The following is a 56,025-nucleotide window of genomic DNA, read 5'->3' as shown; positions in this document are numbered from 1 at the left end:
GCGCGTGTCGGGGCACACGATCTACCGGTCCGTCGTGCCGATGGACACGGTGCCCCGGGAACTGCGCTGGAACGCCGTCACACTGTGGGCGGGGCCGAAGTGGCACTTCGTGCACTACCCGATAGCCTCCGGCGAGTTCCTGAATCTCGCGGTCACCCGGGACGACGGCGCGCGCGAGGCGGTGGCCGGGGTGCCGGTGCCCAGGGAGCGGGTCCTCGGGGAGTTCCCCGGCCTCGGCGCCTTCGCCCGCCGGCTGCTGGAGCTGGGCCGTGACTGGCGCACCTGGGTGCTGTGCGACCGTGATCCCGTCGGGACCTGGACCGAGGGCCGTGTCGCCCTGCTCGGCGACGCCGCGCATCCCATGCTCCAGTACGCCGCCCAGGGCGCCTGCCAGGCGCTGGAGGACGCGGTGGTGCTGGGCGGACTGCTCGACGGGGCCGCGCTCGACGACGTACCGCAGCGGCTGGAGAAGTACGCCGCCGCGCGCCGCGAGCGGACGGCCAGGGCGCAGCGGGTCGCGCGCCAGATGGGCGAGCGCCTCTACCACCCCGCGGGCCGGGCCGCGGCCGAACGCAACGCGATGCTCGGGGCGTTGTCGGTGACCGATCTGTACGACGCCGTGCAGTGGCTGCACGGCGAGCGCGCCTTCACCAGCCCCGGCGCCGGCTGAGATCGGCCCCACGCGAAGGCCGCCCCGGTTCACGGGGCGGCCTTCGCGTCGCACGGGCCCGGCGTCACACCGAGCCGGCCGCGCCCTGCTTGAGCGGGCGCCACCAGTCCTCGTGGCCGCGGTACCACTCGACCGTCTCCCGCAGTCCCGCGTCGAAGGACTTCAGCGGCCGGTAGCCCAGTTCCTCGCGGATCTTGGAGTCGTCGATCGCGTACCGCAGATCGTGGCCCTTGCGGTCGGTGACGAGCCGGATCCGGGAGGCGTCCGCGCCGCACAGGTCCAGGAGCCGTTCGGTGATCTCACGGTTCGTCAGGCCCGTGCCGCCGCCCACGTTGTATATCTCGCCGGCCCGGCCCCGGGCGAGCACCAGATGCACGGCGCGGCAGTGGTCGTCCACGTGCAGCCACTCGCGCATCTGGCGGCCCGTCCCGTACAGCGGCACGGGCAGCCCGCTGATCAGGTTGGTGGTGAACAGGGGGATCAGCTTCTCGGGGTGCTGGCGCGGACCGTAGTTGTTGGAGCAGCGGCTGATCCGCACGTCCAGGCCGTGCGTGCGCCAGTAGGCGCGGGCCAGCAGGTCCGCGGAAGCCTTGGACGCCGCGTAGGGGGAGTTGGGCAGCAGCGGCTGGGCCTCGTCCCAGGTGCCCGTCTCGATGGAGCCGTACACCTCGTCGGTGGAGATGTGTACGAACGTCTGGACGCCGCCGTGCAGGGCGGCCTCCAGAAGCGTCTGTGTGCCGAGCACATTGGTCCGTACGAAGGCGCGCGGCCCGAGCAGCGAGCGGTCCACGTGCGACTCGGCCGCGAAGTGCACGACCTCGCGGTGGCCGGGCAGCAGCGTCCGCACCAGTTCCTCGTCGCAGACGTCGCCCTTGACCAGCGTCAACCGCGGGTGGTCCAGCGGCAGATTGGCGGTGTTGCCGGCGTAGGTGAGCAGATCGAGGACGGTCACCTCGGCGTTCTCGTATCCCTCGTAACGGCCCTCCAGGAGGCGGCGCACGAAGTGCGAGCCGATGAACCCGGCGCCGCCGGTGACCAGGACGCGGTGTGTCACGCGACCACCGCCCGGCAGTCGTCGCCGACCACGAGCTGGTGCGCCCGGGTGCCGGGCGGCGAGGTGACCTTGGCGCCGCGGCCGATCAGCGAGGCGCGCACCGGCCGGACCCCGTCCAGCACGGCGCCGTCCAGCAGGATGGAGTCCTCGATGTCGGCGCCATGCACGGTGCAGCCGGCGCCGAGCGCGGTGTGCGGCCCGATCCGGCTGTCCTGGACGACGGTGTCGGCGCCCACGACGAGCGGTCCGGTGAGCCGGGAGCGCACCACGGTGGCGCCGGGCTCGACGATCACGGCGCCGCCCAGCACGCTCTCCTCGTCGACCCGGCCGCGTACATCGGACACGACCCGGTCGAGCAGCACGCGGTTGCACTCCAGCAGGCCGTCGATCTTCCCGGTGTCCTGCCAGTATCCGGCGTACTCCACGGCGGTGACCGTGCGGCCCTGCGTGACCAGGTGCTGGATGGCGTCGGTGATCTCCAGTTCGCCCCGCGCGCCGGGCGGGACGGCGCGCACCGCTTCGTGGATGAGCGGGGTGAAGAAGTACACGCCGATGACGGCGAGATCGCTGCGCGGGTGACGCGGCTTCTCCACCAGGGCCCGCACGACGCGGTCCGGGCCGACCTCGGCGACACCGTACTGCCGCGGGTCCAGCACCTTGGTGACCATGATCTGGGCGGCCGGGCGGCGCGCCACGAAGGACTCGGCGGCCTCGCCGATGCCCTCGACGAGCACATTGTCCCCGAGGTACATCACGAAGTCGTCGTCGCCCAGGAAGTCCTCGGCGATGGCCACGCAGTGCGCGAGGCCCAGCGGCGCCTGCTGCCGTATGTAGGTGATCCGCAGGCCGAGCCGCGCGCCGTCGCCGACCGCGGTGGCGATCTCCGCCGCGTGGTCCCCGACGATGATGCCGACCTCACTCACGCCGATGGCGCGGATGTTCTCCAGGCAGTGCACCAGGACCGGTTTGTTGGCCACCGGGACCAACTGCTTGGCCATCGAGTGGGTCAGGGGGCGGAGCCGGGTTCCCATTCCACCCGACAGGACGAGTGCTTTCATTGCAACCTCTCACTCACTAGGTGGGGCAGCGCCGGGAATGACAATGCCGCAACGGTCTTGCGGTGCCCTTGAGAAGTCTTAGCGGTCCGCCAGGGCAGGCCGGCGAACGGCCTCCAGAAATCTCCTGTGATTTCCCTAGAACGCATTTCTAGGGTGACGGCCATGCATATTCTCTTTCTGGCCGGGGGAAGCCCGGCGACGATTTTCGGCCTGGCGCCGCTCGCCACGGCCGCACGGAACGCGGGACACCAGGTGTTCCTCGCCTCCACCGAGGAGATGATGCCGGTGGCCGCCGGCGCCGGGCTGCCGGGCGTCCCCGTCACCACCCGCTCGATCCGTGACTTCATGACGACCGACCGTTCCGGGGAGGCCCTTCAGTGGCCGCAGGACCCGCAGGAGCACATCCGCTTCATCGGCCGCGGCTTCGGCCGCATGGCCGCCGACAGCCTGCCCGCGCTGATCGAGGTGGGCCGCGCCTGGAAGGCCGACCTGGTGGTCGGCGGCATGCTCTGCTTCGCCGCGCCGCTGGCCGCGAAGGCCCTCGGCATCCCCTATGTGCGGCAGGCCTGGGACACCGGCGAGCCACCCGAGGTGGACGGCGCCGCGGCGAGCGTCATGGGGCCCGAGCTGACCGCGCTGGGCCTGGACCGGCTGCCGGAACACGACCTGTACATCGACATCTGCCCGCCCAGCCTGCGCCCCCGCAACGCGCCCGACGCGCGGCCGATGCGGTACGTCCCCGGCAACGGACAGCGCTCCCTGGAGCCGTGGATGTACGTCCCCGGTGACCGACGGCGGATTCTGGTGACCGCCGGGAGCCGGGTCAGCCGCCATCAGTACTTCGACTATGTGCGTGAACTGGCTCGCAAGGTCGGCGCGTTGGCCACCGAACTGCTCATCGCCGTGCCCGACGAGGTGGCGGGCGAGCTGACCGAGGGCCTGCACCATGTGCGGGCCGGCTGGATGCCGCTGGACGTGGTCGCGCCCACCTGCGACCTGGTCGTCCACCACGCGGGCGGCGGCACGGCCCTGACGGCGATGAACGCGGGCGTACCGCAGCTGCTCATCCCCAACATGCCCAAGCTGGTGCCGCCCTCGCGCCGCCTCGTCGACTTCGGGGCCGCGCTGATGGTGCCGGACGGCGAGGACTCGCAGGACGCCGTGGTCGCCGCCTGCGAGAAGATCCTCGGCGACCCCTCCTACCGGGAACGCTCGCAGGCGCTCGCCGCGGAGATCGCCGGCATGCCGCTGCCCGCTCAGGTCGTGGGCGCCCTGGAGGACCTGGCCGGCTGACCTCAGGGACCACGGACACGGCCGCGGGGTGGCACCGGGTTCTCGGTGCCACCCCGCGGCCTCGCGTGCGCGGGACGGTCCGCGCGGCCCTCACCACGACGGGCGGGTCGAGGAGCCGGCGGCCGCCCTCTCCCGGCCCGGGGTGAGCCCGTCCACGAGGTCGGTGTCGAGCCGGGGGTCGCCGGTGAGGATGGCCTCGTGCAGCAGCCGGACCCGCAGGCACGGTTCGATGCCGAGTTCCTCGTCGAGGATCCGCCGCAGCCGGTGGAAGGCCTCCAGTGCCTCCACCTGCCGGCTGGACCGGTACAGGGCCAGCATGTACTGGGCGGTGAGGTTCTCGTTCAGCGGATGCCGTGCGGACAACGCGCCCAGTTCGCTGAGGAGTTGGTGATGCAGGCCGAGCCGCAGCTCGGCCTCGAAGCACTGTTCCATCATGCCGAGCCGCATCTCGGTGAGGCTGTTCACCCGCTCGCGCAGATGAGGCCCCGGCGTCACGTCGGCCAGGACCTCGCCCCGCCACAGGGACAGCGCCGCGCGGAAGATCCGCGACACGGCCCGGTCGTCACCGCCCCGCTGTGCCACCCGGCCCTCCTGCAGCAGGCGGCTGAAGCGGGTGAGGTCGAGGGCGTCGGGTTCGGTGACGATGCGATAGCTGCGCGAGCCCGTGACCAGCTTCTGCCGGGCGGACTTCAACGAGCAGATCGAGGGCGAGCGGGCGAGGGAGCGACGGATCTGCAGGATGTAGGTCTGCAGGGTCGGTAAGGCGCTCGGCGGTGGATTGTTCTCCCACAGTTCCTGACTGCATATCTCGGTGGACACCGGAAGATTTGCGTGAAGCAGTAACAGCGCCAGCAGATGCCGCTGCTTGGGCGCCGTCGGAAGATACTCGATCCCATCGTCCATGGCGGAGATCGGCCCCAGGACACGAAATTCCATTGATTCCCCTGAACGATATGGGGGCAGTTCGGATCCTGCCGCGTGAGGCCCCCACTTTCTGGCACGGATCGACCGGGATGCAACGGAACCGGGGATATTCTGTCAGGTGGCCGACGACGCCGGGCACAATGCGTTGTCGGCACCGCTATGCAATCAGGAGATCAACTGCCGCGCCTTCCCGAGCAGTTCGATCTGCTGCTCCCAGGACCCGCCGACGGGGCAGACCACAACGTGTTCGGCGCCCGCCGACGCGTACGCCGTGATGCGCTCGGCGATCAGTTCGGGCGGCCCGGACACCGCGACCGCGTCGGCGAGTTCACGCGGGAACCCGAACTGTCCGTGCAGCACGTCCACCAGCGCGTCCTGCGAGAGTCCGCCCATGTGCCCGTCGAGCGCGGCGAACACGGTGACCGTGACACGCGACACCGAACGCCCGGCCGCGGCACTCAACTCCCGTATTCTCTCCCGCCCTTCGGCGACGCCCTCGGGGGTGATCGCGGCCGGCAGCCAGCCGTCGCCGAGTGTCGCGGCACGACGCAGGGCGGCCGGTGAGCCGCCGCCGATCCACACCGGTGGCACGGGCACCGCCGGGGCCAGGGCCACCGTCGTCCGCGGCAGGTCGGGAAGCTCCGTCGCCCGGCCGGCCAGCAGCGAGGGCAGCGCGCGCAGCGCCGCGTCGGTGCGCCCGGCCCGCTCGGTGACGGGCACCCCGGCGGCCTGCCATTCGTCGGCCGGTACGCCGCCCAGGCCGACGCCCAGGTGCAGCCGGCCCGGTGCCAGTGCGTGCAGTGAACCGATCTGCTTGGCGGCCCAGGACAGCCTGCGCAGGGCCAACTGAAGGACACCGAAGCCCACTTCGAGCGTGCTGGTGGCGGCGGCGGCCGCGGCCAGTGCCACGGTGCTCTCCAGGAACGGCGCACCGGTGGCCAGGTGGTCGCTGGCCCACAGCGAGTCGAGGCCGGCCTGTTCGGCGCGGCGTGCCACCTCCTGCGGGGTGGGCAGCGAGCCGTCGGGCGCGCTGAGGGACGAGTACGAGACGCCTGTCTTGACCATGAGTTCTCCTTGGGCGGATGGGCGGGCGGCGGTCACTGCGCGGCCGGGGCCGGCTCCCCCATGCTGACGACGGCGCAGCGGTGGTGATCGATGTCGACGAGCCCCTTGGTCCGGCCGAAGATCTGCTGGAACTCCGCCAGCGCCGCGCACCGTTCGAAAGACTCCTGGTCGTCCCACAGCGCGAGCGAGAAGTAGACGTCGGGCTCGTGCAGCGACCGCACCAGCTGATGGCGGATCAGTCCCGGCTGCCGCTCCATGAAGGCGCCGCCCTGGGCGTAGATCTCCTCGTACAGCTCGGTCGAACCGGTGACGGTGATCCGGTTGGCTATGACGTACATACGGGCTCCCAGAGGTGAGGCGGTGGCGGGTCGGGCCTGACGGTGAGCGGGTGACGGCCGGAGCCGGCGACGGGGGAATGGCTCCGACTCCGGCCGTCGGTCTCAGACGGGCTGGTTCTCGGACTCGGACGTACGCTCCGGGGCCGGGCCCGCGGGACGGGGCGCGGCGGAGCCGGAGAGCATGGCCACCACGAGGACCGCGCCGACGGCGCAGACACCCGCCACCCACCACAGGGCGATGTGCCAGGCGCTGGTGAAGTGGTCGGCGAGCACGGCGTGTTCGGGGCCGTCGGGCAGATTGCCCGCGGAGATCTCCTTGGCCAGGTGCGCCGAACCGACCCGGCTCTGGATCAGGCTGACCAGCAGGGACCCGAAGATCGCCAGGACGAGGGCCTCCGCGCCGCCGCGGATCGTGTTGAGGAACCCGGCCGCCATGCCCGCCCGCTCCGGCTCGACCTGGCTCATGGCCTGGCCGTCCGTGATGCCGAACGAGATGCCCATGCCGATGCCGATCACGACCAGCGGTCCGAGGAGCCGGACCGCGCCGATGCCGGGCTCCAGGACGGTCAGCCATGCGCTGCCCGCCGCGATGAACAGCAGGGCGAGCATCATCAGGATGCGCGGCGGGAAGCCGTGGGTGATCAGCCAGCCGCCGACCTGCGGGGCGACCAGCACCGGCACCGTCATCAGGAGCATGGTCACACCGGCGCTGGTCGCCGAGGCGTCGCTCGCGCCCTGGAAGTAGGTCGGCAGATAGGTCAGCGTGCCGACGAATCCGATCGAGGTGATCAGCGTGCCGACACACCATCCGGTGTAGCGGCGGTTCTTGATCAGGGTCAGGTCGAGGACCGGGTGGGCGCTGCGCCGCTCGACGATCGAGAACACGATGAGCAGCGCCACGCCGAGGACGAGGCTGACCACGATCAGCGGATCCCCCCAGCCGCTCTCCGGCCCCTGCACCAGGCCGATCATCACCAGGGCCAGACCGAGCACGAAGGAGATCACGCCGGGTACGTCGACGCGCGGTCGCTCCCCGGCCCGCGACTCACCGACCTTGACCGTGCCCAGCAGCACGAAGACCAGCACCACCACATAGAACAGGAAGCTGGCACGCCAGCCGAGGCTGCCCACCAGCCAGCCGGACAGCGTCGGCCCGAAGGCGATGCCGATGCCGACCACGGTGCCCATGGCGGCGAAGGCACGGGTGCGCGCCGCCCCGTCGAACGTGGTCGCCAGGATCGCACCGGAGCTGGCCAGGACGCCCGCGGCGCCGATGCCCGCGACGGCGCGGGCCAGGTCGAGCACCGCGATGTGCGGTGCGAGCGCGCTGATCAGCGAGCCCACGGCGAACAGCCCGCCGCCCAGCACGAAGATCCGGCGCCGCCCGAACAGGTCGGACAGCGAGCCCGCGACGAGTGTGATCGCCGCGAAGAGCAGGTTGTAGATGTTCACCACCCACATCAGGGGGGCGCCCGAGGTATCCAGGTCCTTGCCGATGTCCGGCAGCGCCACGGCCGCCCCGGAGATGGACATGGGGACGACGAGGACGCCGAGCAGCACAACGACGAGCGTCATGGCCGGACTCGACTGTGGTGGAGATGACTTCGTTCCGGCTGTGCTCATCGTTTTCCCTTCCCGGATATGACGCGGACAGCACCGAACGTAGAAGGTCAAGTTCGGTTGAGGTCCAGTGCGGCTCGCGCACTTCGTCAGGTCGGTCGGGGGCCCAGATTCCCGTCAGGAAGTCTCTAGGGCGGTGGGCGAGCCTGGTCCCGACGGCCGGGGCTTGCCCCCGCCGGCCGGCCCACGACGGTCTCCCGAGGAGAGTGCGATGGTGTTCACGGACCTGGCGGACTTCCACCATTGGCTTGCGAAACGTCACGAAGCGAACGAGTACCGGGTGACTCCCGCGCCGCTGAACCGGCTCGACGGCTGGAGCGCGGACCCGGTCACCGGCGATCTCCACCACACCAGCGGCCGCTTCTTCACGGTGCACGGCCTGGACGTGACCGGCTCGGGGCGCGAGGTCGGGCACTGGCAGCAGCCGATCATCAACCAGCCGGAACACGGCGTCCTCGGCATCCTGGTCAAGGAGTTCGACGGCGTGCCGCACTGCCTGCTCCAGGCCAAGATGGAGCCGGGCAACATCAACACCCTCCAGCTCTCCCCGACCGTGCAGGCGACCCGGAGCAACTACACCCGCGTCCACCGCGGGCGCGCGGTGCCCTACCTGGAGCTGTTCATCGCGCGCGGACACGGCCGCCCGCTGGCCGACGCGCTGCAGAGCGAGCAGGGCTCGTGGTTCCTGGCCAAGCGCAACCGCAACATCGTCCTGCTGATCGACGACGACATCCCGGTCCTGGACGACTTCTGCTGGCTCTCCCTCGACCAGATCGGCGAGCTGCTGAAGGTGCACGACCTGGTCAACATGGACACCCGTACCGTTCTGTCGCATCTTCCGGACGCGCTGCTGCCCGCGGGCGAGCGTTTTCGCGGCGCCCCCGCCCAGCCCCTGGCCAACCTGCTCAACTGGCTGACCCACCACAAGACCATGGACCGTACGACGCGCCGCACCGTCCCGCTCGCCAAGACCGAGGGCTGGCGGCTGACCGACGAGGAACTGCGGCACGAGCACGACCGCTACTTCCGCATCGTCGGCGTCGACGTACGGGCCCAGAACCGGGAGGTCGGCCACTGGTCCCAGCCGATGCTCGCGCCCTGCGGCGAGGGCGTCGTCGCCTTCGTCGTCCGCCGGATCGACGGTGTCCCGCACGTCCTCGTCCAGGCCAGGGCCGAGGCCGGCACCCCGGACGGCGTCGAGATCGCCCCGACCGTGCAGTGCAGCCCGGGCAACTACGCGCACTTCGCCGACGGCGTGCGCCCCCGCTACCTCGACACCGTCCTGTCCGCGCACCCCGAGCGCGTCCTGTTCGACGTGGTGCACTCCGAGGAGGGCGGCCGCTTCTACCACGCCCGCAACCGCTACCGGGCCGTCGAGGTCCCCGACGACTTCCCCGTCGAGGCCCCGGACGGCTTCCACTGGGCGACCTGCGGCCAGCTGGCCCGGATCAACCAGTACGGGGGACTGCTCAACGTGGAGACACGCAACCTGCTGACCTGCATGGGGTTCATCGCATGAGACCGCAGCGGCCCGTACGCGTGGGGGTCATGGGCTGCGCCGAGTTCGCGCTGCGCCGCATGCTGCCCGCCATGGCCGACAGCCCGGACATCGAACTGGCCGCTGTCGCCAGCCGACGCCCGGCGACGGCCCGCGAGGTCGCCGCGCGCTTCGGCGGCAGCCCCGTACGGGACTATGAACGGCTGCTGGACTTCCCGGACCTGGACGCCGTGTACATCCCGCTGCCGAACGCGCTGCACGCCGAGTGGGTGCTGCGTGCCCTGGACGCGGGGCACCACGTCCTGGCGGAGAAGCCCCTCACCACCCGCGCCGGCCTCACCCGGGAGGCCGTGCGGCGGGCCGAGGGGCGCGGGCTCGCCCTCGTGGAGAACTTCCTGTTCGTGCACCATCCGCAGCACGCCCGGGTGCGCCGCCTGCTCCAGGACGAGATCGGCGAACTCCGGCAGATGTCCGCCGTGTTCGCGATCCCGCCGCGCCCCGCCGACGACATCCGCCACCGGCCGGACCTGGGTGGCGGCGCCCTGCTCGACGTCGGCGTCTATCCGCTCAGGGCCGCGCAGCACTTTCTCGGCACCGGCCTCACCGTCGTCGGCGCCGCCCTGCGGCAGGGCCCCACCGGCGTCGACGTCGAGGGCTCGGTGCTGCTGCGCCGCGCGGACGGGGTGTGCGCCCAGCTGTCCTTCGGCATGGAGCACGCCTACACGTCCCGCTACGAACTGTGGGGCTCTGCGGGACGTATCACCGTGAACCGGGCCTTCACGCCGCCCGCGGACCAGCGGCCCGACGTGACGGTGGAGCGGGACGGCGCCGTCCGCGGCATCGCACTGCCCGCGGCCGACCAGTGCGCGGCGGCCGTCGCCGCGTTCGCCGCGGCCGTCCGCGACCCGGAGTCCTGCCGTGCGGCGGCACAGCGCTCCGCGGACCTCGCCCGCCTGACCGACGACGTCCGTGCGGCCGCCGCCGAGGACGCCCGGCACATCACGGCAGCCGTCGTGCCCCAGGGCCCTGGCGGCTGAGCACATCGTGCGGATTGGACAGCGCGCAGTGTTCCAGCGACAGACAGCCGCAGCCGATGCACTCCGTCAACCGCTGCTGCAACGCCCGCAGCTGACAGATGCGGGCGTCCAGTTCCGGCTGCCACGACCGGGCCAGTCTGGCCCAGTCCGCGCGGGTGGGCGTGCGGCCTTCCGGCAGCTCGGCGAACGCCTCCCGGATCGCGGCCAGAGAGATCCCCACCGCCTGCGCGGTCCTGATGACGGCGACCCGGCGCAGCGTGTCCCGACGGTAGCGCCGTTGGTTGCCGCCCGTACGACGGCTGTTGATCAGCCCCTCGCGCTCGTAGAAACGCAGTGCCGAGGGGCGCACGCCGCTGCGTGCCGACAGTTCCCCCATGGTGAGTTCCTTGGCCGGCGGACGGGACGGTTCTCGGTCCATCCGCACACGCTATGAGCCTTGGGCCGTCCTCCCGATCGACTCGCACGGACTGTGTCATGTCACCGCAGCACCGGACGTTTCCCCAGGTCACCGGTGCTCCCCGGTGACCAGGACAACGAGGGGGGCACGGAAGTGTGTGGTCGGCGGCCCTCCCGCCGAGCGGCCCCGGCACCGACGGTGGAGACACACATCGCGGGGTGATCGTGCCCCTGTGACAGCGGGAGAAGAAGCATCGTGATCGCATCCGCCGGACCCGGACCGTCCTCCAGGCTCTTCGCGTCCCTGCGCCGCCGTGACCAGCGCACCAAGGCGGAGCTGTACCTCGCGGGGCTGCTCGCCACCGAGGGCCGCAAATCGGTGCGCAACATCTCCGCGTCGCTCAGCGGCGCGGGCGACGGTTCGACGGAACAGAGCCTGCACCACTTCATCACCAGTTCGACCTGGGACTGGGCCCCCGTGCGCGCGGCCCTCGCCGAGACGCTCACCGAACGCGCCCCGCGGCATGTGTGGACGGTGCGGGCCCTGCCGATACCCAAGGCGGGCACCCACTCGGTCGGCGTGGACCGGCTCTATGTGCCCGGCCTCGGCCAGTCCGTCCACGGCCAGTTGGCGTTCGGTCTGTGGTGCGCCGCCGAGCAGCTGGCCGCCCCCGTCGACTGGCGGCTGCACCTGCCGGACAGCTGGCTGGGCGAGGCCCGGCGACGCGCCCGCGCCGAGATTCCCGCGTCCGCCGCACCGGAGGACCTGGACGAGTGCGCCGTCTCCCTGGCCATCGGCGGCGCGGGCCGCACCACGGGACGCCCGGTGGCGCTGGATCACGTACCGGCCCGGCCCGGCGCCGTCGCCGACGCGTTCACCCGGGCCGGTGTGCCGTTCCTCACCCGGATCACCGCACGGACCCCGCTCGCCGTCGCGGACCCCGCGCTGCCGGGCGCCGGGGCCGGCCCGCTGCCCGCCGGGCAGATCCTGCAGGCGCTGCGCGGGTTGCGCCGCCCGGTGACCTGGCCCGACCCCGGCCACACCCCGGTGCGCCGCACCTCCCTGGTGGCCGCCGTCCCGGTCCGCGCGGGCCGCGCCGCCGCCGGGCACCGGCTGCTGCTGCTCGGCGAGTGGGCCGATCCGCGGCGCCCGCCCGAGACCCTGTGGCTGACCTGGGTGCGCGGCGCCTCCGCGGGCACGCTGCTGCGCCTGACCAAGTACGCGGCCCGGGTCCGCGTCGACGGCGAACCGCTCGGCGACCGCGTCGGCCTGCGCGACTTCGAGGGCCGCTCCTTCCCGGGCTGGCACCGGCACATGACCCTCGCCTCCGTGGCCCACACGGTGTCGGCGGCCTCCGCCGCGGACACCGCCTACGCGTTGCCGCTGTCCGCCTGACTCCGGGCCGTGCGCGGCAGCCGGCCGAGCAGCGTGTTGCGCGTCCGGTGCAGCCGCAGCGCCAGCTGGATCTCCAGGGTGCGCCCCGGCTCCTGCCAGTTCTCCCCGAGCAGTTCGGTGATGCGGTCGAGGCGGCGGGCAACCGTGTTCGGGTGGATGTGCAGCACCCGGGCCGCCCGCCGCGGGCTCGCCCCGGCCGCGAAGTACACCTCCAGCGTGCGGGCGAACTCCGTGTAGCGCTGTTCGTCGTGGGCCAGCACCGGTCCGAGCACCGACTTCACATACGACGGAACGCTCAGCACATCCGTCAACAGCACGCCCAGGAAGCCCAGTTGTTCCGGAGTGGCGACACTGCCCTGGCTGCCGAGTTCGGTCAGGGCCTTCAGACAGCGCTGGGCGTCGGCGTGCAGGCCCGCCACCTCCAGCAGGCCCGTGCGCGGGCCCGCCGCCCCCACCGTCACCGGCACACCCAGCAGCGGCGACAGCTCCTTGTGCGCGGCCTGCGCGGCGGCCGCCGCGTCGCCGCCGGGCAGCAGCAACGACAGACAGTCGCCCCGCACGCTCTTGAGTCCCTGCTTGCGATGCGCGTACGACGTCGCCCACGCGGTCGCCCGCCGCAGCGACCCGCCCTCCGGACGCGCCACGACCACGACGTACGGCGTCTCGGGCGCGATCCCGAGCCGGTTTGCCTGCTCCCCCAGTTGCCGCCACGCAAGGCCCGTGGAGTCCGGTGCCAGCAGCGCCTCGAACAGGGCGTCCCTGGTGCGTCCCTCGGCCGTCGCCCGGTTCCGGTCGCGCAGCAGGGACAGCGCGATCGTCCTGACCACCAACCGCAGCGAACGCGGGCCCCGCTGCCCGGTGAACGGTGTGTCCGGCAGGAACAGCACCGTGCCCAGCGGATCGCCGCCGCCGGTGACCGGGGCCACCCACGCCCCGTCGTCCAGCGGCACCGGTTCGCCCGCCGCCATCGCGTCGAGACTGCGCTGGGTGAGGATCTCGTCCTCGTACTCGGGCAGTCGGCCGTGCGCGGCGAGCAGTTCGCCGCCCAGCTCGCGCACCGCCAGCGCCCCGCCCAGCGCGGTCGCCGCCACCTCGGTGATCGTCTCCAGCGGGCTGCCGTCGTCCACCAGGGTCAGCAGGTGGTCGTACGCCGCCTCCATCCGGCGGTGCGCGCCGACGATGGACCACGCCTGGGCGCCGTCGCTCTCCAGCTCCGCCTTCTGCGCGCCGAGCGACTCGATCAGCCGCGCCGTGCCGATCGTGGTCGCGGTCAGGGAGGCGAGGGTGGACAGCGAGCTGATCTCCTGGGCGGTGAACCAGCGCACCTCGCGATGCGCGGCGTACAGGGCTCCCGACACCCCGCGGGAGGCCCGGAACGGCACGGCCACCATCCCGCGCAGGCCCTCCGCGCGCACCACCTGGTCGACCTCCTCCGAGTGCTCGATGGTGGGGTCGGCCAGATAGTCGGAGGTGGAGAACGGTGCCCCCTTGTCCAGGGCGGCGCGCCCGATCCCGAACGGGACGGTGATCCGCAGCCCTATGTTCAGCGCCGTCACGTCGCCCTCCGACGCCACGACCGTGATCGACCCGTCGGCCTGCTCGTACAGACCCAGAAAGGCGAGATCGACCCGGAGTAATCGGCGGGCGCGCTGCGCCGCGGTGCGCAGCGTGCCCTGCACGCTCTCGGCCATCGCCTCGGCCAGGTCACGGGAGGTGTCCACGAGCGAGACCAGAGTCGCCTCTCTGTCCTGGGCCTGCGCGAACCGGTCAAGGACGGACGAGCCGAGCACGACCGCCTGCTCCAGTTCCTGTATCTGCTGCGTGCTCGCGCCGAACGTCCTGGCATCGGAGAGCAGTTCGTCCAATCGATGTGCGGCTCCTTGCTCGGCGAGTGCGGTCAGGACATCCATCACCGTGGGAAACCGGCGCGGCGCAGGGGACATGGTCCTTCCTCTCCAAGGACGGTGGGCCGTGACGCCCAGTGGTGACGCGAGCACTGCAAGGGACCGTCAACCTTGTCATGGGACCACCTTTTGCGTGGTCATTACCTTGCACACAATGGCAGGCGCAATGGATCGCGGTGCAAGAGGCGGGGGCTAGGCGCCCGCGAACCCAGGGAGGGTACCCATGAAGGGCGTCCGCAGTTACGAACGCTCGCTCGCCCGCAGCAGGACCGCACGCAGCCACAAGGACCGGCCAGAAGTCTTCACACTGCACGGCCGGCAGTGGGACCTGCTGGACGATGTGTTCGCCCCACCCTTTTCCCCGTCGACCGGTGTGGCCATGGACCTCCTCGGCCTCACCGGGTCCGGCCGGCCGCCCTCCGGCTCCTTCCTGGAGATCGGCTGCGGCACCGGCGTCATCGCCGTGTCGGCGGCCCTCGCCGACTGCGGCCGTGTCGTCGCCGCCGACATCAACCCGCACGCGGTCCGCAACACCGAGCTGAACGCGGCACGCCACGGCGTCGCCGGACGGGTGCGGGCCCTGCGGAGCGACCTCTTCGCGGGCCTTCCCGAAGCGGACCGCTTCGACACCGTGTACTGGCACTCCAACTTCGTGCTGGCCCCGCCCGGTTACCGGCACCGCGACATCCACGAGCGGGCCTATGTGGACCCGGGCTACGAAGCGCACCTGCGCTATCTGCGACAGGCCCCGCGGCGTCTGACCGAAGGGGGCCGGGTGCTCCTGCACTTCTCCAGCCGCGGCGACCTCGCCCCGCTGCGCCGGAGCGTCGCCGACGACGGCAGGGACCTGCGCCCGATCGCCTCGGCGACCGTGCGGGAGGGCACGGAGGACGTCGAGTACACGCTGCTTGAACTGATCACCGCGGCAGGCTGACCGGCCGCGGCCCACTGACCACCGGAGCAGACGTGCGCACGCTGATCGTCGACAACTATGACTCCTTCACCTTCAACCTCGCCCATTACGTGGCCCAGGTGACAGGTGTCGAACCGACCGTGATCCGCAACGACGACCCCACCTGGCATCCCGGGGTGCTCGACACGTACGACAACGTCATCCTCTCCCCCGGCCCGGGCACGCCCGTGCGCGCCGGCGACGTCGGCATCTGCCGCGAGGTCGTCGAGCACGGCACCCTGCCGGTGCTGGGCGTCTGCCTCGGCCACCAGGCCCTCGCCCTGTGGCACGGGGCCACCGTCGGCCGAGCCGCGGAACCGCGGCACGGCCGGCTCTCGCCCGTTCTGCACGACGGCACGGACCTGTTCGCCGGCCTTCCCGACCGGTTCCAGGCGGTGCGCTACCACTCGCTCGCCGCCACGGACCTGCCCGAGGAGTTGGAGGCCACCGCGCGCACCCCGGACGGCGTGCTCATGGCACTGCGGCACCGCCACCGCCCGCTGTGGGGCGTGCAGTTCCATCCGGAGTCCATATCCACCGAGTACGGGCACGAGATACTCGCCAACTTCGCCCGGCTGACCCGCGAGCACCGGGCCCGCCACGGCCTTCCCATCCGGCCGGCCGCCGCCCGCCGGGCCCCGCATCCGCCCCGGCCGGGCCGCCCGGCCGCCGCGGCGCCGCGGCGCCGGCTCAGGGTCCTCACCCGGCAGCTGCCGACACGCTGGGACAGCGAGACCGTCTACGGGCACCTCTACCGCACCAGCGGCCACGCGTTCTGGCTCGACAGCAGCCGCAGGGACGGCGCCACCGGCCGGTTCACGATGATGGGCGACGCGGCCGGGCCGCTGGCCCGCGTCGCGACGGCCGACGTGTGGCACGGCACCATCACGGTCACCACCGCCACGGGCACCCGCACCGAACGGGGCGCCTTCCTGGACTGGCTCGACGCCGACCTGCGCTCGATGGACACCCAGGTCCCCCCGCTGCCCTGTGACTTCGCACTCGGCTGGGTCGGTGTGCTCGGCTACGAACTCAAGGCCGAGTGCGGCGGCGCGCGCGCCCATCGCTCCCCGGAACCCGACGCGGCGATGATCTTCGCCGACCGGGCGATCGTCTTCGACCACCTGAAGGGCACGACCCATCTGCTGGCCCTCGCCGAGGACGACGAGGCACCGGCCCTCGCCTGGCTCGCCGCCACGGCCGCCCGCCTGAAACGCCTCGCCACCGAGGAGCCGCCCCCGCTCGGCGAGGACGCCGGAACCGCCCCCCTGACCGACATCCGCCTCAGACACGACCGGGAGACCTATCTCGGGCTGATCGACCACTGCCAGGAGGAGATCAGGGCGGGCGAGACCTACGAGGTCTGTCTGACGAACATGATCACGGCCGCCGGCGACCTCGACCCCTGGCAGGCCTACCGGCGACTGCGCCGCACCAGCCCCGCCCCGTTCGCCGCCCTGCTCACCTTCGGCCCCGGCCTGTCCGTACTGAGCACATCACCGGAACGGTTCCTGCGCGTGTCCGCCGAGGGCGTCGCCGAGTCGAAGCCCATCAAGGGGACCCGGCCGCGCGGCGCCACCGCCGCCGAGGACGCGGCGCTCGTCGCGGACCTGCGCGGCAGCGAGAAGGACCGGTCGGAGAACCTCATGATCGTCGATCTGGTCCGCAACGACCTGGGCCGCACCGCCCGCACCGGCTCGGTCACGGCCGACGAACTGTTCCACGTCGAGAGCTACGCCACGGTCCATCAGTTGGTGAGCACCATCCGGGCGCGGCTGCGCGACGACGCGGGTGTCGTGGACTGCGTTCGGGCCGCCTTCCCCGGCGGTTCGATGACGGGCGCCCCGAAACTGCGCACGATGGAGATCATCGACCGCCTCGAAGGCGGACCGCGCGGCATCTACTCGGGCGGGCTCGGTTACCTCTCGTTGTCCGGAGCGGTCGACCTGAGCATCGTCATCCGCACGCTCGTCGTCACCCCGGGTCAGGTCCGCTACGGGGTCGGCGGCGCGATCGTCGCCCTGTCGGACCCGGAGGACGAGTTCGAGGAGACCGCGGTCAAGGCGCGGCCCCTGCTCTCCCTCTCCCGGGAGGGATTCCCGGGGCGCACACCGGAGGCGGTCCGCTGAGCCGCACCTGCGCCGGCCAGGGCCGGCCACCAACATGACCAGGGGCGGTTCCGGATACCTCCGAAACCGCCCCTGACCTCCGACTCTCTCAAGTCGGGACGACAGGATTTGAACCTGCGACCCCTTGACCCCCAGTCAAGTGCGCTACCAAGCTGCGCCACGTCCCGGTGCCGTTTGACCTGGGGTTTCCCCTGTCCGAACGCGCAGGGAAACCATACCGCACTCGGGCCGGTGGTCACGCATCCGTTTCCCGGGGCGACACAGGGTGGCTTCGCTTGACCTGAACCTCGATTGAGGTTGCAGCCTCGTGCTTATGACGATCACCGATGAACGCCGCAGCGTATACGCGTATGCCGAGTTGTCCCGGCTGCTGGGGCTGATGACCGGCGACGAGAAGCACGGACCGGCGGCCACCTCCACGCTGGACGTGCTGTGGGTGCTCTACGACCGGGTGCTGCGGGTCGGACCCGACCGGACGGACGATCCGGATCGGGACCGGTTCCTGCTGAGCAAGGGGCACGGTCCGATGGCCTACTACGCAGTGCTCGCCGCGAAGGGCTTCGTTCCGGTGGAGTGGCTGCCCGCCTTCGGGACGTACGACTCGCCCCTCGGGCACCACCCGGACCGGGTGCTGGTGCCGGGCGTCGAGATCAGCAGCGGGTCGCTCGGCCACGGACTGCCCGTCGCCGTGGGCACGGCGCTGGGGCTGCGGGCCCAGGGACGGACCGGGCCGGCGGTGTGGGTGCTGACCGGGGACGCCGAACTGGACGAGGGCAGCAACCACGAGGCGATCGCCTTCGCCGGGCCGGCCGGGCTGGACCGGCTGCACACCGTCGTCGTCGACAACGCCTCCGCCAGTCACGCCCGGCCCGGCGGGATCGCTGCCCGCTTCGAGGCGGCCGGCTGGTCGGCCGTCACCGTCGACGGCCGGGACCACGAGGCGCTGTACGCCGCCTGCACGGCCGCGCACCCGGGCCGCCCGCATGTGATGGTGGCCCGCGTCGAGCCCAAGTCCGCCTGAAATACCCCTACTTCAGCAAGAAGGATTGTCCACCATGGAAACCATGCGTGACCGGTTCGCCCCCGTCGTCACACGGCTGCTCGACGAGGACCCGCGGGTCGCCGTCGTCCTCGCGGAGATCGGCAAGGATGCCTTCGCTGATGCGCGGCGCCGGCATCCGGACCGGGTGATCAACGTCGGCATTCGCGAGCAGTTGCTCGTCGGGGCCGGGGCCGGACTGGCGCTGACCGGGTTGCGGCCGGTGGTGCACACCTTCGCCAGTTTTCTCGTGGAGCGCCCCTTCGAGCAGGTCAAACTGGACCTCGGGCACCAGAACACCGGGGCGGTGCTGGTCAGCGCCCACGCCTCGTACGACTGGCCCCCCGCCGGCTACACCCACATGGCGCCCGGCGACGTGGCGCTGCTCGACACCCTGGACGGCTGGACCGTGCATGTGCCGGGGCACCCGGACGAGGCCGAGACGCTGCTGCGGCACGCGGTCGCGGCCGACGACGACAAGGTGTACGTCCGGCTGTCCCTGCTCGCCAACCGGCGGGCGTACGAGGTCGACGGGCGAGGTTGGCGCACCGTCCGGGAGGGGCGTGCCGCGGTGGTCGTCGCCGTCGGTCCGTTGCTGGACGCCGTGCTCGCCGCCACCGAGGGGCTCGATGTCACCGTCCTGTACGCGACGACCGTGCGCCCCTTCGACGCGGCGGCGCTGCGCCGTGCCACCGAGACCGCGGGCACGGACGTGGTCCTCGTCGAGCCGTATCTGGCCGGGACCTCGACGGCGGCGGTGAACGAGGCGCTGTCCGACCTGCCGCACCGGGTGCTCGGCCTCGGGGTGGGGCGGCGCGAGCTGCGGCGGTACGGGACCACCGAGGAGCACGCCGCCGCGCACGGGCTCGACGCGGCGGGCCTGCGCAGGCGGATCGAGGCGTTCGCCGCCGTACCGGCCCGGGGATGAGCGGCGTACGGCCGTCCGTGGACCGGTGGCCCAAGGGGGGGTGACCGGGCCGCCCGGTCACCGCGTCGGCGCGGACCGGACCGCGGATCGCGGGGACCGGGAGCAGGGCGGCGGCGACCACCGGGCCCGTCGCCTGGCCGACCACGCCCGTGCCGTAGCCGTGTTGCCCAGCGGGCCGGCGGCGACCGCCGCCGGCAGCATGGTGTCACCCAGCCGCGCGACGGCCCCGGGCCACGAAGAACAGCGCGAAGTGCCGGGACCACCCGGCCCGCTCCCGGGGGCCGCGCGCGCCGCCGAGTCCGGCTCGGGACACGGTGCCTTGCCGTGCCACCGCCCGGTCATCTGCTGCCCGCTCCCCCGCCGTCCGCCGCTGTCGCCGTCGGATCATGCCAGAGCGCGCCGACCCCGCCCGGGGGTTCACCGACCGCCCGGCACGCCCATTCCCGGGTGGGCCTCCAGCAGCCGGGGCGGGGCCGCCTGGCGCCAGGAGTCGGCGAGGATGTCGCGCAGTTCGGCCTCGTCCTCCAGCGCGGCGAGCCGGGCCCGGACCCAGGCGAACTGGGCCTCGTGCCCGGCGATCCAGAACTTCTCCGGCTCGGCCAGCACCAGTTCGTCGCGCTCCTCCTTGGGGCAGCGCACGGCGATGGACGTCTCGTCCTCGGGCAGCGTGGCGAACATCTTCCCGGCCACCCGGAACGTGGGCATGCTCCAGGCGGTCTTCTCGGTCGTCTCGGGCAGGGACAGGGCGATACGGCGTACGTCTTCGGCGTCCGGCATGACAGGCACGCTAGCCGCTGCCACCGACATCGCCCCCGTCACCCGGTGCCCACGCGTTTGTAGTAGAGCGTCGTCGGCCGCAGCACCCCGGCCGGGCTCGCCGCGTAGTCCGGGATGGCCCCGGCCCGCACCCAGCCGGCCGAGCGGTAGAGCAGTTCGGCGGGGCTGTCGCTCTCGGTGTCCAGGTGGAGCAGGGTGATCCCGGCAGCGACGGCGGCCTCCTCCGCGGTGCCGAGCAGGCGGCGGCCGAGGCCCCGGCCGCGGCCGTCGCGGCGGACCATCAGCGTGACGACCTCGGCGCGGTGCCGGCTGTTGGGTTTGTCGGCGAAGGCCAGCGAGACGGTGCCGGCCACCCGTCCCCCGGCGTCCCGCGCCACCCAGACGGCGAGCCGTCCGGCGGCCACGGCCCGCGCCCGCTCCCGCCACCAGGCCAGCGCCGTGGCACGGTCGAGCGGTGCGAGGAAGCCGACGGACGCCCCGTCGGCCACCACTTCGGCCAGCAGGTCGGCCAACTCCGGCGCCGACGCGTCCAGTCGGGCCGCGGTCAGGCGGGTCACGGTCATGGCAGCACCACCGCCAGGACATAGCGCGTGTCCTCGGCTCCCGGGCAGCGGAACCGGGTCGGCCCCCACACCCGCAGCCGCAGGCAGTCCCCGGTGCCGACGCGGTGGACGACGTCGCCCGCGGTCACCTCAAGCGTCCCGTCGAGGACCCAGATGTGCTGTTCCAGGCCCGGCACCGGGGGCCGGTCGTAGGCGATGTCGGCGCCGGCGGCGAGCCGTCCCTCGACGAGTTCGCCGCGCAGTCCGGCGTGCGGGGGCGACACGGAGCGCCGTACGAATCCGCAGGCCCGGTCCTCCCACACCGTCTGCTCGGCGGCGCGCACCAGCGGGGCGGGCCCGGACTCCACCTCGCTGAGCAGCTGGGACATGGTCCGTCCATAGACATGGCAGAGCCGGTTCAGGAGGGCGGCCGTCGGGCTGACCTCCGCCCGCTCCGCCCGGGACAGGGTCGACCTGCTCACTCCGCTGCGCTCCGCCAACTCGCCCAGCGACCAGCCTCGTTCGGCCCGCAGTTCGGCCAGCCGGGCGCCGAGGCGGGCGTCCACAGCGTCCGGTGCGGGCGTTGCCCGCACCTCCCGTTCGTTTCCCACATTCGGGACGCTATCCCGTATATGAGACAGGCACGTTACGGAACGCTCACGTCCGGGCGGCCTCGTCCAGTGCGTCCAGCACCGGCCGGATCAGGGGGTGTCCCTCGGCCCCGCGCCGCACCGCCGCGAAGACCCGGCGGGTCGGGGCCACCCCGTCCACGGGCCGCACGACCACACCCGACAGGTCCATGCCGCGCAGCGCCGAGCGGGGGACGAGCGCCACACCGGCGTCGGCCGAGGCCAGCGACACGACCGCACGGAAGTCGTCCGATGAGTGCTCAAGGCGCGGCTGGAAACCGGCGCTCTCACAGGCGAGGACGACTACGTCGTGGCAGGGGTTGCCCGGGTATGGGCCGATCCACGGGTCCTTGGCCAGTTCGGCGAGCGGGACGACGGCGGCGCCGGCCAGCCGGTGGCCGGGCGGCACGACCGCGTCGAAGGGCTCGGCGTACAGCGGGACATGGGTCAGGCGCGGGTCGTCGGCGGGCGGCGCGCCGCGGTACTCGACGGCGACCGCCACGTCCACCTGCCGGTCCAGGACCATCGGCAGGCTGGCGTCGCCCTCGGCGTCCCGGACCCGGATGCGGATGCCGGGCGCGGCCCGGGCGAGACGGGCCACCGCGGGGGCCACGACCTGGGCGATCCCGGTCGCGAAGGCGGCCACCGTGACCGTGCCGGCCTCGCCGGAGCCGTACGCCGCCAGCTCCGCCTCGGCCCGCTCCAACTGGGCGAGGACGGCGTTGGTGTGGCTGAGCAGGATCTCCCCGGCCGCGGTGAGCCGTACGCCCTTCGCGCTCCGCTCGACCAGGCGGTGACCCGTCTCCTGCTCCAGGGCCGCGAGCTGCTGGGAGACCGCGGACGGGGTGAGGTACAGCGCGGCGGCCGCCGCCGTCACCGTACGGTGGTCGGCCACCGCTCGGAGGATGTGGAGCCGCCGCGCTTCGATCATGCCGATGATTATCGCAATATGTCCGGGCCGGTCATGCCGCCAGTTCGGCCCGCGCCGCGACGAAGGCATCGACCGCGCGGTTCACATCGTCGGCGGAGTGCGCGGCGGACAACTGCACCCGGATACGGGCCTGGCCCTGCGGCACCACCGGGTAGGAGAAGCCGATCACGTACACGCCGCGCTCCAGCAGCAGGTCGGCCATCCGGGCCGCCTTCGCGGCGTCACCGATCATCACCGGCGCGATGGCGTGGTCGCCGGGCAGGATGTCGAAGCCCTCCTCGGTCATCCGGCGGCGGAACAGCGCGGTGTTCTCGGCGAGCCGCACCCGCAGGTCGTCCGCCGACTCCAGCAGGTCGAGGACCTTCAGGGAGGCCGCGGCGATCACCGGGGCGAGGGTGTTCGAGAACAGATACGGCCGGGAACGCTGGCGCAGCAGGGCGACGATCTCGGCGCGGGCGGCGACATAGCCGCCGGAGGCGCCGCCGAGGGCCTTGCCGAGGGTGCCGGTGACGATGTCGACGCGGTCCATGACGCCGTGCAGTTCGGGTGTGCCGCGCCCGGTCGGGCCGACGAAGCCCACGGCGTGCGAGTCGTCGACCATGACCATCGCGTCATAGCGGTCGGCGAGGTCGCAGATCTCGCGGAGCGGGGCGACGTATCCGTCCATGGAGAAGACCCCGTCGGTGACGATCAGCCGCCGGCGCGCGTCGGCGGCCTCCTTGAGCCGGGCCTCCAGGTCGGCGAGGTCGCGGTTGGCGTAGCGCAGGCGGCGGGCCTTGGACAGCCGGATGCCGTCGATGATCGAGGCGTGGTTGAGCGCGTCGGAGATGACGGCGTCCTCGGGGCCGAGCAGCGTCTCGAAGACGCCGCCGTTGGCGTCGAAGCAGGAGGAGTACAGGATGGTGTCCTCCTGACCGAGGAACGCGGACAGCCGCGCCTCCAGGTCCTTGTGGACCTCCTGCGTCCCGCAGATGAAGCGCACCGACGCCATGCCGTAGCCCCAACGGTCCAGGGCGGCGTGGGCGGCGGCGACGACCTCCGGGTGGTCGGCGAGGCCGAGGTAGTTGTTCGCGCAGAAGTTGAGGACCTCGCCGGGGCGGCCGCCCGCGGTGACGGCGACGGTCGCGGACTGCGGGGTGCCGATGACCCGCTCGGGCTTGTGCAGGCCGGCGGCGCGGATCTCGTCGAGGGTGGCGCGCAGGTCGTCGCGTACAGAGTCGAACACAGGAGTCTCCATCACGTGCGGGGGCGAGTGGGGCGAAAGGGTGCGCGGACCGGGCGGGGCATCAAGCGGTCCAGTCGAGGATGACCTTGCCGCCCTTGCCGTCGGCCGCATCCGCGAACGCCGCCTCGAAGTCGCGGTAGCCGTACCGGCCGGTGATCACCGGGGCGAGGTCCAGGCCGCCCTCCAGCAGCACCGACATCGCGTACCAGGTCTCGAACATCTCCCGGCCGTAGATGCCCTTGATCGTGATCATCGAGGTGACGATCCGTGACCAGTCGATCGGGAACTCCTGGGCGGGCAGGCCGAGCATCGCGATCCGGCCGCCGTGCGTCATGTTGGCGATCATGTCCCGCACGGCCTCGGGACGGCCCGACATCTCCAGGCCGATGTCGAAGCCCTCACGCAGCCCCAACTCCCGCTGCCCGTCGGCGATCGACGCACTGGAGACGTTCAGCGCGAGACTCACCCCGATCTTGCGGGCCAGCTCCAGACGCTCCTCGCTGACATCGGTGACGACGACGTTGCGGGCGCCCGCGTGCCGGGCTACCGCGGCGGCCATCAGACCGATCGGCCCGGCGCCGGTGATCAGCACGTCCTCGCCGACCAGCGGGAAGGACAGCGCGGTGTGCACCGCGTTGCCGAACGGGTCGAAGATCGCGGCGACATCGAGGTCGACGGGGACCCGGTGCACCCACACGTTGGCGGCGGGCAGAGCCACATACTCGGCGAACGCACCGTCCCGGCCCACGCCCAGGCCGACCGTGGCCCGGCACAGATGGCGGCGCCCCGCCAGGCAGTTGCGGCACCTGCCGCACACCAGGTGGCCCTCACCACTGACCCGGTCCCCTCTGTGGATGTCGGTGACATCCCGGCCGGTCTCCACGACCTGCCCGACGAACTCGTGACCGATGACGAGCGGTGTGCGGATCGTCTGCCGCGCCCAGCCGTCCCAGGACCGGATGTGCAGGTCGGTGCCGCAGATCCCGGTCCGTTGGACCTTGATCAGCACGTCACCCGGCCCGACGGCGGGCTCCGGCACGTCCGCGAGCCACAGCCCCGGCTCCGCCTTCTCCTTGACCAGCGCCTTCAACGCTACGGCTCCTGTGGTGAGATCCCGGCCGCGGGCAGGCCGAAGGAGCCCGCAGCGGGGACGAGGGTGGTTTCCCGTAGCAATCTGCCGCATGCGTGAGGCCCGGTCCATCGAGGTTTTCTTAACCGCCGCCACAGCTTTCCTTCACGCGCTGCGGTTCCGTGGGCGGTGTGGGGGTCTCACATGTGGGCGCCATGGCTCGGCGCGCGGGCCGGTGCGTGCGCGATCAGATGGCGTACGAGGGTGAGCAGCGTCTGGATGCCGGAGCTGGAGATGCGCGCGTCGCAGCGGACCACGGGGATCGCCGGATCGAGGTCGATGGCGGCGCGCACCTCCTCGGGCTCGTAACGGTGGGCGCCGTCGAACTCGTTGACGGCGACGACGAAGCCGAGGCCGCGCTCCTCGAAGAAGTCGACGGCGGCGAAGCAGTCCTCCAGGCGGCGGGTGTCGGCGAGGATCACCGCGCCGAGCGCGCCCTCGGACAGCTCGTCCCACATGAACCAGAAACGTTCCTGGCCGGGCGTGCCGAACAGGTACAGCACGTGCTCCGGACCGAGCGTGATGCGGCCGAAGTCCATCGCCACGGTCGTCTCGACCTTGTTCTCGATGCCGTCGAGGTCGTCGGTCGCGGCGCTGACCGTGGTGAGCAGTTCCTCCGTGCTGAGCGGCGCGATCTCGCTCACCGCGCCCACGAAGGTGGTCTTGCCCACTCCGAACCCACCCGCCACCAGGATCTTGAGCGCGGTGGGAAACGGGTCAGAGCTGTCGTCGTAGTCCATCGAGCACTGCCTCCAGCAGAGACCGGTCAGTGGGGTTGTGGTGGAAGGCGGGTGGCTTGGCGGTCAGCGCCCCGCAGTCGACGAGGTCCGCGAGGAGCACCTTGGTCACCGCGGCCGGCAGCCCCAGATGCGCGGAGATCTCGGCGACCGAGACGGGTGCGCGGCACAGGTCGAGCGCCTGGGCGTGCTCGGGGCCTAGATAACCGAGGGCACCGGCTCCGGTGGCCATCACCTGGGTCATCAGATCGAGCGCGATGGTGGGCCGGGTGCGGCCGTTGCTGACCGTGAACGGGCGTACGAGCCGTCCGGCCGCGTCGTCGAGCCACGGCCCGTCGCCGGCCGCCGTCACGCTCAAGGCGTCATCGCCGGGGGTTCGTCGGCGTGCTGCCGTGACGCGGTCACCAGGTAGGGGCGGACGCTTTTGACCAGCATCGCCATCTCGTAGCCGAGCACCGCGGCGTCGGCCTCGCGGCCGGCCAGCACGGCGAGGCAGGTGCCGGAGCCGGCGGTGGTGACGAACAGCAGGGTCGAGTCGAGTTCGACGACCACTTGGCGGACGTCCCCGCCGTCGCCGAACCGGGCGCCCGCGCTGCGGCCGAGGGAGTACAGGCCGGAGGCGAGGGCCGCCATGTGGTCGGCGCTGTCGGTGTCGAGGCCGTGGACGGACTTCACCAGCCCGTCGCAGGACAGGAGCACGGCGCTGGTGGTGTGCGGTACGCGCTGCACGAGGCCGCTCATCAGCCAGTCGAGGTCGGATACCCGGGCGGTCGGCGCATCGCTCGCCATGGTGGATCGACTCCTTGGGTTCACGCTGGGTGTGGGGGTGTGGGTGGGGACGGGGGTGGGGGCCGGCGTCGGTGCGGGGACGGGGGTGGATGCACCGGCCGTTGTGGGGGCGGGTGTTGCGGGGGCGGGAGTTGCGGGGGCCGTCGGGGTGGGTGTCGTCATCCGGTGGGTGCGCTCCCGTCGGGGCGGACGCCCGGATCGGAGACGTGCGCGTGGGTGTGCGGCTCGGCTGTGGGGGTGCCGTCTGTGTGGTCCGCCTCCATGGGGGCCGCGCCCCTGGAGGCCGCCTCCACGTGGGGCCCGTCCGCAGGGGACTCGTCCGTGCGGGGCGTGCCCGTGTGGGGCGTGCCCGTGTGGGGCGTGCCCGTGCGGGGCGTGCCCGTGTGGGGCGTGCCCGTGTGGGGCGTGCCTGTGTGGGGCGTGCCCGTGTGGGGGGTGTCCGTGTGCCCTCCGTCTGTGTGGGTTCTCTCCATGTGGGCCGCATCCATGGGGAGGGCGTGGGTGTGCGTTCCGTAGGTGTGCGTCACGTGGGCGTCGGCCGTGATGTCGCGGGACGCCTCCATATGCCATGCGTCTATGTGCGGCACGTCAGTGTGGGGAGCCGCGACGGGCGCTCCCGCCATGTGTGTCGCCTCCATGTGCCTCGCCTCTACGGGATCTCCCGCCAGGTGGGCCGCGTCCCTGTGGTCCCCGTCAATGTGTGCCGCCTCGGTGTGTCGCGGCTCCATATGTGTCTGTGTCTGTGTCTGTGGCTGCGGCTGTGTGGACTCCGTGTACTGCTGTGCCTCCGCGAGTCCGATGCCCCGTTGGAAGGCCGCCATCAAGCCGGGGTCGTGTCCGGCGAGGGTTTCCGGTTCTGGGCGGGGCGCGGGGCCGCCGCGCAGTTGGGGCGCGATGTGTTCCTGGGCGCGGCGGCGTGGCAGCCGGGGCCGGTCCATGGTGCCGCGCACGATGCCGACGCGCGGGGTGGGTGTCGGGCCCGCCTGCCGCTCGACGGCCCATTGGTCGCCGGACCGGATGCCGGGGACGGCCTCCGCGGGATTGGGCCGCTCCTCATGGGCCCCACGCACAGGCAGCGGCGCGGGCACGCCCCCATCACCGACGACCGGCCCCATGCCCCCGGCAACTCCCGTGACCTCCCGAACCCCCATGACCCCGGCTACTCCCATGGCCTCCGCAACCCCCATGCCCCCGGCAACTCCCGCGGCCTCCCCAACTCCCGCGGCACCGGCAACTCCCACACTTCCAACGACCCCCGCAGCCCCGGCGGCTTCCGCGGTCCCGGCAACTCCCACAGCCCTAGGGACCCCCTCGGCCCCGGCGACTCCCATGGCCTCCGCAACCCCCATACCCCCGGCAACTCCCGCGGCACCGGCCATTCCCATGGCCTCCCCAACTCCCGCGGCCCCGGCTCCTCCCACAGCCCCAGCGACCCGCGCGGCCCCGGCGCCTCCCGCAGCCCCGGCGGCTTCCGCGGCCTCCCCGGCTCCCATGCCCCCGGCCACTCCCGCAACTCCCGTGACTCCGGCGGCTCCCACCTCTTCCGTGGCCGACGCCGGATCGCGTTGCGCGTGGCGTCCTCGGCCGGTGGACGGCTCGCTGGGAACGCCCGGTCCCCCGGTCGTCGTGCCCGCAGGTCCGTCGGCAGGGAACTCCGCCGGCAGGCTCCATGCCTCGCCCGGCGCCCCGGCCCGGACCGCGTCAGCCGCCGTACCCTGGGTGCCGGCCTGCGCGCCCGGTCCCGTGCCCAGCAGCGCCTGCGGGACGATGACCACGGCCCTGCACGCCGCCGTAGATGTTGGTCTGCAGGCGGACGTTGATGCCGTGCCGCCGGGCGAGCTGGGAGACCACGAAGAGCCCGATCCGGCCGTCCGCGAGCAGGCTGGCGACGTTGACCTGGTCGGGGTCGGCGAGCAGGGCGTTCATCTTCCGTTGTGCGACGAGCGGCAGCCCGAGGCCGCGGTCCTCGACCTCCACGGCGAGCCCGGAGGTGACGAGGTCGGCACGGAGCAGCACCTGGGTCTGCGGGGCGGAGAACACGGTGGCGTTCTCGACGAGTTCGGCGAGCAGATGGATGACGTCGGCGACGGCGTGGCCGCGCAGTTCGCCGTCGATCGGCGGGACCAGTTTGACCCGGGAGTACTGCTCGACCTCGGCGATGGCCGAGCGCAGCACCTCCGTCATGGACACCGGGTTGCTCCACTGCCGGCGGGAGACGGCGCCGCCGAGCACGGCGAGGTTCTCGGCGTGCCGCCGGATGCGGGTGGCCAGATGGTCGACGTGGAAGAGGCCCTTGAGCAGGTCGGGGTCCTCGATCTCGTTCTCCAGTTCGTCGAGGGTAGAGATCTCCCGGTGCACAAGGGACTGCAGCCGTCGGGCGAGATTGACGAAGACCTCCAGTTTCTGCTCGCTGCCGGCCTGGCTGGAGAGCTGGGCGGCCTGGACGACTGCGTGCGCGGCGCCGTCGTGGGCGCGGCTCAGATCGGCGGCGAGCAGTTCGAAGTCGTCGGCGTCCGCGGGTGGTCTGCCGCGCTGCTTGCGCCGCGGCGCTCCCTCGCCGCGCCGCAGCGCCTCCAGGAGGGCGCGCAGGTCGTCCTCGCCGCGCGCGGTGCTGCGGCGCAGCGCGGCGACGCGGTCGGCGACCGTGCGGGCGGCGCGGTCCGCGGCCACGGCGGCGATGGCGATGCCCACGACGGTCACCGAGGCCGCGCCGGCGAGCACGCCCCACAGGGCGAGTCCGGGTCGCGCGCCGGTGGCGCGGACGGTGAACAGGACGGCCGCGCTCGCGCTGAGGGCGACCGCGAGAGGCGGCAGCACGGCGAGGCGCAGGAGTTGGGGCCGTAGGCGCGGCTCGCGCGGTGCGGGTACGGGGCGGGTCGCCGGTCGCCCGTGCCGGCCGCCCTCTCGGCGGTCGGCGCGGGGGGCCGGTGCACGGAGGTGAGACATCGGTGTCCTCGTACTGGTCCGTCGGGCCTGTTTCCTCGCGCGGGGTGCACGACGTGGGCATGCGCCATCGCGGTGCCGGTCGAGCGGGCCGAGGACGTTGGGGCGCCCTGCCCTGCCCGGCCGACGGACACTGACAGTAGTCGTCTGCACATCACGTGCGATGGGCAGTTGGCAAAGTCCCCCGCCGAGGGTCCCGCTCTGGTATGAGGCCTCGTACGACAGCGCGACAACCTCGCGGGGGACACGCAGCCGAATCGAAGAAGAGCGATCTGACCTGGTCGAAAGCGATCATGAGGGGTCGGCCGGGGTCGGGGGGCCGCTCGCTCCCCGGCCCGCATCACCCGTCCGCTTCCCTCGTGTTGTCCGCCCCGGCCGTTCGGGCGGGTGCCTTCTCCCGCGCGGCGCGGCTCCGGGCTCCCGCCCCGGAGCGTCACCGGCCGTGTCCGCCGCGCCGCCGTCTCCCGCCGACGGTCAACCGGCCCCCGTAACGAGTACCTGCACCTGGACCATGCCGCCGACGGGGCCGCCGCACCCAGCTGGGTGCGGGTCCGGCTGACGGCAACGGTGTGCCCGTTCGAGCCCCGTCCACCCAGCCGACTTCGACGCCACGGGCGCGCTGGTGCCGGGTCGGCCGCGTCTCAGGCCGTGAACCGTTCGCGGAACAGGGCCAGGTCCGGCCGGTGGGTGGTGAGAGAGAAGTGGCCGCTGTCGCCGTCCGTCGATCCGCCCGGCCTGGTGTGCGAGGCGCACGAGCCGGTTGGCGGGGGTGCGCGGGTGTCCGGGTCCGCCGTCGCCGAGGGGCCGCCCGCTCAGGGCTGACGGGCCTGCCGACGGCGCCGGTACGCGGCGGAGTTGGCGGAGCTGCCGCAGCGGAGCTTGTCGCACCAGCGGCGGCTGGCGGCCCGGGAGCGGTCGAGGAAGAGCCGGGTGCAGTTCGGGCGGGCGCACACCCGGATGTGGTGGCGTTCGGCCGAGCCCAGCAGATCGCTGGCGGCAACGGCGAGGCTCGCCAGCACCTGTGGCAGGTCACCGCTGCGGCGTACCTCACCGATCGCCCACAACTGCGGGACTACGCCGGGTCGTTGTGCGGTGTGCCGGATCAGCGCGAGGTCGGCGGGATCGGCGCGGGTCTCGTCCGGCACGCTCACGGCGGCCCGGTAGATGGCCTCGCGCAACTCCACGGCGGTGCGGAACATCCCGGCGGTGACCTTCAACGGCTCGTCCGACAGCCCCGCCCGGCGCACCCACCGTTCCAGGTCGGCCGGTGCCGTGAGGAGATCCACCCGGTCGGTGGTGCGCCAGGACAGCGTTCCGGCGAAGTCGAGGGCGAGGTGATCGCTGACGAAGTCGAAGTCCACGCCTTCAGTGTCGGCCGTTTCCCGCATGGTGCGCCACACCGGTCCGTCAAACCCTCAGCCGATGACGATGCGTCCGTCAAACCCTTAGCCGATGACGGCACGACCGTCATACCTTTGGCCGATGACGATGGACGACCGGGACGACGTCCCCCACCACCGCCCCGGCTCCGACACCTCGGCGGCTCCGGCACACCCGCCCTCCGCACCGGCCCCCGCGGCCGGGGCCCCCACTGCCGGGGCCCCCGCGGCCGGGGCCCCCACTGCCGTCGGCTCCCTCACCACCGTCGGCCTGGCCGTGCTGTGGGCCCTGTTGTGGGCCCTCGCCTTCATCACCACCAAGCTCGCCCTGCGGGACGCCGCACCCGGCTGGGTCGTCGGTGTGCGCTGCCTCCTGGCCGGCGCCGTCCTGGTCACGCTGCGCATACGTCACTTACCGGCCGCCCGCGGCGAACTCGGCCGCCTCACCCTCGCCGGCCTGATCACCACCACCGGCTACCTCGGCGTCATCGCGTTCGCCCTGCCCCAACTGTCGGCCGGGATGGCGGCGGTGCTGTCCTCCGGCACTCCCCTGCTCGTGGTGGCGCTGAGCGTGGCGAGCGGCCGGGACCGGTTGCGCACGGTGCACGCGGCAGGCCTGGTGCTGGGCGTCCTCGGCATCGTGATGTCGGCCGTGGACCGGCTGAGCACGGGCGTGGTCACCGTCGGCGGCATCGTCCTCGGCTGCTGCGCGGTCGGATGCCTGGCGGTCGGCACGTTCCTGACGCCGTATCTGGTGCGCCCGGGCACGGACCTGTTCCTCGCGACCGGCTGGCAGTCCCTCACGGGCGCCGTACCGCTGCTGCTGGTCACCGCGTTCACCGGCGACTTGGTGCCGCCCGGTCCGGGCGGCCGGCTCATCGGCCTGATGCTGTACCTGGCGCTCGGCGCCTCCATCCTCGGGATGACGCTGTGGCTGCTGCTGATCCGCCGGGCCGGCCCGAGCCGGGCCAGCATCGCCCAGTTCATGCCCCCGCTGTTCAGCATCGCGCTGAGCGCGGCCCTGCTGGGTGAACCGGTCACGGCCCTGGAGACGCTCGCGGTCCTCCCGGTCGCCCTGAGCACGGTCCTGACGACCCGACACTGAGCACACCCCACGCCTCGCCCCGTACGGCCCCTGCCGGGACCGCCCCCACAAGGCGCCGGCGACCGCCCGCGAGGCCGAGATGGCCGTGCCGGCCCCGGCACAAACCTGCACCGGCCGACTCCGGCACCCAGGCCACCCAAACGCCCGGGACACGCCCGCCACCGGCCCCGGCGCCCAGCCGTACGAACGTCTCGGACACCCCCCGCCACCACGGCTCCCCGGCAGGTCCCCGACGGGCTCGAACGGCTCAACGGACCAGGGACACGCACCGGCCTGTCCGGCCCTCTCGGCGGCACCCTTCGTCCACTCCCCCGGCTCGGCCCAGACGTTGGGTCCCCGGTTGAAGGCGCCCGCGCACGCCTTCCTCGGGGGTCATGTGGCTGCCAAGCCCCCGAAACCGACGGAGGTCTTCCCGGCGCAGCCCGAGCAGTTCGCTCTCGCGGAGGCCAACGCGGGGGGCCGGTGGTTGCGGTTGGCGCAGCTTGTCCGGACATACGACGGCCCCACACACTCGTCGGTGCGAAGTGCGGGGCCGCTGCCACAGAAGAGTCAGCCAATTGGCTCGCCAGCCACTCCACTGAACCCAACAAGGCCGTGCTTCTCCGCCAACTCGATCACTTGGGGGAGGTAATCCAGCTGTCGGACTGAAAGCCGGGCACTCAGCACTACGACGGAGCGCTGTGGTCTTGAAACCATAAGTCTGCTCCAGCCATGCAGCCGTCCTTCGCCGACCCCCTCGCATAATTGGACTTACAAGACTGCCGCACCGGCAGCGGTGGTGGCCTGGGCCTGGAGCCTTCCGCTGGATGGTGCGCCGCCCCGGCCCAAGCGGGTCCGGTCAAGCCGACGTTGGGGCAAGAAGCAGGGAGTTCAGGAATGTTGCCGTGGTGGTGGGGTCCGTCGTGTGATGTACAGTCCGGATGCCCAGCGCCTCGGCAGGCGGCAGGTTATCCGCGTGATCGTCCACGAACACACACTCCGGACCAGTCAACTCAAGGGCATCCAGGGCACGTTGATAGATCAACGGGGATGGCTTCCGTACGCCCTCCGGCTCCGACTGGGCTCGATGCCGAACGAGTTGCTGAGCATGGCGACCTTGATGCCTGCCGCCCGAGCCTGACGCGCCGCGGCCACAATCTCAGGCTCCGGATGCAAGTTGGCGAGTGCACCGCCGCACGAGGTCTGTAGGATCGATCCCGATCGCTACCCCTTCCGGATTCTCGTTCAGGGCCTCGAAGTAGGCACCCGGCCGCAGTCCCTCGGCCTTCTCGAACGCCTGGCCGTTCAACCTCATGTGTGTGGTGAGTACACCACCGAAGTCGAGAATCAGGCCACGGTACTGGGCTGGCGAGGCGGCCTCCTTGTCGATCAAATCTGGTACGCGGTCTTCAGAACGGCGTGGGAGCGGCGGAGCGGTGACTGCCCTCCCAGAGGGGAGGTAACCAGTATCGGCCTCTGTCACTGCAGCACTTACGCGTGACCCGGACAAGATAAGGACCAGAGGTATGGGACCGACTGCCAAGGTCGGACCGGGGTCAGCGCTCGCCGCCTTCCCACACGACCGTGCACGGGGCGCGCATCCGTTCGGCGTAAGCCACCACGTCCGCTGTACCTCCGAACGAGCAGGAGGGTTTGCGGTCCCAAAATGACACCACGCCTTCAAGCCGACCGCCGACTTTCAGCACCGCCTCTGCCCACCAAGCATCCGGACCGTCAGCGATGCGGCTGATCCCCACTAGGTCGGCCGCGTCAAACCGCTCGACCTGCTCGGCGAGCAGTGCCCGCGCCTTCTCCTCGATGTCCTCCGGCAGGCCCCTGTGTCTGGTGATGCCAACGCGCATCCTGGTGGTCTGCTACAGCTAGGCGATCTGGATCTGTTTGTCGAACTCGCCGGCAGTTGGGGAGAAAGGGGCACCATGATGCCCCTGTTGCCTTGGGCAGTAGGGGCCGTTTCGTGATGCCGGGGTCGCCCGAGGCGTAGATGGTGCAGCATCAGCGGAGCGGCCACCGCATTGGCCGACCGCGCCTCGCCCTGGGCGATCAGCTCGGTACCTTCGCGCGCCGGCCCCCAGCAGCGACCGGGTCACCGTCAGCGCACTGAACTCAGACGAGGTGGCCGACGGCAAGGCCAGAACGGCTCAAGTGAAGCCTGTCGAGGTATCGAGCCCGAGAGGCGCACTGGGCCAGTCCAACGGGAGCCCACGTGGCTGACGGTCGCCGCCCTCTCAGCCTTCCTCGTCGCCCCCGCGCCGACGGAGCGCTCGCTCGGCGATCCCGCTGGAGAGCTTGCCCGTCGCCGATCTGGCCCGGTCGAGGGTCTCGTTACCGAGGCGCCGGGCGGCATCGACGCTCTCCGCTCCTTTCTCGACTACCTTGTCCCTCACCTCCGCGGCCGCGTCCACCCATCGTCTCGCCTCCAGTGACTGCCGACCGCGCTCGATCCCGAGCCGCCCGTGGAAGTCAACGATGGTGTTCTCGACATGGTTGCTCGAATGCACCACATCCCGGGACGCGGTCGGGTGCAACAGCACCTTCGTGTTGGCCGTGCCGGCAGCCGCATTCATGCGGGCCATCAGACGCTCGGTGCTCCGTGAGATGAGATCCAGCCGGTTCTGTCGGGCAGCCCGAAGCCCGAGGCGATGCCGGTCCAGCTCATCCGGCGCCGCGTCGAGCACTCTGTCGAGTTCGAGCACGGCGACCGCGTCCTGCAGTTGGAAGCAACGAGCCAGAACAGCGAGCCATTCCTGGGCCTTGGACTCGGCTTCCTTGGACGTCTTGGCGAGATCACCGATCTTGGTCTTGCGCTCCACCTTCTCCGCGAGCGCGTCGAGTTGACGCAACGCGTACGCCTGGATTCGCGCGATCGTCACCGCCGTGGCCTGCACCTTCGACCACGTGACCTCGGAGACCCGGCCCACCTGCCCCCGGATGGTCATGGCCTCCTCGATCACCATGTCCACTCCGATCATGTCCGCCAACACAGCGTCCTTCTGGGCGCGGAGCACGTCGTCGACCTTCTCGTCGATCGTGGCGAGATAGTCGGTGATCTCGTCCATGGTCTGCTGCATCGCAAGCTGCGCCATGATCCCCGCGGCACCGGCCAGAAGCGCCGGGTTGGTCAGAAGCGATCGGGGCCCCCTCGTGAATTCGACGAATCCCCCGATCCGGCCCTTGTTCCCCTTCAGCACACCCGAGCTGAGACCCGTCTTGGAGCTTTCCCTCAGCCCGTACTTGTCGACAAGCTGCGCGGACTCCTTGGTCAACTTCACCCAGCGACCTGAGTTGGCGGCAATCTCGGAACCTGCCTGTGCGACTCCGGCCGCGTTGCCGAGGGCAGGTCGGAGCCGTTGCAGTCCGAGGTCCTTCGACGGCAGTCCTTCAGAGACGAGGAAGCGTTCGACCGCCGTTGGATTCCCGATGACCGCCAGGCCATCGCCGTCACTGATCAGCTGAATCTCGTCGTCCATGGTCGGCTCCTTACGTGGCTCTTCCCAAAAACAGGGGGTAGTTCGGGGCGTGCCGCGGGCGGGCGTGTCGGGGGCTGGGTAGAGGTCGAGGTCTTCCGAGGATGGAAGTTCTCTCACTGCCCATCCGGAAGACCTCGGCGTGCGTGACGCTACCTTCTCGTGCCCTGACCTGACCACGTTCTGCCGCTTGGACGAACTCGGCCTCGTCGTCGTAGCCGGCGGGACCGAAGCCGCAGTTACCGCCCGGCACCGGTCCCCGCCCCCGTTGAGCCGCTGGAAGACTCCGACCCCGAGGGTCCGCCGATCTCCGACAGGACCATGCCGGCCGTTGATCTGCATGCCCCAACTCGCCTGTAACGACGCGGAGTTGCGATGAGTCGGAGTTGCGATGAGTCGCGTGGGGAAGTCGTGAAGAGTTCGCGCACGCTTCTCGGTATTCGGTCGCGGCGGCGGAAAACTCGGAGAGTTCACTCGGCGCTTCCGAACAGGTCGGGCGCCAACCATGCGATGGGAGACGACCAACGATGTTCACTCTGGTACGGAGCAGAGCGCGGACCGCCGCACTCGCGCTCTCGGCCGTCGCGGCCCTCGCCTTCGGCACGACCGCCACGACCGGCGCGGCGGCGGCCCCCGCTCCCGCCAAGCAGGGGCCGACCTCGGTGGCCTACATCGAGGTGAACAACAACAGCATGCTCAACGCCGGCAAATACACGCTCGCCGACGGTGGCGGCAACGTCTTCGACGTCGCCGTGATCTTCGCGGCGAACATCAACTACGACACGAACACGAAGGCGGCGTATCTGCACTTCAACGAGAACGTGCAGCGCGTCCTCGACAACGCCGCCACGGAAATACGGCCGTTGCAGCAGCAGGGCATCAAGGTCGTACTCTCGGTGCTCGGCAACCACCAGGGCGCAGGGTTCGCCAACTTCACGTCTCAGCAGACGGCTTCGGCATTCGCGAAGCAGATGTCGGACGCCGTGGACAAGTACGGTCTCGACGGCATCGACTTCGACGACGAATACGCCGAGTACGGCAAAAACGGCACCGCCCAGCCCAATGACAGCTCGTTCGTGCACCTGGTGACGGCACTGCGCGCGAACATGCCGGACAAGATCATCAGCCTCTACAACATCGGCCCCGCCGCCTCGCGCCTGTCCTACGGCGGCATCGACGTCTCCACCAAGTTCGACTACGCCTGGAACCCGTACTACGGCACCTGGCAGGTCCCCGGCATCGCACTGCCCAAGTCGCAGCTGTCACCGGCGGCCGTCGAGATCGGCCGGACCGCACAGAGCACGGCCGCCAGTCTCGCCCGTCGCACCGTCAGCGAGGGATACGGCGTCTATCTGACGTACAACCTCGACGGCACCGATCGCAGCGCCGACGTCTCCGCGTTCACCAGGGAGCTGTACGGCAGCGATGCCGTGTACACGCCGTAAGGCACCCGCACGGACCGCGCCGTCGACAACGATGTCAGCGGCGCGGTCACCCGCGGGCGGTCCGCCGACACCGAGTTGGATTGTGGCTTGTTCGAGGGTGGGGGCGGGTGGCCGGCCGGTGGGATTGACGCTGGACCGGGCCGGAGGACTGGACTGGCCCTGCGCAGCAGGGCGAGGGTATGGGGCTGTTGGGCAGACCGTAACGGTGTCGCGTGTGTCGCCCAGGTTCCACGCAGCGGAGGGTGATGCGGGCAGAATCAGCGAGACAGCTGCCCGGCGCGCAGGGCGTCGGTCACGTGGCCGGCTCCGATCCGCATGGCCTCCTCGGCCCGGCAAGTCGTGGACGTGCATGGTTTCGGCTCCTGTGCCTGTTGGTGCTGTGCCACGGCGCCCCGGACGCCTTCCTCCGAGCTTCCGGGATGCCGTGTGGTGTGCGCCCGTGACTCGACGGGCCGACGCTCGGCGGTGCTGTGCAGCTGCGGGTCGGGATCGGCGCGGACGTCGCCGAGAACAAACAGCCGGTAGCCGCGATCAGCGGCCTCTGCCTCCCGCACCGTGGGCAGAACGACACCACTGTTCCTGCGAGAGCAGAGCATCGACACCCTGGTCCTGGGCGGTGTCCACACGCGGCGGCTCACGCCACCGGCGGACCGTTCACCGGTTGCCGGGCTGTTCACCGGTTGCCGGGCTGGAGGGGGCGGGCCAGGGCAGTTTCGAGTGCGCCGGCCGCGGCGCGGAGTCTGCGGGCGATGTCGTCGATTCTCGGAATGATCCGTGAGGTGGGTCCGGAGATGTTGGCGACCGCCACGAGGTCGCCGGAGGGGTCGCGGACCGGAACGCCGACGGATGTCAGTCCGATTTCCACTTCCTCGCTGGCAAGGCTGTAGCCGCGCTGCCGTTCGGTGCGCAGTCGTGCCAGGAGTTCATCGAGAGTGCGAGGGCCGGCCAGGCCGTGGGCCGGGGCGAGAAGATCGTCGGCGGCGAGGGCTTCGACGAGTTCGTCGTCGGAGTCGAACAGCAGCGCCCGGCCCGAAGCGGTGCAGTGCATAGGAGAGCTGCGTCCGACCCAGCCGCCGGCGCGCAGTGACTGCGTGGACTCCTCGCGCAGCACGGTCAGTGAGCGGTTGCCCTGCTGGACAGAGAGCAGCGCGACCTCACCGGTGTGCGCAACGACCTTGCGCAGAACGGGCCGGGCGGCGCGCAGCAGCGCGGTGTCACCGGCGCCGGACGCCAGTACCAGCAGGGGCCAGCCGAGCCGGTAGCGGCGGGTTTCCGGGTCCTGTTCGACGAGGCCGCTGCGCTGGAGCGCGTGCAGCATGCGGGAGACCTGACTGCGCTCCCGGCCGACCGCGCGGGCCAGCTCGCTGACCTTGTGGTCGCCGTCGGCGCCCTTGTCGGCGAAGGCGAGCAGCAGGGCCGCGACCCGTTCGGCCGATGAGTCCATACCTGAAGCCCTCCCTCTCAGTTGCTATCAGAGCACCATGTCCGGGCTGAGGAAGCATGCCACGTTACGAATGTTCGGGCAATGCGTTGCTGCACCAGCAACGAGGCTGGTCACCGGGTTCCCCTGGAGCGCAAACTTCCCGGCACCGCGGACACCGCGCCGCAGCGCACCGCACCGCACCGCACCGATGCTGTTGAACGAAAGGGTGAGTCACCGATGACCACCGACGTGCACACGACCACCGGGGAACAGTTCTACGGACCCCAGACCGAGCTGGGGGTGCGGAACTTCCCCCTTCGCGGCCGTACCTTCGGTGACCTGGCCCCCTTCGTACGCAACTACGCGTGGGTCAAACTCGCCGCCGCCCGTGTCAACCACACACACGGTGTCCTCGACCAGGTCCGCCTGGACGCGATCGTCGCCGCCTGCCTGGAGATAGCCGACGGCGCACACGCTGAGCAGTTCCCCACACCGTTGGTGCACGGCGGTGGCGGCACCACCGCGAACATGAACGTCAACGAGGTCGTCGCGGCCCTGGCCTCCGGGATCGCGGGTGTTTCCGTTCATCCGAACGACCACGTCAACGCCTCGCAGTCGACCAACGACACCTACCCGACCGCAATGGCGCTGACCCTGCTGGAGCTGGTGGAGGTTCCGGTCGCCGCGCTGCGCGAGCTGGCGGCGGCGTTCGACCGCAAGGCCGAGGAGTTCGCCGACGTCCCGCATCTGGGCCGCACCTGTCTCCAGGACGCCGTAAGCCTCACCGCCGGCGACTCCCACCGGGGCCACGCCGCCGCCCTGCGTCGGGTGGCGGACGGTCTGCACGAGGCCGCTCAGGCCCTGCACGAGGTGCCGATCGGTGGCACCGCCGTAGGAACGGGCATCGGCGCCCCGGACGGATTCGGGGATCAGGTCGCCGCCCAGCTGGCGGCGTTGACCGGGCGTCCCGTCGCTGCCGCGTCGAACCGGTTCGACGCCATGTCCCACATGGACCCCTACGCCGCGATCGCCGGGGCCGGCTCCCGGGCCGCGATCACCATGGCCAAGATCGCGGCAGACATCCGGCTGCTGTCCTCCGGCCCCACGGGCGGGTTCGGCGATCTGACCATCCCGGCCGTGCAGGCCGGATCGTCGATCATGCCGGCCAAGGTCAACCCGGTGATCCCCGAGTTCGTCATGCAGCTGGGCCACCGGGTGCGCGGGCAGGCGCTCACGGTGGACTGCGCCGTGGCCGACGGCGAGCTGGAGCTGAACGTGATGGAGCCGGTCGTCCTCGATGCCCTCACCTCGGTCTTCGACGACCTCACCGCCGCCGCCGACACCTTCGCTCGCCGGTGCGTCGCCGGGCTCGCCTGGAACGGTGCGCACCGCGAGCGCAACCTCGGCGGCGCCCTTGACCACTGGGTGGAGCTCGCGGTGAGCGAGGGTTACGAGAGTGCCACCACCCGGCTTCGTGGCGGGAAGGGTGTGAAGCCGGCATGAGAAAGTCGACATCATCGGGCGTCCGAGCCTCGGCGGGCACCGTGTCCGCGAAGCTGGAGCTGGAGGACGTGCCCTTCGGCCGCTTCCATCTGCACGTCGCGGTCGCCGGTTCGGGTGGACAGTTCAGTGACGGCTACATCCTGGGCATCATCGGTATCGCCCTGACCAGTGCCACGGACGACCTCGCGCTCGACGCGGTGTGGCTGGGTCTGCTGGGGGCCGCCTCCTTGGCCGGGCTGTTCTTCGGCAGTCTGTTCTCCGGTGCGCTGATCGACCGCATCGGCAGGCGTCCCATCTTCGCCTTCGACATGCTGCTTCTGGCCGTCCTGTCCCTCGGACAGTTCTGGACCGCCGCCGCCTGGCAATTGCTGCTGCTGCGACTCCTGCTGGGTCTCGTGCTGGGGGCCGACTACGCGGCCAGCAAGACACTCGTCAGTGAATTGGCGCCCCGCAGGAGCCGAGGCCGCATGATGAGCGTCCTCGCGATCGCCTGGGCCGCCGGCTACACCGTCGCTTACCTGGTCGGCTACCTCATCTCGCGCACGGCGTCGGGCGGCGAGCCGTGGCGGTGGATGCTGGCCAGTAGCGCCGTACCCGCGTTGCTCGTGGCGATCGCCCGGCTCGGTGTGCCGGAGTCGCCGCGGTGGCTGATCGCCAAGGGCCGCGCCCAGGAGGCGGCCGCGATGATCGCGGCGAAGATCGGGCCGCATGTCACGCTGCCGGCGACGCCGTCACCGGCTTCCGTGGCCGGGGCCGAGTCGGGCTCACTGCGGGCGCTGTTCGCGCCGGCGCTGCGGGCACGGACCTTGATCGCTTGTGCGTTCTATCTGTGCCACATCATGCCGTACTTCGCGCTGAGTACGTTCAGCCCCCGCATCCTCAAGTCACTCGGCGTGGACAACGCGTACTTCGGCGGGGCGGTCTACAACCTGCTGCTCCTCGTGGGCGCCGTCGTGGGGATGGGCATCATCGACCGGCTCACGCGACGCCGGTTCCTGGTCGGCAGCTTCGCGGTCGCCGCGGTACTCCTCCTGCCGCTCGGCATTCTGCACGACCTGCCGATCCCGCTGGTGATCACGCTGTTCGCGGCGCTGGCCTTCGCGCTGTCGGCGGCCGACACCCTCGCCTTCGTCTATCCGCAGGAGCTGTTCCCGACACGGATGCGGGCGACCGGTGTGGGTGCGGCCGTCGCGGCCAGCCGGATCGGCGCCAGTATCAGCACCTTCCTGCTTCCGGTCGTGGTGGATTCGTTCGGTATTCGTACGGCCATGACGGCGCTGGTGCTTGTTCTCGCCGCCGGTGCACTCGTCTGCTACCGCTACGCCCCGGAGACCAGCGGCGCGAAGCTGGGGAGCCAGTAGTGCCGCACGACAACCACGCCACGTCCTTCGAGGACGCGGCCCGCACCGCCCTGACGACCGTGTTCGCCCACCCCCGGCACGAGTGGGAGCCGGCCGAGCAGACCTGCTCGACACACTCGCCTGCATCGCGCACGGGCGCGCGGGCCAAGTACCGCTGATCGTGCGGGAGTCGCGGCTGTGCGGCCTGCCCCGCGCGCTGGTGCTGAACGGTGCCGTCGACGGCGTCGGTCCACGGGAGGGGGCGTTCGTCAACGCCGCTTTCGCCCACTCCCAGGACTTCGACGACACCCAGCTCTCGACCACCGCTCATGTCTCCAGCGTTGTCTGGGCGGCGCTGCTGGCGGCCGCCCCGCCGGACACCGACGGTGCCGCCCCGGCCGAGGCATCCGCGGCCGGCCACCGTTTCCTGCACATGCTCAGCCCCTTCGTCGTACCCCGGCACCTGCGCGCGGGATGGCATGCGCGACCGGACCGTACGTGCGGTCTTCGAGCGCAGTCCTTCGGCAACCCCTTCGCCCTGCTGGCCCCGGAGACCGAAACCGTGTTCTTCAACCGGGTCGTCGGTCTGTCCGTGCTTCAGCAGCCGAGCCGCACCCTCGTGCACGATGTCGCGGACTTCTTCCGCGAGGCCGAGGCGCGATTCATGGTGCACGTACCCGAGGTGGCCGCCCGTACCGAACTCCGGGACCGGCTGGGCGAGGAGGGACTGGAGCCCCAGAACGAACGGATCACCCTGCGACGTGGCGCCGAGCCGGCCACGCCACCCCGAACCGGTTCCCCCGCGGATGATCCGAAGCAGCCGTCTGCCTTCGTCGTCGTCGATCTCGCGTACACGTACTCGTTCTGCCTCCTGGACAGGGTGACGGCCACGCGCCGCCCGGCACAGCATCCGGACGACGCGTCACATCACCAACAGGGCAAACATCGCCTGCTACGGCGCTAGAGGATGCCTCCGTTGGCGCGGATGTTCTGGCCCGTCAGCCAGCGCCCGTCCGGCCCTGCCAGGAAGGCGACGACGTCCGCCACGTCCTCCGGCCGGCCGAGGCGTCCGAGCGAGGTCATTCCGATGACCATCGTCAGCTTCTCCGGCTCGTTGGCCCCTCGCAAAAGATCGGTGTCTGTGGCGCCCGGCGAGACGGTGTTGACGGTGATTCCCCGTGCGCCCAGCTCGCGCGACGCCACCAGGGTGAGCTGCTCCAGCGCGCCCTTGCTGGCGGCATACGGGGCATTGCCAGGCGCGGGGAAGACGGTGTTGAGGGTGGAGATGTTCACGATCCGACCGCCGTCGCGCATGTGCCGCGCTGCGTAACGCATCGTGAGGAAAACGGACCTGGTGTTCACGGCCATCACACGGTCGAAATCCGCCTCCTCCGTCTGCGCAAGGGGCACCACCTCCGTGTGCGTAGCGGCGTTGTTCACCAGGATGTCCAAGTCGCCGAGCTGCCGGTCGGCCGTCTCCATCAGCTCCTCGGCCGCGCCGGGCTCGGCCAGATCCATCTGTACCGGGATGACGTTCCCGCCTGCCTCCTCGGCCTGCCGTACGACCTCGTCCGCGGCGTCCCGACTCCGTGCGTAGTTGAAGACCACAGCCGCCCCGTCCCGCGCGAGCCGCAGCGCGATGGCCCGCCCGATCCCCCGCGACCCGCCGGTGACGACAGCCGTCTTGCCCTTGAGTACTGCCATGGCCACTCCCGCTCCTCCACGACCGTGTGTGCTGCGAACACCTACACCCCACAGGACGGCTCCGGAAGAGCGCCTCTGCCGGATCAGCCAACAGCAGCTGCCCTTACATGGGATTCAGAAGCAGTCTGAGCGTTCTGCCGAGCCGCACTCGGCGAACTCGCCGCAACTTTAAGGCTCAGCTGCGGAACATGCGGTGGGTTCCCGGTGAAGCCCCCTCAGTCTCGCTGAACTCACGGCCCTCTACACACAGCACGGGCGGTTTCCGGAGCCGGTTCGAACTGCCGGGCGGAGCTGTGGAGTTCGTCGCCCGGCAGGTCAGGGCTCACGCGCGTCGAAACATGCCGGAGGCCCGCCAGGTTTCGTGAAGTCCACAGCGGCGCAATGACCCGCCACGCCTACCGATCTGCCGTTCTCTTCGCATCCTCCTCCCTGGATGCCGCCACACGGTTTCCCAGGCTGGCACTGTCAGTGGTGGGTGGCAGCATCGGGCGTATGACGGACACCACGGCATTCGACTGGCGGTCCTTCCTGCTCAGGTGGAGCGGGGAGTGGGCGGATTCCTTGCCGGACGGCGCGGCGCGGGGCGAGGACGACGAGTCCGCCCGGCAGGCGCGGTGGCTTGGGTTCCCGCCCGCGTCCGAGGAGCGGATCGCGGCCATGGACGAGCGGCTCGGCCGACGAATGCCCCCGTCGTACCGGGAGTTCCTCAAGGTCAGCGACGGGTGGCGGCACGCGGGCGGGTTCGTGTGGCTGCTGGCGGGAACCGAGGACGCGCGCTGGCACAACGACGAGTCGGGACTGGCGGACACATTCGAGGAGTACCTGGACGAGGACGCCGGGCCCGAGGAGCGGCGGGAGGCGGACATCTGGCGGCGCGGGCTGCAGCTCGACGTGGAGTCCGACATCACCCACGTCCTGATGGATCCCGAGGACGTGGACGAGGACGGCGAGTGGGCCGTGTACACGTGGGCGAGCTGGCGGGCCGCGCCACCTGAACGGCACGGGAGCTTTGCTGAGTTCATGCTGGAGATGTACCGGGAGTTCCACAGCCTGCGGGCGGGCCGGAGCGACGGGGAGCCGGTGTTCGTCAACGACACGACGCGAAAGCTGGACACCCAGGTGGAGGAGGCCCGGCTGGAGGCGCTGCGCGGCGGCTGGGAACGGGCCGGGAAGGCACTGGACGAGGCCAAGGAGTACGGCAGACCACGAGCCGCCGGGCTGGGTGACCAGATACGCCGTCTGCTCGGACAGACCCACATGGTGTACTTCGAGGACTTGGTCACGGACCCGAGGTACGCGCCCGAGCTGCTGCCACCGCTGGTCGCCGCGCACGCGGTGCACTCGTATCATGACTCCACGCTGACGTTCCATCTGCGGGGCGCCGACGACGACCTGGTGTCACTGGCATACGTGACGCTGGATCAGGTGAGGAGCGGCACGTACCGGTATGCGGCGGCTGGACCGTTCGGCGAGGCGGTCGAGCGGGCGCGGGAGCTGGCGCGGTGGGGAGACACCGACGAGGCGTGGCGGACGCTGAGGAACGCTGTGCCCCTGTGGGAGCCGCTGGGACCGAACCACCTGGCGCCGCTGGGGTGGGTGGCCGACCCCGTACTCGGACCGCTGCTGACCCCGGAGCGGGGCCGCGAGCTGCTGTCCACGCCCAGGGGCGGGCAGGCGGGTGAGGCACCGCGGCCGACGGCCGGGCTCGACCCGGACGACCTGGCGTGGCTCGCGGAGCCGGACCCGGGCAACAACCGCACGTCCTACCGGTTCGTCCTGGTGGAAGGGGTGGAGCCGGAAGAGCTGCCCGGACGTCTCGCTGACGGGGACGGCACCGTGCTGAACGAACCCATGGCGTTGTGGGAGGCGCGCCACAGGTCGCTGCACGACCAGAGGGAGTTCTCGTCCTACGACGACAGGGCTCTGATGGCGGTCGGCCGGGCCGGCACCGCCTGGAGCTTCGCCTTCGACGGCGATCCCGCCCCGTTCGACCGGCGGCGGTTCGTCTCCCCGGCCGCGGCCATCAGCGAGGGCACGCGCGCGGTGGTGGTGTGGAGCGGCCTGAGGACGTGGCACGGGCAGCCGTTCTTCCACCTTTCGGTGGCGCGAGACGGTACCGAGCGGTACGCCTTCACATACGCGGACGGAGAGGTCCGGCCAAGCGGGGAGATACCGCGAGCGCTGGATCCGGGCCGGTTCTTCGGTGACCTGGCGGACGGCGCCGAGGCGGAACGGTCGCTGCTGGAAGCGGTGGCCAGGGAGTTCGGTGCCTCTCTGCCGCGTCACGCAATCATGCACGGACGGCTGCACACGTTCGCCACCCGCTCCTGGACGCGACCGCCCAGGGACGGAGAGACGCGAGCGTCTCGCCCGGATCACGGGACATTGAGGCCCGGTCCCAGGAGGTGTGATCGCGTATGAGCCACAGCTATGTGCCTGCACCAGTACCACGTCCCGGTCCTGCGCATCTGGCCGGACTCGCCCTGCCCGCCGAGCGGCCGCCCCACATGTCCGAGCGGCGCTGGGCCGATCTGCTGGACATCGGCTGGGCAGGCCAACTGTGTGACCCGGCTGGGCAGAAGCGCTTCCGGCTGCGCCACCACGGAGAGTTGCTCAACGGAATGATCACCGACGTACAGCGACTACCTCCGCTGGTGTACGCCGTGCCGCCGTCCGGGAAGCCGATTCTGCTGTTCGACGGCGCGGCGCACGGCTACAACGCTCTGTTCTGCGACAGCTGGGACGAGCGGGAGTTGCGCGCCCGCCGGGCCGACCGGACGTATGTCGACTCCGACGGGGAGGACACCTTCGAACTCGTCGTCTGGACCGGCTACAACATCGACTGGGACGACGAGGACGAACGGGCGGATGTCGAGGACCCCGACGCCCCCGGTCTGGCCCGGCTCGTGGACGGCCGCCGCCTCCCCTTCGCCGCCGTCGCGGCGGCCGGATTCGACAGCATCACCGTGACCGCCACGAGCGCACGCGGACACGCCCGGGACGTCCTCAGCGAGGAACTGGCCTGAACCGGCTCTGCCGACGCGGCGGACCATCGATAAGCCGCAAAACCTGCTCTCGCTCGGTCTCCGACATGGCTGCAAGGACTTCCGTCACGCGCCTCAGCTCATCAACGGTCAGCCCTCGCCCACGAGGTCGAGACCGTCGCGAGACGCCTCCGGGGTGATCTCCGGAACGGGCCACTTGCGGTGCAGCGGCAGGGACACATCCCGCCACCACGGACGCGTAGGGAGGTCCCCGGCGGGCTCGAAGGGCTGGCCCGGAACAGGGGCGGCGACCGCCTGCCCGACCGCGTCGGCCGCGGCCAGCGTCCACTCACCCGGCTCGGCCCAGGCATGGGTGGCCAGGTTGAAGGTGCCCCAGTGGATCGGCAACAGCGCCCCGTGCGCCCGCCCGCCCTGGAGATCGAGGTGCGCACGCACGCCCTCCTCGGGGGTCATGTGGATGTCGGGCCAGAAGTCGCTGTAGGCGCCGATCTGGATCATCGTGGCGTCGAACGGGCCGTGCTCCGCTCCTATGTCCTTGAAGCCCTCGAAGTAGCCGGTGTCGCCGCTGTGGTAGATCCGGTGCCGGTCGCCGGCGACGGCCCAGGACGCCCAGAGGGTGTGCTGAACGTTGCGCAGGCCGCGACCGCAGAAGTGCCGGGCGGGGGTGGCGGTGAGGGTGAGTCCGCCGACGCGGGTCGACTCGTGCCAGTCCAGCTCCCGCAGCCGGTCGGCGGACACCCCCCAGTGTTCGAGGTGGGCGCCGACGCCGAGGGGCACCGCGAACAGGGTGTCCGTGCCGGCCAGCGCCTTGATCGTGGGCAGGTCCAGGTGGTCGTAGTGGTCGTGCGAGATGACCACGACGTCGACAGGGCCGAGCGCGGCCAGCGGCAGCGGCACCGGGTGCAGCCGCTTGGGCCCGGCGAACGCGAACGGGGAGCAGCGCTCGCCCCAGACGGGGTCGAAGAGCACCCGGTGCCCGTCGATCTCCGCGAGCACGCTGGAGTGGCCCATCCAGGTGAGCCGGAGCCCGGTGGCGGGCGGCCGTGACAGGTCGGCGAGGGTGGTGGCATGCACCGGGACCGCACCTCGCGGGGCGCGGCGGGGCCGCTGGTCCCGGTCGAAGTAGACCTTGGCGAAGTCCAGCATCGACCCGGAGGGCCGGGTCCGGGCGGGGCCGCCGGGGTTCTGGAAGACGCCGTCCTTGAAGTGGGGCGACTTGCGGATGCGCGCCAGGCGGGCCCCGCCCGGGTCAGCGCCGAAGGCCGCGGGCTGCAGCGCGCGGAGCCCGGGGCTCAGGGAACGCAAACCGGACACGGTACCTCCTGGTGGGGTCGGTGGAGTCCTCCATTATGGTCGGCCCCTGCGACAGTCAGGGACCGGACCGATCACCTCACCGGCCGCCGGGGCTTCGCGGAGACGGTCGGCATGCCGGCGCTCGATGCGCGCCCCGATCGGCCTGGCGCCGGCCCGTGGGGTCCGCGGGGGCCGGCCCCCGCGGACCCCACGGGCCGGCGTCGAGCAGATCGCGCTGTGCCTGAAGGCCCTGGGCGGGCTCGCCGTGCGGCGCACGTCGTACCCGGGCGTGGTGCCCCGGTCAGGGGCGCAGGTGTGGGTGGACGAGGGGGTCTCCCGCGCACTGTGCCTGGTCCGGGAGACACCGACGGCACGGCTGCGGTCCGCGCGCCGGGGCGGGGACCCGGTGCGGCCCCGCCCCGGCGTTTCAGGCCACGGATGCGATGCGCGTCCTGATGTCGTCGGGGGAGAGCGCGCCCTTGGCCGTCACATGGTCGCCCGAGGACTCGCCGCGCAGCCGGCGCCCGATCCACGGGACCAGGTACTCGCGGGCCCAGTGGACGTCGTCGCGGCGCACTTCGAGGGTGCCGCGGGGCGGCAGCAGCGGCCAGGGCTGTTCCGGGTCGGCCGGGACCTCGACGCCGAGGACCTGGCCGGCCCGCAGCGCGACGCGCGTGTGCCCCTCCGGTGAGAGGTGGAGGCGGTCGTCGTCCCAGGCCCTGCGGTCCTGTACGGCCTTCAGGGACCACAGGTCGAGCACGGGGCAGCCGTACCGGTCGGCGATGGCCCGGACGTGCCCGTTGTAGGTGGCGATCCTGCCGCGCAGATGCTTGAGCACGGGCACGCCGCGGGTGTCGAAGCCGGTCGTCACCATGACGGTGCCGGCCGCCGCGGTGAGCCGGGCCACGGCCCGTTCGAAACGCTCGGCCACTTCGTCCGGGTCGGTGCCGGGCCGCAGGATGTCGTTGCCGCCCGCGCAGAAGGAGACGAGGTCCGGCGCGAGTTCCACCGCCTGTGGGATCTGCTCGGCCACGATCTGGTCGAGCAGCCGTCCGCGCACGGCGAGATTGGTGTACTGGAAGTCGCCCTCGGGCCGGCGGTCCGCGAGCAGGACCGCGAACCGGTCGGCCCAGCCGACGAACGCCCCGTCAGGGCCGGGGTCGCCGACGCCCTCGGTGAAGCTGTCCCCCACCGCCACGTACGACCCGATCACAGTTGTGTTGTCACTCTTCGAATCGTCTGCCACGTCGGCCCATCATTCCCCTTCGGATGTGACCTACGCGATCGTAGGAAGGGGTTGACGAGCGGTGAGATAAGCCACTCCCCAAGAGTTTCCCAACGCGGGAATAGGCCGGAGGGCGGGGGTGTTGCGCAGAGAATTGCCGCGTCCGCCGGGCGCATGCGCTGAGGGCCGCACCCGGGATCCCGGGTGCGGCCCTCAGCGCATGCGGGGATGCCGCGTTCCGTCAGACGGTGACGCCGTGCGAGCGGAGGTAGGCGAGCGGGTCCACGTCCGAGCCGTAGTTCGGCGTGGTGCGGATCTCGAAGTGCAGGTGCGGGCCCGTCACATTGCCGGTCGCGCCGGACAGGCCGACCTGCTGACCCGGGGTCACGGTCTGGCCGGCCGAGACGGACAGCTGCGACAGGTGGGCGTACTGCGCGTAGTAGCCGTCGCCGAGCTTGAGGACCACCTGGTTGCCGTAGGCACCGCCCCAGCCCGCGGAGACGACGGTGCCCGCGCCGACCGCCTTGAGCGAGGTGCCGGTCGGGACGACGAAGTCGACACCGGTGTGGTAGCCGCTGGACCACATGCTGCCCGCCTTGTGGTAGGCGGTCCCGATCCGGGCGCCGTCGACCGGGAGGCCGTAACCGGTGGCGGCGGCCGTGTCGGTGGTGCCGGCGGTGCCGGTGTTCTGGGCGACCGGAGCGCTGTCGGCCGAGGTGTCGGGCGAAGACGGCGTCGACGGCTGCGCGGACCCGGTGGATTCGGTGGACGAGGACTTCGCGGAGGACGGCTCGGTGGACGGCTCGGTGGACGAGGAGTCGGTCCCCGTCGCGGCCCGCTCGCCGAGCGTGAGCTTCAGACCGGGGTGGATCAGTGAGGGGTTGCCGCCGATGGCCTCGCGGTTGTCCCGGTAGATCCGCTGCCAGCCACCGCTGACGCCCTGTTCCTCGGCGATCTTGGCGAGCCAGTCACCCGGCCGCACCGAGTACGTCCGGGTGCCGGAGTCCGCGGCGGCCGTCTTCTTCTCGACGGTGCCGGCGCCGGTGCTGATGCCGGTGCCGGTGCCGGACTGGACGGACTGCTGCGCGGCGGCGCGGGGCGCCGTCTCGGGCGTGGCGGCGTGCGCCCCGGCGGCTCCGATCAGCGGTAGGGCGAGCGCGGCGCCGCCGGTTCCGGCGGCGGCGATGGAGCGGGTGAGGCGCTGGGACTTGGGGCGGCGGTGCTTACCCTTCGCGGGCATGGCGAATTCCTCTCCGGCGCCTGCGAGGTGAGCTGTCGGGTTCGGGCTGGAGCTGCCCGGCCGCGCGCGGTGCGGCTTCACCCCTAGCCGTCCCGGAGACCGGGACAGGCAGTCGTGCCTGGTGGGTCCCCCGCTCCTGCCGAGCACGGGTGAGTGGTGTGTCGGGGATCCGGGCGGCGGCAGGATTCGGCGGTCCGTCCGGATTGGTGGCGAACGTAAGCGAGCAGGACGCAAACGGACAAGGAGCCGCTTCACCCGGTGCGCGTTTCCCTTGATCCGTCGCGGGAATTCCCGGTCACCGTCCGTGCATGTCGGGGTGGCAGTCTTTCCCAATTCCCGTAAGGGGGCTGTGCATTACGTGGTCATGACGGACGACGCACCGTCACGGGTATGACCCTGCTCACGCCCCTCATCGCATAACTGGCAATTCGGTCAGAAGGGTCAGACGCGATGCAGCGGAGGGACGTGGCGTCCAGGTCATCACGGAGTCCGGCGCGCAGCCCGTGGCGCAACAGCGCGGCGTTGCGATGCATTTCGCCCGTTTCGCGGCATTCGCGCGATACCGATGGATCGAGGCCGCGCAGCCGCAACGCCGGAACGGGTTGACCATCTCGGGTTCAACCCAGATGCCGAACCGCATGCCGAGGGGGTGCACCTGGTCGGCGAGCGGCTTGAGGCCCTGCGGGAAGCGGTCGGGGTTGCGCGTCCAGTCGCCGAGTCCGGCCCGGAAGTCGCTGATGCGGGCGCCGAACCGGCCGTCGTCGACCACGAACAGTTCCACGTCGATCGCCGTGGCCCGCCGGGCCGGCTCGCCCTGCTGCTCCTGGGCGACGGCGAAGTGCGTGGCCTCCCAGGAGTTGAAGAGCACCGGACGGTCGCGGTGCTGCGGCCTCGACACCCGCGAGCCCGCCGTCCGCGTCCGGGATGACGCACACCCGCTGGTAGGCGCGGCTCGCGCCGCCGAAGCCGCCGTAGCTCCACGGCCCCGCGAAGACGGGCCGGTGTACGGCTCCCCCGGCTCCAGCATCAGCAGGCCCGAGGCGTCGTCCTACCCGGCGCCGCCGGTGATCTGCACGCGCGCGTCCGGGAGTTGGGCGACCGCGATGCGCCAGGAACCCGACCGGCCGAGCGCGCAGCGGTACACGTCGCCGCACTCCTCGGTGGCGTCGGTGTCCGGCACCACCCAGGGCAGGTGCTGGTGCCCGGGGTGGCCGCGGCGGCGCGGAGCAGTTCCACGCGTGCCTCGCCCCGGTTGTCGAGGCGCGCCCAGCGCTCCACCACGTCACCGCGCATCCGGCAGTGCACGGTGATGGCCGGCCCCGCGCCCCGGAAGCGCGACCTCAGCTCCTCGGGTCGTACGCCTCGAAGACCCACTCGGTGCCGCGGCGCCCGGCGATGCGCACCGACAGTGCCCGACGGACGAAGCGGGGCCGCCCTCGACCGGGTACTCCTCACGCCCGTCGAGCGGCGACCCGAAGGCTCATCAGGCGGGCAGCGGACGTACGGCCGGCGCCTCGGCTTCGGCGAACGCGATACGGGGACCCCAGTGCAGGTGGAGCAGTTCGCCGGCGTCCGTGATGTGCAGCGCGCAACTGCCGCCCGGTCCGCCCGCGGCGGGAAAACCATGTCGTATGGTCGACGGCGTGCCCGCCGACGAGCCGCGTCGCGGGGTGTGACCGCAAGGAGCCTCCGTGACACAGCAGGTCCCGTCGACCGAACCCGAACTCGCCGGTGTACGCAACTTCCGTGACGTGGGCGGACTGCCGACCGCGGACGGCCGGCGGGTGCGCCCCGGCGTGCTGTTCCGCAGCGGCCACCTGGCGCACGCGACCGAGTCCGACGCCGCGTTCCTCTCCTCCCTGGGCCTGCACACGATCTTCGACTTCCGCAACGTCGCCGACCAGAAGCTGGAGGGACCGGACGTCGAACTGCCCGGCGTGCGCAACGTCAACCTGCCGCTGACCGACCCGGCGGACGGCGCCGAGTTCTGGACGATGGTCCGCGACGGCGATGTCGGCCAGCTGCGGCAACTGCTCGGCGACGGCAAGGCCGAGCACCGGATGATCGTCTCGTACCGCTCGATCATCACGGAGCGCACCGCCGAGCACTCCCGGGTGCTGCACGCGCTGGCCGAGGACAGCGTCCCGGCGCTGATGCACTGCGCGGCGGGCAAGGACCGCGCGGGCCTGTCCATCGCCGTGACCCTGCTCGCCCTCCGAGTGGAGCGGGAGGCGATCCTGACCGACTACCTGGAGTCGAACGCCAAGCACCGCCGCTACCGGGTGCGCCGCAGCGGCAGCGCGGACACCGCGTACACCCCCGAGATCATGGAACTGATCAGCCCGCTGTTCGACGCGCGCGCCGAGTATCTGACGGCCGCCATGGAGACCGTCGAGCAGACCTGGGGCGATGTCGACGCCTATCTGGAACAGGGGCTTGGTCTGGCGCCGCGGACCCGGGAGCGGCTGCGTGAGCGGCTGCTGGACTGACGGACGCTCACCCCTTGGCCCTCACTCGGCCGCCGCCCCGTCGCCGCTCACCCCTTGGCCGTCACCCGGCCGCCGCCCCGTCGCCGCTCACCCCTTGGCACCCACCTCGAACAGCAGATAGATGAAGCCCGCCACGACGTGGCCGACGGCGATGTAGATGATCAGCCGGATCCACAGGGCACGCGGGAACTTCTCCTCCATGTCACTCATGGCAGCTCTCCAGTGATGGGGCCCAGGCACAGTGCGGCCATGGGACTTTGCAGCAGGGTGTGGACGAACAGGAGCTCCACCCCGTCGTGGTCCTCGGCGGCGAGGCGGTGCGGGGTCAGCGAGTCGAAGTGCGCGCTGTCGCCGGGAGCGAGGACATGGGCGGTGTCCCCGAGGCGCAGTGCGAGCCGGCCCTTGAGGACGTACAGCCACTCCTCGCCGGGGTGCACCCGCACGATGTCGCGCTGCGAGCCGTGGGGCACGCGGACGCGCAGCGCCTGCATGCCGCGGCCGGGGGCGCCGGCCTGCCAGTAGGTCCAGCCGCCCGCACGGGTCGGTTCCATGTCCGCGGCGCGCACGATCGCGTCCCGGTCGGCGACGCTCTCGCCGAGCAGCTCCGAGACGGTCGTACCGTAGACGCGGGCCAGTGCGAGCAGCATCGGCAGGGAGGGCTGGCGCTGCCCGGTCTCCAACCGGGACAGATGGGCGGGCGAAAGACCCGCGGAGTGCGCCGCCGCCTCCAGTGTGAGGCCGGCGCGGCGGCGCAACGAGCGGAGCTGGGGCGCGACCGCGGACAGCTCGGCGTCGGAGGAGCTCATGCCTCCATTCAGCCGCAGGTTTGCCTTTCGGGCAAATTCCTTGCCTCAGAGGCAAAGCCTCATGGTCAATCGGCGAACCCGGTCGGGCCGGTCACCGGTTGGCGACCGCCTGCTTGATCAGCGTCTTGCCGAAGTCCCACATCAGACCGCCACCGCTGTGCGCGTCGTCCATCACGGCGGTGAAGGCGTCCACGAACCGGTCGACCTCGGCCTCCCCGATGACCAGCGGCGGAATCAGCTTGATCACCTCCAGATGGTCGCCGGAGACCTGGGTCAGGATGCGGTGCCGCTGAAACAGGGGGACCACGACCATCTGCGCGAACAGGCCCTTGCGGGCGGCCTGCAGCATGGTCCAGCGGCTGCGCAGCTTGAGCGAGCTGGGCCTGCCGAACTCGATGCCGATCATCAGGCCCCGGCCGCGGACGTCGGCGAGCAGTTCGTACTTGTCGACGAGCGCGGCCAGCCGGGAGCGCAACAGCTCGCCCGTCGCCCGGGCGCCCGCGACGGTCTGCTCGTCCTCCATCACCGCCAGCACGGCAAGACCGGCGGCCATCGCCTGCGCGTTGGAGCCGAAGCTCGCCGAGTGGACCAGCACGCGGTCCATGGACGAGTAGACCTTCTTGAAGATCCAGTCCTTGCCGAGGGTGGCGCCGACCGGCACATAGCCCCCGGACAGTGCCTTGGCCACACACACCAGGTCCGGCTCGACGCCGTCCTCGTGCTGGTAGGCGTAGAAGTCACCGGTCCGGCCGAGTCCGGTCTGCACCTCGTCGGCGATCAGCAGGGCCTTGTGCCGGTGCAGCAGGTCCTGCGCCGCGCGCAGATAGCCGGGCGGGGCCTCGTGCACGCCCTTGCCCTGGATCGGCTCGACGACCAGCGCGGCGACGTCGCCCTTCGCCAGTTCCCGGGCCAGGGCGTCGAGATCGCCGAGGGGTACGGCCGTGTCGGGCAGCAGCGGGGCGAAGCCGTCCCGGAAGCCCTTCTCGCCGTTGACCGAGAGCGAGCCGGTGGTCAGGCCGTGGAACGCGTGGTCGCAGTAGAGGATCCGCGGTCTGCCGGTGGCGAACCGGGCGAACTTCAGCGCGGTCTCCACCGCCTCCGTGCCGCTGTTGCCGAAGAACACCCGGTCCAGGTGCGGGCTGTGCGCGAGGAGCCGTTCGGCCAGCAGTCCGGGCAGCGGCTGGCAGTCGAACCGGGTCAGGTCGGCGAGTTGGGCGTCGAGGACGTCGTGCAGCGCCTTGCGTACGACCGGGTGGTGGCGGCCCAGGCCCATCACCCCGAACCCGGCGAGCATGTCCAGGTAGTCGTTGCCGTCCGCGTCCCAGAAGTAGGCGCCCTCGGCCCGCTCGTAGACCTTGTCGAAGCCGATGGTGTGCAGCATGCGCGGGAGCTGGTGGTTCAGGTACTTGGCGTGCAGCTCGTAGCGCTCGGCTCCGCGCTCGGCCAGGAGGGCGCCGAGGTCGAACTCCTTGGTCATTCAGCTTTCTCCTTGACTGTGCCGTCGCTGTGCTCCCCGACGGCGAGGCTCGCGCCGATCCGTCCGGCGATCTCGACGGGGGTGAGACCGATGTCGGCCAGCACCTCCGCGCGCTTGGCGTGCGCGAGGAACTGCTCCGGGATGCCGAACCGGCGCACCGGCACGTCGACGTCCGCGTCGCCGAGCGCCAGCGCCACGGCGGAACCCACCCCGGCGGCCCGGCTGTTGTCCTCCACGACGGCCACCAGGCGGTGGCCGGCGGCGAGCCCCGGCAGATCCGGGTCGACCGGTTTGACCCAGCGCGGGTCGACCACCGTGCAGCCGATGCCGCGCGCCTGAAGCAGCTCCGCGGTCTGCAGACACACCGGGGCCATGACGCCGACGGCCACCAGCAGGACATCGGGCCGCTCGGCCCGGTGCAGCACGTCCATGCCGCCGACACGGTCGACCGCGGGGATCCGCGGCCCGACCGACTCCTTCGGGAAGCGGACCAGCGTGGGCGCGTCGTCCACGGCCACGGCCTCGCGCAACTGCGCACGCAACTGGTCGGCGTCGCGCGGCGCGGCGATTCTGAGGCCGGGCACGACCTGGAGGAGCGACATGTCCCACATGCCGTTGTGGGAGGCCCCGTCGCTGCCGGTGACACCGGCCCGGTCCAGGACGAAGGTCACGCCGCAGCGGTGCAGCGCGACGTCCATCAGAAGCTGGTCGAAGGCGCGGTTGAGGAAGGTGGCGTAGACGGCGACCACCGGGTGCAGCCCGCCGGTCGCCAGGCCCGCCGCCGACACGGCCGCGTGCTGCTCGGCGATGCCGACGTCCCAGACCCGGTCGGGGAAGCGCTCGGCGAACTTGCCGAGGCCCACCGGGTGCAGCATGGCCGCCGTGATCGCCACGACGTCGTCCCGCTGTTCCCCGATGCGAACGATCTCGTCGCCGAACACCGACGTCCAGGACGGCCCGCCCGCGGGCGCCAGCGGCTCGCAGGTGAGCGGGTCCATCACGCCGACGGTGTGGAAGTGGTCCTCCTCGTGCGCCAGGGCCGGTTCGTAGCCGCGGCCCTTCTCGGTGAGGCAGTGCACGAGGACCGGCCCGTGGAAGCGTTTCGCGCGGCGCAGCGCGGACTCGACGGCCCTGATGTCATGGCCGTCGATCGGGCCGACGTACTTCAGGCCCAGGTCCTCGAACATGCCCTGCGGGGCGAAGGCGTCCTTGAAGCCCTTCTTCGCGCCGTGCAGCGACTCGTAGAGGGTGTGGCCGACCACCGGGGTGCGCAGCAGGACGTCCTTGCCCCAGGCGAGGACCTTCTCGTAGGAGTCGGTCGTGCGCAGGGTGGCGAGGTGGTTGGCGAGGCCGCCGATGGTGGGCGCGTACGACCGTTCGTTGTCGTTGACGACGATGATCAGCGGGCGGTCCTTCGCGGCGGCGATGTTGTTCAGCGCCTCCCAGGCCATGCCGCCGGTGAGCGCGCCGTCGCCGATGACCGCGACCACATGGCCCTTCTCGCCCTGCACCTGACGGGCCTTGGCGAGCCCGTCGGCCCAGCCGAGCGCGGTGGAGGCGTGGCTGTTCTCGATGACGTCGTGCTCGGACTCCTCGCGGGAGGGGTAGCCGGACAGGCCGCCCTTGCCGCGCAGCTTCGAGAAGTCCTGACGCCCCGTCAACAGTTTGTGCACATAACTCTGGTGGCCGGTGTCCCACAGGATGCGGTCGACCGGCGACTCGAAGACCCGGTGCAGTGCGACGGTGAGTTCCACCACGCCCAGGTTGGGCCCGAGGTGACCGCCGGTCCTGGCCACCGCGGTCACCAGGAACTCGCGTATTTCTTCGGACAGTTCACCGAGTTCCGCCTCGGACAGCCCCTTCAGGTCGCGTGGTCCCCGGATGCTCTCCAGAATCGTCACGCTCGGCCCCCTCTCGGTTTGTGCTTGCTCAACTCACTGTCACTGCCGGTGTTCCCGTGCCGGTGGGGGCGCCGTCGGCCTCCATCTGCGCCGCGATCTTCATCGCCTCCTCGATGAGGGTCTCGACGATCTTCGACTCGGGCACCGTCTTGATCACCTCACCCTTCACGAAGATCTGCCCCTTGCCATTACCCGACGCCACACCCAGATCCGCCTCCCGGGC

Annotated in this window: 47 protein-coding genes, 1 tRNA gene, 5 pseudogenes and 1 riboswitch (1 of these 54 only partly in view); of the genes and pseudogenes, 18 read left to right on the top strand and 35 right to left on the bottom strand. The window is 71.4% G+C overall.

Annotation, left to right across the window (positions count from 1 at the left end; all coding sequences use genetic code 11):
• Positions 1 to 670, top strand: the 3' portion of a protein-coding gene (locus tag ACFYTE_RS03200) for a 3-hydroxybenzoate 6-monooxygenase (RefSeq protein ID WP_388704185.1). Its footprint begins 521 nt before the window's first position; 670 of the gene's 1,191 nt are visible here — the last part of the coding sequence; the start codon falls outside the window, past its left edge; it ends in the stop codon at positions 668 to 670.
• Positions 671 to 734: 64 nt separating this feature from the next.
• Here ACFYTE_RS03200 and rfbB read toward each other — a convergent pair whose 3' ends face one another.
• Together rfbB and ACFYTE_RS03190 are read right to left on the bottom strand one after the other, a co-directional pair.
• Entirely contained in the window at positions 735 to 1,724 is a 990-nt protein-coding gene (gene rfbB, locus ACFYTE_RS03195) for a dTDP-glucose 4,6-dehydratase (RefSeq protein ID WP_388704183.1), read from the bottom strand.
• Positions 1,721 to 2,782, bottom strand: a complete 1,062-nt coding sequence (locus ACFYTE_RS03190; RefSeq protein ID WP_388704180.1) for a glucose-1-phosphate thymidylyltransferase — start codon at positions 2,780 to 2,782, stop codon at positions 1,721 to 1,723. The genes rfbB and ACFYTE_RS03190 overlap by 4 nt, the downstream gene beginning before the upstream one ends.
• 162 nt (positions 2,783 to 2,944) lie before the next feature.
• Here ACFYTE_RS03190 and ACFYTE_RS03185 point away from each other — a divergent pair, with 162 nt between their 5' ends.
• Positions 2,945 to 4,075, top strand: a complete 1,131-nt coding sequence (locus ACFYTE_RS03185) for a nucleotide disphospho-sugar-binding domain-containing protein (RefSeq protein WP_388704177.1) — start codon at positions 2,945 to 2,947, stop codon at positions 4,073 to 4,075.
• 90 nt (positions 4,076 to 4,165) lie between these two features.
• Here ACFYTE_RS03185 and ACFYTE_RS03180 read toward each other — a convergent pair whose 3' ends face one another.
• The 4 genes from ACFYTE_RS03180 to ACFYTE_RS03165 all read right to left on the bottom strand — a co-directional run bounded on the left by ACFYTE_RS03180 (position 4,166) and on the right by ACFYTE_RS03165 (position 7,977).
• Entirely contained in the window at positions 4,166 to 4,978 is an 813-nt protein-coding gene (locus ACFYTE_RS03180) for a BTAD domain-containing putative transcriptional regulator (protein ID WP_388704174.1), read from the bottom strand.
• A 186-nt stretch (positions 4,979 to 5,164) separates the two neighbouring features.
• Positions 5,165 to 6,064, bottom strand: coding sequence for an LLM class flavin-dependent oxidoreductase (locus ACFYTE_RS03175; RefSeq protein ID WP_388704171.1), 900 nt, complete (start codon positions 6,062 to 6,064; stop codon positions 5,165 to 5,167).
• Positions 6,065 to 6,096: 32 nt separating this feature from the next.
• Positions 6,097 to 6,402: an antibiotic biosynthesis monooxygenase family protein gene (locus tag ACFYTE_RS03170; protein WP_388704168.1), complete on the bottom strand. Its 306-nt coding sequence runs from the start codon at positions 6,400 to 6,402 to the stop codon at positions 6,097 to 6,099.
• A 102-nt stretch (positions 6,403 to 6,504) separates the two neighbouring features.
• Complete coding sequence (locus tag ACFYTE_RS03165) at positions 6,505 to 7,977, bottom strand: MFS transporter (RefSeq protein ID WP_388704165.1); 1,473 nt, start codon at positions 7,975 to 7,977, stop codon at positions 6,505 to 6,507.
• Positions 7,978 to 8,233: 256 nt separating this feature from the next.
• Here ACFYTE_RS03165 and ACFYTE_RS03160 point away from each other — a divergent pair, with 256 nt between their 5' ends.
• Both ACFYTE_RS03160 and ACFYTE_RS03155 read left to right on the top strand, forming a co-directional pair.
• On the top strand, positions 8,234 to 9,541 hold the full coding sequence (locus ACFYTE_RS03160; protein ID WP_388704162.1) for an NDP-hexose 2,3-dehydratase family protein: 1,308 nt from the start codon (positions 8,234 to 8,236) through the stop codon (positions 9,539 to 9,541).
• On the top strand, positions 9,538 to 10,557 hold the full coding sequence (locus ACFYTE_RS03155) for a Gfo/Idh/MocA family protein (protein WP_388704159.1): 1,020 nt from the start codon (positions 9,538 to 9,540) through the stop codon (positions 10,555 to 10,557). Before ACFYTE_RS03160 ends, ACFYTE_RS03155 begins: the two co-directional genes overlap by 4 nt.
• Here the strand turns inward: ACFYTE_RS03155 and soxR are convergent.
• Positions 10,520 to 10,975, bottom strand: a complete 456-nt coding sequence (gene soxR, locus ACFYTE_RS03150; RefSeq protein ID WP_388704157.1) for a redox-sensitive transcriptional activator SoxR — start codon at positions 10,973 to 10,975, stop codon at positions 10,520 to 10,522. The two genes, ACFYTE_RS03155 and soxR, sit on opposite strands and share 38 nt — an antisense overlap.
• A 234-nt stretch (positions 10,976 to 11,209) precedes the next feature.
• On the opposite strand from soxR, the gene ACFYTE_RS03145 reads away from it, so the two are divergent.
• Positions 11,210 to 12,349 (top strand): IS701 family transposase, encoded by a 1,140-nt coding sequence (locus tag ACFYTE_RS03145; protein WP_388704154.1) that lies wholly within the window; start codon positions 11,210 to 11,212, stop codon positions 12,347 to 12,349.
• Here ACFYTE_RS03145 and ACFYTE_RS03140 read toward each other — a convergent pair.
• Positions 12,325 to 14,292, bottom strand: coding sequence for a helix-turn-helix domain-containing protein (locus tag ACFYTE_RS03140; RefSeq protein ID WP_388704152.1), 1,968 nt, complete (start codon positions 14,290 to 14,292; stop codon positions 12,325 to 12,327). The two genes, ACFYTE_RS03145 and ACFYTE_RS03140, sit on opposite strands and share 25 nt — an antisense overlap.
• 184 nt (positions 14,293 to 14,476) lie before the next feature.
• Between ACFYTE_RS03140 and ACFYTE_RS03135 the strand changes: the two genes are divergently transcribed.
• Positions 14,477 to 15,187 carry a methyltransferase domain-containing protein gene (locus tag ACFYTE_RS03135; RefSeq protein ID WP_388704150.1) on the top strand — a complete coding sequence of 237 codons (711 nt, stop codon included), beginning with the start codon at positions 14,477 to 14,479 and terminating at the stop codon, positions 15,185 to 15,187.
• A 32-nt stretch (positions 15,188 to 15,219) separates the two neighbouring features.
• Entirely contained in the window at positions 15,220 to 17,334 is a 2,115-nt protein-coding gene (gene pabB, locus ACFYTE_RS03130; RefSeq protein WP_388704147.1) for an aminodeoxychorismate synthase component I, read from the top strand.
• A 93-nt stretch (positions 17,335 to 17,427) separates the two neighbouring features.
• Here the strand turns inward: pabB and ACFYTE_RS03125 are convergent.
• Positions 17,428 to 17,501, bottom strand: a tRNA-Pro gene (locus ACFYTE_RS03125).
• 146 nt (positions 17,502 to 17,647) lie between these two features.
• Between ACFYTE_RS03125 and ACFYTE_RS03120 the strand changes: the two genes are divergently transcribed.
• Positions 17,648 to 18,355 (top strand): transketolase, encoded by a 708-nt coding sequence (locus ACFYTE_RS03120; RefSeq protein WP_388704144.1) that lies wholly within the window; start codon positions 17,648 to 17,650, stop codon positions 18,353 to 18,355.
• 34 nt (positions 18,356 to 18,389) lie between these two features.
• Positions 18,390 to 19,301 (top strand): transketolase family protein, encoded by a 912-nt coding sequence (locus ACFYTE_RS03115; RefSeq protein WP_388704142.1) that lies wholly within the window; start codon positions 18,390 to 18,392, stop codon positions 19,299 to 19,301.
• Between the two features lie 417 nt (positions 19,302 to 19,718).
• On the opposite strand, the gene ACFYTE_RS03110 is transcribed toward ACFYTE_RS03115, so the two are convergent.
• The 11 genes and pseudogenes from ACFYTE_RS03110 to ACFYTE_RS03060 form a co-directional block, all read right to left on the bottom strand.
• Positions 19,719 to 20,108 (bottom strand): MmcQ/YjbR family DNA-binding protein, encoded by a 390-nt coding sequence (locus ACFYTE_RS03110; protein WP_388704139.1) that lies wholly within the window; start codon positions 20,106 to 20,108, stop codon positions 19,719 to 19,721.
• Positions 20,109 to 20,116: 8 nt separating this feature from the next.
• On the bottom strand, positions 20,117 to 20,641 hold the full coding sequence (locus tag ACFYTE_RS03105; RefSeq protein WP_388704136.1) for a GNAT family N-acetyltransferase: 525 nt from the start codon (positions 20,639 to 20,641) through the stop codon (positions 20,117 to 20,119).
• Entirely contained in the window at positions 20,638 to 21,231 is a 594-nt protein-coding gene (locus ACFYTE_RS03100; protein WP_388704133.1) for a helix-turn-helix domain-containing protein, read from the bottom strand. The genes ACFYTE_RS03105 and ACFYTE_RS03100 overlap by 4 nt, the downstream gene beginning before the upstream one ends.
• Before the next feature lie 46 nt (positions 21,232 to 21,277).
• Positions 21,278 to 22,180: a LysR family transcriptional regulator gene (locus tag ACFYTE_RS03095; RefSeq protein ID WP_388704130.1), complete on the bottom strand. Its 903-nt coding sequence runs from the start codon at positions 22,178 to 22,180 to the stop codon at positions 21,278 to 21,280.
• 31 nt (positions 22,181 to 22,211) lie between these two features.
• Positions 22,212 to 23,405, bottom strand: a complete 1,194-nt coding sequence (locus ACFYTE_RS03090; protein WP_388704127.1) for a glycine C-acetyltransferase — start codon at positions 23,403 to 23,405, stop codon at positions 22,212 to 22,214.
• Positions 23,406 to 23,466: 61 nt separating this feature from the next.
• Positions 23,467 to 24,495 carry an L-threonine 3-dehydrogenase gene (tdh, locus tag ACFYTE_RS03085; protein ID WP_388704124.1) on the bottom strand — a complete coding sequence of 343 codons (1,029 nt, stop codon included), beginning with the start codon at positions 24,493 to 24,495 and terminating at the stop codon, positions 23,467 to 23,469.
• 179 nt (positions 24,496 to 24,674) lie between these two features.
• Positions 24,675 to 25,274 carry an ATP/GTP-binding protein gene (locus ACFYTE_RS03080; RefSeq protein WP_388704121.1) on the bottom strand — a complete coding sequence of 200 codons (600 nt, stop codon included), beginning with the start codon at positions 25,272 to 25,274 and terminating at the stop codon, positions 24,675 to 24,677.
• Positions 25,252 to 25,623, bottom strand: coding sequence for a DUF742 domain-containing protein (locus ACFYTE_RS03075; RefSeq protein WP_388705143.1), 372 nt, complete (start codon positions 25,621 to 25,623; stop codon positions 25,252 to 25,254). The genes ACFYTE_RS03080 and ACFYTE_RS03075 overlap by 23 nt, the downstream gene beginning before the upstream one ends.
• A gap of 2 nt (positions 25,624 to 25,625) precedes the next feature.
• Positions 25,626 to 26,060: a roadblock/LC7 domain-containing protein gene (locus ACFYTE_RS03070; RefSeq protein ID WP_388704119.1), complete on the bottom strand. Its 435-nt coding sequence runs from the start codon at positions 26,058 to 26,060 to the stop codon at positions 25,626 to 25,628.
• A 734-nt stretch (positions 26,061 to 26,794) separates the two neighbouring features.
• Positions 26,795 to 29,006 (bottom strand): annotated as a pseudogene (locus ACFYTE_RS03065) (sensor histidine kinase); the annotation flags it as partial.
• An 809-nt stretch (positions 29,007 to 29,815) separates the two neighbouring features.
• On the bottom strand, positions 29,816 to 30,364 hold the full coding sequence (locus tag ACFYTE_RS03060; RefSeq protein ID WP_388704116.1) for a CGNR zinc finger domain-containing protein: 549 nt from the start codon (positions 30,362 to 30,364) through the stop codon (positions 29,816 to 29,818).
• A 121-nt stretch (positions 30,365 to 30,485) separates the two neighbouring features.
• Here ACFYTE_RS03060 and ACFYTE_RS03055 point away from each other — a divergent pair, with 121 nt between their 5' ends.
• Complete coding sequence (locus ACFYTE_RS03055; protein WP_388704113.1) at positions 30,486 to 31,487, top strand: DMT family transporter; 1,002 nt, start codon at positions 30,486 to 30,488, stop codon at positions 31,485 to 31,487.
• Between the two features lie 838 nt (positions 31,488 to 32,325).
• On the opposite strand, the pseudogene ACFYTE_RS03050 reads toward ACFYTE_RS03055, so the two are convergent.
• From ACFYTE_RS03050 to ACFYTE_RS03035, 4 genes and pseudogenes are all read right to left on the bottom strand, one after another.
• Positions 32,326 to 32,544, bottom strand: a pseudogene (locus ACFYTE_RS03050) (HAD-IA family hydrolase); the annotation flags it as partial.
• Positions 32,545 to 32,625: 81 nt separating this feature from the next.
• Entirely contained in the window at positions 32,626 to 32,859 is a 234-nt protein-coding gene (locus ACFYTE_RS03045; RefSeq protein WP_388704110.1) for a hypothetical protein, read from the bottom strand.
• A gap of 163 nt (positions 32,860 to 33,022) precedes the next feature.
• Positions 33,023 to 33,328 carry a hypothetical protein gene (locus tag ACFYTE_RS03040; RefSeq protein ID WP_388704107.1) on the bottom strand — a complete coding sequence of 102 codons (306 nt, stop codon included), beginning with the start codon at positions 33,326 to 33,328 and terminating at the stop codon, positions 33,023 to 33,025.
• 384 nt (positions 33,329 to 33,712) lie between these two features.
• Entirely contained in the window at positions 33,713 to 34,954 is a 1,242-nt protein-coding gene (locus ACFYTE_RS03035) for a hypothetical protein (protein WP_388704105.1), read from the bottom strand.
• Between the two features lie 524 nt (positions 34,955 to 35,478).
• Between ACFYTE_RS03035 and ACFYTE_RS03030 the strand changes: the two genes are divergently transcribed.
• On the top strand, positions 35,479 to 36,396 hold the full coding sequence (locus ACFYTE_RS03030) for an endo-beta-N-acetylglucosaminidase H (RefSeq protein WP_388704102.1): 918 nt from the start codon (positions 35,479 to 35,481) through the stop codon (positions 36,394 to 36,396).
• A 673-nt stretch (positions 36,397 to 37,069) separates the two neighbouring features.
• On the opposite strand, the gene ACFYTE_RS03025 is transcribed toward ACFYTE_RS03030, so the two are convergent.
• Positions 37,070 to 37,840: an IclR family transcriptional regulator gene (locus tag ACFYTE_RS03025; RefSeq protein ID WP_388704100.1), complete on the bottom strand. Its 771-nt coding sequence runs from the start codon at positions 37,838 to 37,840 to the stop codon at positions 37,070 to 37,072.
• 216 nt (positions 37,841 to 38,056) lie between these two features.
• On the opposite strand from ACFYTE_RS03025, the gene ACFYTE_RS03020 reads away from it, so the two are divergent.
• The 4 genes and pseudogenes from ACFYTE_RS03020 to ACFYTE_RS03005 form a co-directional block, all read left to right on the top strand.
• The gene (locus ACFYTE_RS03020; protein ID WP_388704098.1) at positions 38,057 to 39,322 is read left to right on the top strand and encodes a lyase family protein; all 1,266 of its coding nucleotides are present in this window, start codon (positions 38,057 to 38,059) and stop codon (positions 39,320 to 39,322) included.
• Positions 39,319 to 40,683: an MFS transporter gene (locus tag ACFYTE_RS03015; RefSeq protein WP_388704095.1), complete on the top strand. Its 1,365-nt coding sequence runs from the start codon at positions 39,319 to 39,321 to the stop codon at positions 40,681 to 40,683. The genes ACFYTE_RS03020 and ACFYTE_RS03015 overlap by 4 nt, the downstream gene beginning before the upstream one ends.
• Positions 40,683 to 40,841 carry a hypothetical protein gene (locus tag ACFYTE_RS03010; protein WP_388705201.1) on the top strand — a complete coding sequence of 53 codons (159 nt, stop codon included), beginning with the start codon at positions 40,683 to 40,685 and terminating at the stop codon, positions 40,839 to 40,841. The genes ACFYTE_RS03015 and ACFYTE_RS03010 overlap by 1 nt, the downstream gene beginning before the upstream one ends.
• Positions 40,766 to 40,972: pseudogene (locus ACFYTE_RS03005) on the top strand (hypothetical protein); the annotation flags it as partial. The gene ACFYTE_RS03010 and the pseudogene ACFYTE_RS03005, both read left to right, overlap by 76 nt.
• A 650-nt stretch (positions 40,973 to 41,622) precedes the next feature.
• On the opposite strand, the gene ACFYTE_RS03000 reads toward ACFYTE_RS03005, so the two are convergent.
• Positions 41,623 to 42,366: a glucose 1-dehydrogenase gene (locus ACFYTE_RS03000; protein WP_388704092.1), complete on the bottom strand. Its 744-nt coding sequence runs from the start codon at positions 42,364 to 42,366 to the stop codon at positions 41,623 to 41,625.
• Between the two features lie 492 nt (positions 42,367 to 42,858).
• On the opposite strand from ACFYTE_RS03000, the gene ACFYTE_RS02995 reads away from it, so the two are divergent.
• Positions 42,859 to 44,787: an SMI1/KNR4 family protein gene (locus ACFYTE_RS02995; RefSeq protein WP_388704090.1), complete on the top strand. Its 1,929-nt coding sequence runs from the start codon at positions 42,859 to 42,861 to the stop codon at positions 44,785 to 44,787.
• The gene (locus ACFYTE_RS02990) at positions 44,784 to 45,392 is read left to right on the top strand and encodes a hypothetical protein (protein ID WP_388704087.1); all 609 of its coding nucleotides are present in this window, start codon (positions 44,784 to 44,786) and stop codon (positions 45,390 to 45,392) included. Before ACFYTE_RS02995 ends, ACFYTE_RS02990 begins: the two co-directional genes overlap by 4 nt.
• 108 nt (positions 45,393 to 45,500) lie before the next feature.
• On the opposite strand, the gene ACFYTE_RS02985 is transcribed toward ACFYTE_RS02990, so the two are convergent.
• From ACFYTE_RS02985 to ACFYTE_RS02970, 4 genes and pseudogenes are all read right to left on the bottom strand, one after another.
• On the bottom strand, positions 45,501 to 46,685 hold the full coding sequence (locus ACFYTE_RS02985; RefSeq protein ID WP_388704084.1) for an MBL fold metallo-hydrolase: 1,185 nt from the start codon (positions 46,683 to 46,685) through the stop codon (positions 45,501 to 45,503).
• A gap of 406 nt (positions 46,686 to 47,091) precedes the next feature.
• Positions 47,092 to 47,877 (bottom strand): SGNH/GDSL hydrolase family protein, encoded by a 786-nt coding sequence (locus tag ACFYTE_RS02980; RefSeq protein WP_388705140.1) that lies wholly within the window; start codon positions 47,875 to 47,877, stop codon positions 47,092 to 47,094.
• A gap of 253 nt (positions 47,878 to 48,130) precedes the next feature.
• Entirely contained in the window at positions 48,131 to 49,129 is a 999-nt protein-coding gene (locus ACFYTE_RS02975) for a peptidoglycan DD-metalloendopeptidase family protein (RefSeq protein ID WP_388704080.1), read from the bottom strand.
• Positions 49,130 to 49,133: 4 nt separating this feature from the next.
• A riboswitch (cyclic di-AMP (ydaO/yuaA leader) is annotated at positions 49,134 to 49,291 on the bottom strand.
• Between the two features lie 436 nt (positions 49,292 to 49,727).
• Positions 49,728 to 50,762: pseudogene (locus ACFYTE_RS02970) on the bottom strand (alpha-galactosidase); the annotation flags it as partial.
• 58 nt (positions 50,763 to 50,820) lie between these two features.
• Between ACFYTE_RS02970 and ACFYTE_RS02965 the strand changes: the two are divergent.
• The gene (locus tag ACFYTE_RS02965; RefSeq protein WP_388704077.1) at positions 50,821 to 51,618 is read left to right on the top strand and encodes a tyrosine-protein phosphatase; all 798 of its coding nucleotides are present in this window, start codon (positions 50,821 to 50,823) and stop codon (positions 51,616 to 51,618) included.
• Positions 51,619 to 51,705: 87 nt separating this feature from the next.
• Here ACFYTE_RS02965 and ACFYTE_RS02960 read toward each other — a convergent pair whose 3' ends face one another.
• The 5 genes and pseudogenes from ACFYTE_RS02960 to ACFYTE_RS02940 all read right to left on the bottom strand — a co-directional run.
• Positions 51,706 to 51,828: a DUF6126 family protein gene (locus ACFYTE_RS02960; protein WP_388704074.1), complete on the bottom strand. Its 123-nt coding sequence runs from the start codon at positions 51,826 to 51,828 to the stop codon at positions 51,706 to 51,708.
• On the bottom strand, positions 51,825 to 52,424 hold the full coding sequence (locus tag ACFYTE_RS02955) for a helix-turn-helix domain-containing protein (RefSeq protein ID WP_388704071.1): 600 nt from the start codon (positions 52,422 to 52,424) through the stop codon (positions 51,825 to 51,827). The genes ACFYTE_RS02960 and ACFYTE_RS02955 overlap by 4 nt, the downstream gene beginning before the upstream one ends.
• A 91-nt stretch (positions 52,425 to 52,515) precedes the next feature.
• Positions 52,516 to 53,901: an aspartate aminotransferase family protein gene (locus ACFYTE_RS02950; protein ID WP_388704069.1), complete on the bottom strand. Its 1,386-nt coding sequence runs from the start codon at positions 53,899 to 53,901 to the stop codon at positions 52,516 to 52,518.
• Positions 53,898 to 55,802: a 1-deoxy-D-xylulose-5-phosphate synthase gene (gene dxs / locus ACFYTE_RS02945; protein WP_388704066.1), complete on the bottom strand. Its 1,905-nt coding sequence runs from the start codon at positions 55,800 to 55,802 to the stop codon at positions 53,898 to 53,900. The genes ACFYTE_RS02950 and dxs overlap by 4 nt, the downstream gene beginning before the upstream one ends.
• 28 nt (positions 55,803 to 55,830) lie before the next feature.
• A pseudogene (locus tag ACFYTE_RS02940) lies at positions 55,831 to 56,025 on the bottom strand (4-hydroxy-3-methylbut-2-en-1-yl diphosphate synthase); the annotation flags it as partial.

The organism is Streptomyces sp. NPDC004629, assembly GCF_042873595.1.
In the GTDB taxonomy this organism is placed as follows: Bacteria; Actinomycetota; Actinomycetes; order Streptomycetales; family Streptomycetaceae; genus Streptomyces.
The sequence above is the reverse complement of the archived record's forward strand: the minus strand, read 5'-3'. Positions and strand labels throughout refer to the sequence as shown.

Bases quoted from the DNA above. Each gene is read 5' to 3' on its own strand.
- ACFYTE_RS03020 (WP_388704098.1), top strand. From the start codon at position 38,057: ATGACCACCGACGTGCACACGACCACCGGGGAACAGTTCTACGGACCC.
- ACFYTE_RS03190 (WP_388704180.1), bottom strand. From the start codon at position 2,782: ATGAAAGCACTCGTCCTGTCGGGTGGAATGGGAACCCGGCTCCGCCCC.
- ACFYTE_RS03105 (WP_388704136.1), bottom strand. From the start codon at position 20,641: ATGACCGTGACCCGCCTGACCGCGGCCCGACTGGACGCGTCGGCGCCG.
- ACFYTE_RS03115 (WP_388704142.1), top strand. From the start codon at position 18,390: ATGGAAACCATGCGTGACCGGTTCGCCCCCGTCGTCACACGGCTGCTC.
- ACFYTE_RS03000 (WP_388704092.1), bottom strand. From the start codon at position 42,366: ATGGCAGTACTCAAGGGCAAGACGGCTGTCGTCACCGGCGGGTCGCGG.
- ACFYTE_RS03030 (WP_388704102.1), top strand. From the start codon at position 35,479: ATGTTCACTCTGGTACGGAGCAGAGCGCGGACCGCCGCACTCGCGCTC.
- ACFYTE_RS03035 (WP_388704105.1), bottom strand. From the start codon at position 34,954: ATGGACGACGAGATTCAGCTGATCAGTGACGGCGATGGCCTGGCGGTC.
- ACFYTE_RS02995 (WP_388704090.1), top strand. From the start codon at position 42,859: ATGACGGACACCACGGCATTCGACTGGCGGTCCTTCCTGCTCAGGTGG.
- ACFYTE_RS03165 (WP_388704165.1), bottom strand. From the start codon at position 7,977: ATGACGCTCGTCGTTGTGCTGCTCGGCGTCCTCGTCGTCCCCATGTCC.
- ACFYTE_RS03040 (WP_388704107.1), bottom strand. From the start codon at position 33,328: ATGCGCGTTGGCATCACCAGACACAGGGGCCTGCCGGAGGACATCGAG.
- ACFYTE_RS03080 (WP_388704121.1), bottom strand. From the start codon at position 25,274: ATGGACTACGACGACAGCTCTGACCCGTTTCCCACCGCGCTCAAGATC.
- ACFYTE_RS03185 (WP_388704177.1), top strand. From the start codon at position 2,945: ATGCATATTCTCTTTCTGGCCGGGGGAAGCCCGGCGACGATTTTCGGC.
- ACFYTE_RS03170 (WP_388704168.1), bottom strand. From the start codon at position 6,402: ATGTACGTCATAGCCAACCGGATCACCGTCACCGGTTCGACCGAGCTG.
- ACFYTE_RS03110 (WP_388704139.1), bottom strand. From the start codon at position 20,108: ATGTCGGTGGCAGCGGCTAGCGTGCCTGTCATGCCGGACGCCGAAGAC.
- ACFYTE_RS03015 (WP_388704095.1), top strand. From the start codon at position 39,319: ATGAGAAAGTCGACATCATCGGGCGTCCGAGCCTCGGCGGGCACCGTG.
- ACFYTE_RS03055 (WP_388704113.1), top strand. From the start codon at position 30,486: ATGACGATGGACGACCGGGACGACGTCCCCCACCACCGCCCCGGCTCC.
- soxR (WP_388704157.1), bottom strand. From the start codon at position 10,975: ATGGACCGAGAACCGTCCCGTCCGCCGGCCAAGGAACTCACCATGGGG.
- ACFYTE_RS03140 (WP_388704152.1), bottom strand. From the start codon at position 14,292: ATGTCCCCTGCGCCGCGCCGGTTTCCCACGGTGATGGATGTCCTGACC.
- ACFYTE_RS03160 (WP_388704162.1), top strand. From the start codon at position 8,234: ATGGTGTTCACGGACCTGGCGGACTTCCACCATTGGCTTGCGAAACGT.
- ACFYTE_RS02950 (WP_388704069.1), bottom strand. From the start codon at position 53,901: ATGACCAAGGAGTTCGACCTCGGCGCCCTCCTGGCCGAGCGCGGAGCC.
- ACFYTE_RS02960 (WP_388704074.1), bottom strand. From the start codon at position 51,828: ATGAGTGACATGGAGGAGAAGTTCCCGCGTGCCCTGTGGATCCGGCTG.
- ACFYTE_RS03155 (WP_388704159.1), top strand. From the start codon at position 9,538: ATGAGACCGCAGCGGCCCGTACGCGTGGGGGTCATGGGCTGCGCCGAG.
- ACFYTE_RS03095 (WP_388704130.1), bottom strand. From the start codon at position 22,180: ATGATCGAAGCGCGGCGGCTCCACATCCTCCGAGCGGTGGCCGACCAC.
- ACFYTE_RS03135 (WP_388704150.1), top strand. From the start codon at position 14,477: ATGAAGGGCGTCCGCAGTTACGAACGCTCGCTCGCCCGCAGCAGGACC.
- ACFYTE_RS03120 (WP_388704144.1), top strand. From the start codon at position 17,648: ATGACGATCACCGATGAACGCCGCAGCGTATACGCGTATGCCGAGTTG.
- ACFYTE_RS03180 (WP_388704174.1), bottom strand. From the start codon at position 4,978: ATGGACGATGGGATCGAGTATCTTCCGACGGCGCCCAAGCAGCGGCAT.
- ACFYTE_RS03175 (WP_388704171.1), bottom strand. From the start codon at position 6,064: ATGGTCAAGACAGGCGTCTCGTACTCGTCCCTCAGCGCGCCCGACGGC.
- ACFYTE_RS02990 (WP_388704087.1), top strand. From the start codon at position 44,784: ATGAGCCACAGCTATGTGCCTGCACCAGTACCACGTCCCGGTCCTGCG.
- ACFYTE_RS02975 (WP_388704080.1), bottom strand. From the start codon at position 49,129: ATGCCCGCGAAGGGTAAGCACCGCCGCCCCAAGTCCCAGCGCCTCACC.
- ACFYTE_RS03025 (WP_388704100.1), bottom strand. From the start codon at position 37,840: ATGGACTCATCGGCCGAACGGGTCGCGGCCCTGCTGCTCGCCTTCGCC.
- ACFYTE_RS03070 (WP_388704119.1), bottom strand. From the start codon at position 26,060: ATGGCGAGCGATGCGCCGACCGCCCGGGTATCCGACCTCGACTGGCTG.
- ACFYTE_RS02955 (WP_388704071.1), bottom strand. From the start codon at position 52,424: ATGAGCTCCTCCGACGCCGAGCTGTCCGCGGTCGCGCCCCAGCTCCGC.